This window comes from Mitsuaria chitosanitabida ATCC BAA-476 = NBRC 102408, from assembly GCF_001598255.1.
GTDB classification, from domain to species: domain Bacteria; phylum Pseudomonadota; class Gammaproteobacteria; order Burkholderiales; family Burkholderiaceae_C; genus Roseateles; species Roseateles chitosanitabidus.
In genome coordinates this window covers 169,451-224,776 of record NZ_BCYP01000018.1, presented here as the reverse complement: position 1 = coordinate 224,776, position 55,326 = coordinate 169,451, and the positions used below count along the sequence as shown (strand labels likewise).

The window sequence follows — 55,326 nt, the reverse complement described above, 5'->3', positions numbered from 1 at the left end:
CGTGACCGCGAAACGATGGCCGGCGAAATGCCCCAGCGTGCCGCCCGCCTCGTCGACCGGCATCGGCGCGACGACCGGCACCTCGGCCTCGGCCAGATCACGCGCGAAGGCGTGCTCCTCCAGGATCTGCGCATCGCTCCAGCGGCCGGGGCGGTAGAACTTCGCCACGACGGCGGGCCCCTCCTCCAGATGGGCGAGGAGCACGCGGTTCTCGTAGGAATTGAGCTGCAGCAGGCGACCGTCGGGTCGCAGGCCGGCATGCTCGAGCGCGTCGAGCATCAGCTCGGGAGTCAGGTGGCCGAATCCGGCCGGGGCATCAGTCATCGAAGGCGGGACGGAAACGACGACGGCGCCGAAGCGCCGTCAGGTCCGTCTGGAGAGCGGGCAGGTCGCGTAGCTTAGCGCCGCCCGTAGCGGGGCGAGTCGACGACCACGCCACCGATGTCGGGCGCCGCCGGTTCGTCCTGGAAGGCCGGGAACTCGTGACCGAACTGCGAGTCGCCACCCTCGCCCGCCACGCCGGCGCGCGGCCGGTAGCCACGCACGCGCGGTTCGGGGCGCGGGTCATGCCGGGGCGCCTCGTGGCGAACCTCGTGGCGCGGTTCATGACGCGGTTCGGGCAGGGGCGCCGGGGTGGTCGGCTCGGCGCCGGGGAAGGCATCGAAGCGGCTGTCCGGCGCGAAGAAGGAATCGCTGAACACCGGCGAGTCGTTCCACAGCGTGTTGCGGGCACCGGCGGCCGGCTGCGGGGCGCGACGGGGCGCCGGCGCGGGCACCGGTGCCGGGGCCAGACGCGGGGCGCCGCGCGTGCTCATCGGCGTGGTGGAACGGGCGTTCTGGTTGCTGTACGGGACCAGCAGCTGGAGCTCGCTGGCGCTGGGCAGCTCGTCCACGGTGGAGCGCAGGTAGCGGATGCGGCAGGCCGCCAGCACCGCCTGCTTGATCTGCAGGCTGCGCGCGGAGCCGGCGCGCTCGGTTTCCAGGTCGATCGCGGCCAGCACGCGGCCGTTCGGGCTGCAGATCGCGAAGTTCACGCTGATGCCGCCCAGCAGCTCATACCAGTAGCGCACTTCCTTGGCCTCGGTGGGCTGGCAGAAACGCACCATGGGCAGCTTGCACATGACGACGTGATGCGGGAGCGCCTCCCGCAGCAGGCGGAAGACGCGGCGCTCGTCGGCGCTGAAGACCGGCCGAGGCGTGAGCGACCACTCGCCCGGCAATGGCTTGCGCGAGCGGCGAGGCCGCTTCAGCGCCATGGCGACGAGCAGCCCCAGGACCGCCAACGCCGACAGTCCCGCGATGATCCACGGAAGCGTGCTTTGCATATCCCAACGACCCGGACGAACACAATGGGCGCGCCAGGCGCCCTCCCTCTACGATCGCGCGAATGTAGCCGAAAGTCGTTACAAATTGCATCGAGGGTTCCCCCTGAAATAGGGTGGCGCCCAAGGAATATCGACGCCGGCCGGATGCCGAGCCCGGCGCGAGCTACTTTTCGCGTCCCTCGCGGCCCTTCCCGGACAGCTTGGACTTGACCTCGGCCACCCCGTCCAGGATGTCGCCCACGGTCCGCATGTGGCGCTTGAACTGGAAGTCCCATTCAGCCATGTGGCGCTCCAGCGCCTCGTCCACGTGCGAGGACACCGAATCCGGCGGCAGCCGCAACCAGGCCTCGGACTCGCCGCCGTCGCGCTCGACCTTGGCGCCAGCCTTGCGAGCGATGGCCAGCATGGGGGCGTTCTCGCTCAGCGCGTGGATGAACAGGGTGTCGATGCCGCGGTTGCGGGCGTGCAGGGCGGAGCGCTCGAACAACCGGGCGCCGAAACCCCGGCCCCGAGCGGACTTGGCGACCGAGACGCCGAACTCCGCCATCGCCGGCCGGCCCTTGATCTGCGGCGCCGGCGCGTAGGCCAGGTGAGCCACCGCGATCAGCTGCAGCCGGCGGTTGAAGATGCCCAGCACCTCGTCCCGGGTGAAATCGAGGCCGGTGACGTACTTCTCGATCTGCTCATCGCGCGCCTGGTAGCCGAAGCGCAGATAGCGGTCGCGCTCGCCCAAGGCCAGCAGGTGCTGGAGGATGCGCTTGCGGTGCCGTCGGCCCAGCGAGCGGATCGGTACCCAGGCGGTCCAGCGCGCCAGCACCGTCGACGGGTGCCAGCGCGAACGCGGGCCTGCCGCGTCCGGAGGCGCGTCGGGGGGCGGGGGGCGGGAATCCTGGGGAGCGGTCATGACGGAAGGCGGGATGGGGCCGATGCTAGCGGTCCGCGAGGGATTCTGGTAGACTCGTCGGCTTTCCTGTTTCCAAGGCAGCAGGGAAGACGTCCGTGAGAGGCCGCATCCACAAGCGCGCACCGAGCGTACGGGGGCAGATCGCCCGGAATCAAGCCTTTTGAAAGAATCTCATGAAGACCTTCAGCGCCAAGCCGGCCGAAGTGACGCACGAGTGGTTTGTGATTGACGCCACCGACAAGGTGCTCGGACGTGTTGCCAGCGAAGTGGCACTCCGTTTGCGCGGCAAGCACAAGGCCATCTACACGCCTCACGTCGATACCGGTGATTTCATCGTCATCATCAACGCCGAGAAGCTGCGCGTCACTGGCAACAAGGCCACGGACAAGGTGTACTACCGTCACTCGGGCTTCCCGGGCGGCATCTACGCCACCAAGTTCAAGGACATGCAAGCCAAGCATCCGGGCCGCGCCCTGGAGAAGGCCGTCAAGGGCATGCTGCCCAAGGGCCCGCTCGGCTACGCGATGATCAAGAAGCTGAAGGTGTACGCGGGCGACACGCATCCGCACACTGCCCAGCAGCCCAAGGCTCTGGAAATCTAAGGAGCGGAGATGATCGGAAACTGGAACTACGGTACCGGCCGTCGCAAGTCGTCTGTGGCTCGTGTCTTCATCAAGAAGGGCACTGGCCAGATCACCGTCAATGGCCGCTCGATCGAGCAATATTTCGGCCGTCAGACGTCGATCATGATTTCTCGTCAGCCCCTGCTGCTGACGAACAACGGCGAAGCGTTCGACATCAAGGTCAACGTGCACGGCGGCGGCGAGTCCGGCCAAGCCGGCGCGGTCCGCCTGGGTATCACCCGCGCGCTGATCGACTACGACGCAGCCCTGAAGCCCGAACTGAGCCGCGCCGGCTTCGTCACGCGTGATGCGCGTGAAGTCGAGCGTAAGAAGGTCGGTCTGCACGGCGCCCGTCGCCGGAAGCAGTTCAGCAAGCGCTGATCGACTTCCGATCGCCGCACGATCCGCTTCGGCGGATCCGCGGCGACGCGAAATCCAAGACAAGGCCGCTTCTCAGCGGCCTTGTTTTTTTGTGCCTCGCCCGCCATGTGGGAGCCCATCCACATCGAGTGGGGATATCCGGCGGCAAGGCCGACCGCTCTGGAAGCGGTTTGAGATAATCCCCGCATCACTCCGACATCACAGGATCCACGATGAGCGCAGTCCTCGACACCACCACCCCCGACACCGGCGCGATGCCCGTGCCGCTGGTCTTCACCGACAGCGCCGCCGAGAAGGTCCGCGAGCTGGTGCTGGAAGAAGGCAACCCCGAGTTGAAGCTGCGCGTATTCGTGCAAGGCGGCGGCTGCTCCGGCTTCCAGTACGGCTTCACTTTCGACGAAGCGGTCAATGACGACGACACGCCGATGACCAAGAACGGCGTCACCCTGCTGATCGACTCGATGAGCCTGCAATACCTGATGGGCGCCGAGATCGACTACAAGGAAGACCTGCAAGGCGCCCAGTTCGTGATCAAGAATCCGAACGCGACCACCACCTGCGGCTGCGGCTCCAGCTTCTCGGTCTGATCGACGATCGACGAGATCGGGGCCCCTCAGCCCACCGCGCCATGAAAAAGACCGCCCTCGGGCGGTCTTTTCGCTTCTGGCGTGGACAAAGGGCGCTTGCGCGCGCCCCGTCGGGTTCAGCCCTCAGGCCGGCGTGTAGCTGCCGAGGATGCGCGGCCCGGTGGCACCGGTCGCCTCGGGCAGATTGCCCGAGAGCCCGCGCACATGCCGCATCGCCAACCAGGCGAAGGCCGCGCCTTCGACGAGCATGGGCGGCAAGCCCTTGACCTCGGTCGTGTCGACGGCCACCGCCGGCAGCAGCGCGCGCAGACGGCGCAGCAGCGCGTCGTTGAACGCGCCACCGCCGCAGACCAGCAACTCGCGCCAGCTTCCCGGTGCGAAGGCGGCCAGGCTGTCGACCACGCAGCGCGTGGTCAGCTCGAGCAAGGTCGCCTGCACGTCGACCGGCGCGATGGCTGGCGCATGCGTGGCGATCCTCGCGTCCAGCCAAGCGAGGTGGAAGAGATCCCGACCCGTGCTGCGCGGAGGCGACAGGCGGAAGTAGGGTTCGGCCAGCAGCGCCTCCAGCAGTGCGCCATGCACGCTGCCCTGCGATGCCCACTGACCGCCAGCGTCGTAGTCCAACCCCTGATGGCGATGGATCCAGCCGTCCATCAGGCAATTGCCAGGACCGCAATCGAAGCCGCCACCTTGGCCATCGGCTCGCAGCAGGCTGACGTTGCTGATGCCGCCGACGTTCAGCACGACGACATCGACGCCTGGCTGCGCCAGCACCGCGCGATGGAAGGCCGGCACCAATGGCGCCCCCTGCCCGCCCGCCGCGACGTCACGACCACGCAGATCATGAACGACAGCGACGCCGGTCAGCTCCGCCAGCAGCGGCGCATTCAGCAACTGGATCGAGAAACCCGTCCCGTCGAACTCGCCAGGCCGATGCCGCACGGTCTGCCCGTGAGCGCCCAGGGCTCGGATCTCCGTCGGGGACAGGCGTTGCGCCATCAGCAGCGCACGGCAGGCTTGCGCGTACACGCGCGAGACCGCGTTCGCCGCGAGCGCGGCGCGCTGCAATTCGTTGTCGGTCGGTGCGTTCAGCGCCATCAGCTCGGCGCGCAATTCAGCGCCGAAAGGCTGGTGATCATGCGCCAGCGCGTGCACGCGGCCATCGGGTTCGGCACGCAGCAGCACGGCATCGACGCCGTCCATCGAGGTGCCCGACATCAGGCCGATGTAGAGCTCCGGAGACATGGGCGCGCCCGCGGGTCGCCAGCTCACTCGCCGACGACGCCCTCGTTGATGGTCGCCGCGGCTTCCAGCTGCACCTTGGCACTGGCGACCTGCGCCTTGAACGCGGCCTTGGCGGTCGCGGGCAGGGTCAAGGCCTCGGAGGCCTTGGCGATGACGCGCGGATCCTGCTGCTTGCCGTTGACGCGGAACTCGAAGTGCAGGTGCGGGCCGGTCGCCCAGCCGGTCGCGCCGACGGCGCCGATCTTCTGGCCCTGCTCGATCTTCTGACCCTTCTTGACGTCGATGCGGCTCAGGTGCGCATAGACCGTCATGCGGTTGCCGCTGTGCTTGAGCTGGATGACGTTGCCGAAACCGTTCTGCCAGCCGGCGAACTCGACATTGCCGTCGCCGACGCTGCGCACCGGCGTGCCGCTGGGCGCACCCAGATCCACACCCTGGTGCTGACGCCAGGTCTGCAGGATCGGATGGAAGCGCATCGCGAAACCGGAGGTCACGCGCGAGAACTCCAGCGGGCTGGCCAGGAACGAGCGGCGCTTGGATTCGCCGTCGAAGCCGTAGTAGTTGCTCTTGCCGCTGGCCGCGTCGCGGAACCAGACGGACTGGTAGCTCTTGCCGTTGTTGACGAACTCGGCGGCCAGCAGGCGGCCGGAGCGGTTGCCCCAGTTCACCGGCTCGCCGTCGGCGGTCAGGGTCTCATAGACCACGGAGAAGCGGTCGCCCTTGCGCAGCTCTCGGTGGAAGTCGATGTCGCCGGAGAACATGTCCGCCAGCTGCGTCGCGATGGCGTCGGGCACATTGGCCTCGTCGGTCGCGGCGAACAGCGAGGACTGGATCGTGCCGCTGCCCAGACGCGTCTGGCTCTGCAGCGGGACGGTCTCCAGCTTGGAGACGAAGCGGTCGCCGTCGCGGGTGATGCTCAGGCGGGTGAACTGGGTGTCCTGCTGGTCCGAGGCCTCCGCGGCGTAGCGGGCCACCAGCGATTGCACTTCGCCGCTGGCGGTCGCGACGACCTGCACGCGCTTGCCGGTGCGACCCGACAGCAGCTTCTTGGCGGTGTCGTCGCTGCGCAGGAACGCCGCGAAGCTCGTGTCGAAGGCACCCATGCGCTTGAGCAGCGTGTCGGCCGTGTCGCCGGCGCGGGTCTGGTCGCTGCGCGACAGGCCGGGGTCGAAGGCGGCCAGCTGCGCCAGTTGCTCGTCGAGCGACTGCAGCGGGATGGATTCGCTGATGACGCGTTGCGGGAGATCCTCGGCGTCCGGGGCCATCGGCGCGATGCCGAAGGCGGTGACGGCGAAACAGCTCAGCGTGCCGACGACGGTGCCGGTCAGTGCACGAGGATGCTTGGCCGCGAAGGCTTCAGCGCGAGCGAGCGAGCGCTGCACGCGCTGCCATTCGTCTTTCCAATTCATCACGCGCTGAAGACCTTCCTTCGGAAACCTGGGACTGCCCTTCGCCACCGCGTCCGGTCGACGCGGCCCGAACGGCCCGTGCTGGTGATTCACCGCCCTGTCAAGCGACGGACGCCCGCTGGGGTCAGGGGCGTCCACTAGAATCGGTCGCTTTGCGGAACGACGTGCGCCAGGAACGCTTTTTGCCTTCCTGGGCGCCCCGCAAAACAGCCGGCAGTATACCGGCGCGTCCGGGCTACAAAGCGCTAGAAAACCCGACAAATCAAGACTTTACGTAAGCCCGTGCGGGCTCCGAAGTGCCATGTCTGACATCCGAACCGAGTCCCCGTCGACCCCCGAATTTCCGATCACGGACCGGGTCCGCGCCGCCATGGCGCAGTCCTTGCGCGGCTGCGAGGAATTGCTGCCGCAGGACGAGTGGCTGAAGAAGCTGGCGCGCTCGGAAGCGACCGGCCAGCCCCTGCGGATCAAGCTGGGTCTGGACCCGACGGCGCCCGACATCCACGTCGGTCACACGGTGGTGCTCAACAAGATGCGCCAGCTGCAGGACCTGGGCCACCAGGTGATCTTCCTGATCGGCGACTTCACCTCGATGATCGGCGACCCCTCCGGCCGCAACGCGACGCGCCCCCCGCTGACGCCCGAGCAGATCAAGCACAACGCCGAGACCTACTACAAGCAGGCCAGCCTGGTGCTGGACCCGGCCCGCACCGAGATCCGCTACAACAGCGAATGGTCCGACCCGCTCGGCGCGCGCGGCCTGATCCAGCTGGCCGCCAAGTACACCGTGGCCCGCATGATGGAGCGCGACGACTTCACCAAGCGCTACGCCGCCGGGACCCCGATCTCGGTGCACGAGTTCCTCTATCCGCTGATGCAGGGCTACGACTCGGTGGCGCTGAAGGCCGACCTGGAACTCGGCGGCACGGACCAGAAGTTCAACCTGCTGATGGGGCGCCACCTGCAGGCCGAGTACGGCCAGGAGCCGCAGTGCATCCTGACCATGCCGCTGCTGGAGGGTCTGGACGGCGTCGAGAAGATGTCCAAGTCCAAGAACAACTACGTGGGCATCACCGAGCCGGCGAACAGCATGTTCGCCAAGATCCTGTCGATCAGCGACGTGCAGATGTGGAAGTGGTTCGACCTGCTGAGCTTCAAGTCGATCGAGGAGATCGCGGCGCTCAAGCGCGAGATCGAGGGCGGCCGCAATCCGAAGGAAGCCAAGGTGATGCTCGCCAAGGAGATCACCGCCCGCTTCCACAGCGCGCAGGCGGCCGACGAGGCCGAGGCCGACTTCAACAACCGCGCCAAGGGCGGCATCCCGGACGACATCCCGGAAGTCGCGCTGAGCGGCGCGCCCATCGGCGTCGCCGCGCTGCTGAAGGCGGCCAACCTGGTCCCGTCGACCAGCGAGGGCAACCGCATGATCGACCAGGGCGGCGTCAAGATCGACGGCACCACCATCAGCGACAAGGGCCTGAAGCTCGAGGCCGGCTCGATGGTGCTGCAGGTGGGCAAGCGCAAGTTCGCGCGCGTCACGCTGAGCTGATCACGCCGCGCCACGCCCGGCGCGACGCCCAACGAGAAACGGGAGGCCTTGGCCTCCCGTTTTGCTTGGCGCATCGCGCGCCCGCGTGGATGACGGCCCGAGCACCCGCGCGAGGCGGGTGCCGGGGGTCAGGTCGTCACTGCTTGATCGGACGCAGGTACGGACCCGGCTTCGGCGTCTTGATCGGCTCCTTGGCGATCGCGTTCTTGAGCCAGGCGACGGCGGCGTCCAGCTGCGCGTCCTGGCCCTCGGCCGTCGCGCGCGGCGGGTTGTCGACCGCGATGTCCGGCGTCACGCCCTTGCCCTCGACCAGGAACTGGCCGTCGATGCTCATCTGGCCGTTCTCGGCGGCGCGCATCAGGCCGTTGTCCATCAGCCGGTTCTGGTCCGACAGCCACACGCCGGCGCCCGAGGTGGTCTGACCGATCACCGGGCCCAGGCCCAGGCGCTTGAAGCCTTCGGAGAAGGTCTCGCCGTCCGAGTAGGTCTCCTCGTTGGCCAGCACCACGACATGGCCGCGGAACACCTGCTGCATGTTGGGATACGGCTTGCTGCCGGCCGGCGAGCGCGATTGCCAGAAGGCCCAGGCGCGGCGCAGCAGCGTCTGCAGGATCCAGCTGTCGATGTTGCCGCCGTTGTTGTGGCGCACATCGATGATCAGACCCTCGCGATCGCTCTGGGCATAGAACTCGCGGACGAAATCGTTGATGTCGTCGCGACCCATCGCGCGCAGGTGCAGGTAACCGATCTTGCCGCCGCCGGCGGTCTCGACCGCCTTGGCGCGCCCATAGCGCCAGTCGTTGACACGCAGCTGGCCTTCACGACGCAGGTCCACCGGGGTCACCACCACCGGACGGTCCTTGCCCGACGGATCACGCAGCTGCAGCAGCACCTGCTTGCCGGCCTGACCGCGCATCAGCTCGCTCGGGTCCGGCACCTGGGTCGCGTCGCGGCCGTTGATCGCGGTGATCACCGAGCCCACCGGCACGTTCACGCCCGGCGCGGCCAGGGGGCCCGCCTCGGAGGGCAGTTCCGGATCGCCCGCGAAGATGCGCGAGACCTTCCAGCCCTTGGCGTCGCGGTCGAGCAGCGCGCCCAGGCCAGCGTAACCCGGCTCGTCCGCGCCCTTGCGCACGTCGCCCGGGGCGACCTGGCTGTGCAGCAGGCTGAGCTCGCCCACCATCTGGCCCATCAGGTCGGCCAGCTCGTAGCGGTCGGTGACGCGCTCGACCAGCGGGGCGTACTTGGCGCGCATCGCGACCCAGTCCACGCCGTGCATGTCCTTGTCGTAGAAGAAGTCCCGCTGCATGCGCCAGGCGTCGGCGAACATCTGCCGCCATTCGGCCTTGGGATCGACCTGGATCTGCCAGTCGCTCCAGCGCACGCGGGCCTTGTCCAGGTCGCCGGGGATGCGGGGACCCGCGTCGACGATCAGGATCTCCGGCGCCACGCCCGGCGCGGCCGGACGGCGGATCAACAGCTTCTTGCCATCCGCGCTCAGGTCCCAGCCCGCCACGCCGTCGGCGAAGGTCTCGAGCTTGCTCTCCTGCGGGCCGATCGGCAGCTGGCGCAAGGCCGCGCCTTCCTGGACGTACAGGCGCTTGGAATCGACGGCCAGGCCGTTGTAGTTGCCGGCCGGGACCGGCAGCTCGTACAGGCGCAGGGCCAGGCCGGGGATCTGGATCTCCGGCTTGCCCTTGGCGGCGGGCTTGGCGGCCGGCGCTTCCTTGGCGGTCGCGGCCTTGGCCTCCTCGACCTTCTGCTTGGATTCCTTGTTGTCCGGCTTGTCCTTCTCCTGCTCGCGGACCTCGGCCTCCTCGCGGGCCTTCATCGACTGGAGCTCGTCCGGCGCCGCGAACGGGAAGCGCAGCCCCGGCTGCAGCGCCAGCGCGTAGATCTTCCAGCCCTTGTCGAAGTAGGGCCCCATGTTGCGGTCGCCCCAGGGACCGGGGTTGCCGGTCACGTTGAAGCTGCGGCGCGACAGGAAGTACAGCCATTGGCCGTCGGGGCTGAAGGCCGGCGCGGTGGCGGCATAGCGGTCGCTGCCGAGCTGATGGACCTTGCCGTCGGCGACGGTCAGCAGCATCAGCTGCTCGCGGTAGGCGTTGTCGGTGTTGCGGACGTAGGCCAGCGACTTGCCGTCGGCGGACCAGCTCATCCAGGCGGCGCCGTCGCCCATCGTGTCGCGATCGACCTCGCGGGTCGCGGCGGCGCGATTCGGGTTCTTCAGGTCGGTCAGGAAGAGTCGGCTCTCCTTGTCCGTGTGCGCAATCCAGCGGCCGTCCGGCGACGGCGACAGGTTGCGGCGCATGGCCGTGGCGCCCTCGGTGATCTGCTTGGGCTGGCCGGTGCCATTGGCGGCGAAGCGCCAGATCTCCAGCTCGCCGCTGTAGTCGCACAGGGCGAAGACATCGCGGCTGTCGCTGCTGAAGGCGGCGTCGCGGCAGCGGCCGGCGTCGCCCAGGCTGGCGGGGATCTGCAGTTCGGCGCGGCGCAGCGGGCCCACGCCCTGCGTGGCCAGGCGGCCGCGCGAGGTCATCACCACGCGCTCGCCGTCCGGCGACAGCGACACGTTGGTCAGGAAGTCCTGCGGCTTGGCGACCCAGCGCTTGCGCTGCTGGTCGAAGTCGCCCCCCAGCGTCACGGTCAGCTTCTGCTCCGCCGCCGTGCCGTTCAGATCGACGCGGTACAGATCGGCGCCCAGCGCGTAGGCGACCACGCCGTCGCTGAGGCTGGCGTGGCGGATGTCCCAGCCCTTGTGATGGGTGTGCTCGCGCGGATCGCTGCCGTCGGCCTTCACCGACCACAGGTTGAAGGTGCCGTCACGGTCCGACAGGAAGGCCACGCGGGCGTTGCCGGCGGCGTCGGTGTAGGGCATGGGGCGACGGTCGTTGGCACCCTCGGCGACCAGCGGACGGGCCTCGGTCTTGGCGCCCAGGTCCATCACCCACAGACGGGCGAGCGCGCCGCCGCGGTACTGGCGGGCGTTGTCGCCGCGCAGGCCGTTGCGGGTGAAGTACAGGGTCTTGCCGTCGGCGCTCAGGGCGCCGTCACTGGCCTGGCCGACCGGCAGCGCGCGATGCTTGCCGGTGTTCAGGTCGACCAGGTGCAGCTGGGTGCCGGGCTCGCCACGCTCCGTGGCGCCGGTGTAGAGCACTTCGTTCTGGGCGGTGATGCCCCAGACGCGCACCGCGCCGGTGTCCCAGGTCAGACGCTTGGGCACGCCACCCGCGGCGGGCATCACGAAGACATCGCCCGCGCCCTCGTACTGGCCGACGAAGGCGACCCAGCGGCCATCCGGCGAGATCGCCGGGAAGGACTCCGCGCCGGCATGCGTGGTCAGACGCTGGGCGACACCGCCTGCCGCGTTGGCCCGCCAGAGGTCGCCCTCGGCGACGAAGACCAGCTGGTCGCCGCGCAGCGCCGGCATGCGGTAGAAGCCCAGCGACGGGTCGGAGACCGCGCCGCGCGCGGCCGCCGTGGCGGCGGCCGCGGACGCCGTGGTCGTGGTGGTCTCGGCAGCGAAGGCCATGGTGGCCAGGGTGCACGCCGAGGCGATGGCCAGGCGGCGGAAGGTGATGCGCATCGTGTGGCTTCCTTGTGGGAATGAATGGGAGACCCCGGCCCGACCGCTGCCGGAAGTCATGCGGCGCGCATTCTGGCGCCGTGTCGGACGTCAGCGGTTCGTCACACCCATGGCCACATGGCCCGAAGGCACGTGCGGCACCGCGTTCTGGATGTGGCCCTGCTGGTCGTCGAAGAAGAAATCGGGCTCGAACTCCCGCAGGAACTCGCCCTTGGGCAGGCCGCCGAGGAACATGGCCTCGTCGACCTCCACCTCCCAGTCCATCAGGGTGCGGATGGCGCGCTCATGGGCGGGCGCGCTGCGCGCCGTCACCAGGGCGGTACGCAGACGCATCGGCACGGGCGCGGCCGCCTGCAGCCGTTGCAGCTCATGCAGCACCTGCTTGAACGGCCCGGCTGGGAGCGGGGTGAGCTTGCGTTCGCGCTCATGGGCCTGGAAAGCGTCCAGACCGTCGCGCTGGTAGATCTGCTCGGCCTCGTCGGAGAACAGCACCGCGTCGCCGTCGAAGGCGATGCGCAGTTCATCCGGATAGGCGGCCGAGGCGCGCGCGGACTGCGGGAAGACCCGCGCCGCGGCCACGCCGGCGGCCAGCGCGGAGCGCACGTCGTCCTCGTTGGCCGACAGGAAGAGCTGCGCCTTGAGCGGCTTCAGATAGCGCCACGGGCTCTGACCGCGCGTGAACACGCCGCGCTCGATGGACAGACCGTAATGCTGGGCCGAGCGGAACACTCGCATGCCCGAGATCGGGTCATTGCGCGAGAGCACGACCACCTCGACCCGTGGCGTCTGCCCGGGTACGTTGAACGCGAGCAGCTTGCGCGCGAGCGAGAACGCGGTGCCAGGCTTGGCCGGCTCGTCCAGGCGCTCCTGCTGCAGGCGCATGTAGGCGCGGTCATCGCTGTTCTCGAAGAGCTGGTTCTCTTCCTCGAAGTCGAACAGCGCGCGGGAGGAAAGGGCCACCACCAGGCGGCCGTCGAGCGTTGCGGGCATGGCGGCGATCATAGGCCGCCATGCCCGGTCCGCCGGGCAGGGAATCAGCTGACGGCGGCCTCGACGCGCGCGGCGCGGACGGCCTCGCTCAGCACGTCCAGCACCTCGATGGAATCGTCCCAGTCCAGGCAGGCGTCGGTGATGCTCTTGCCGTACTCCAGCTTGGAGGGATCGTCCTTGCCCGGGCTGAACTTCTGCGCGCCGCCCTTGAGGTGGCTCTCGACCATCACGCCGAAGATGCGCGTGCTGCCGGCGCGGATCTGCGCGGCGATGTCGCGCGCGACGTCCAGTTGGCGCTCGTGCTTCTTGCTGCTGTTGGCATGCGAGCAGTCCACCATCAGGCGCTCCGGCAGCTTGGAGGTGACCAGGTCGGCACAGGCGGCGGCGACGCTCTCGGCGTCGTAGTTGGGCGCCTTGCCGCCGCGCAGGATCACGTGGCAGTCCTGGTTGCCCTTGGTCTCGACGATGGCGACCTGGCCGTTCTTGTGCACCGACAGGAAGTGGTGCGGACGCGCCGCGGCCTGGATGGCGTCGGTGGCGATCTTGATGTTGCCGTCGGTGCCGTTCTTGAAGCCGATGGGGGCGGACAGGCCCGAGGCCAGCTCGCGGTGGACCTGGCTCTCGGTCGTGCGCGCGCCGATGGCGCCCCAGCTGATCAGGTCGCCGATGTACTGCGGCGAGATCACGTCCAGGAACTCCGAGCCGGCCGGCATGCCCAGGCGGTTGATCTCGAGCAGCAGCTGGCGCGCGATGCGCAGGCCCTCGTCGATGCGGTAGCTCTCGTCCAGGTAGGGATCGTTGATCAGGCCCTTCCAGCCCACCGTCGTGCGCGGCTTCTCGAAGTAGACGCGCATCACGATCTCCAGCGTGTCGGCGTGCTGCTCGCGCAGCGCGGTCAGGCGCTTGGCGTACTCGAGCGCCGCGGCCGGATCGTGGATCGAGCAGGGCCCGATGATCACGAGCAGGCGGTCGTCCTTGCGCTGCATGATGTCGCGGATGCGCTGGCGCGTGCCGACGACGAGTTGCTCCATGGCCGTGCCACGGATCGGGAAGAAGCGGATGAGGTGTTCAGGAGGCGGCAAGGGCGTGATGTCCAGGATGCGTTCGTCGTCGGTCTGGGAGGTCTTGTCCTGCGGCGAATACCAGCGCTCCGCCTGTTGAGCGCTGGGATAACTGGTCGACTTGGCATTCATGGGAATCACGCTTTCTGGTGGTGTGCGGGGTGCCGCTCAAGGACCACCGATGAGGTGCATCTGGGGGGACGGGGAGCCCGGCCGAAAAAAAACCGCCGGGCTTTGGGCCCGGCGGTTTCTTGAGGATTCTCGGCGTTCAGCTTATGCGTTCGCCTCTCCTCCGCCGGGGCGGTGCGAGAACCAAAAAAAAGCAAAGTAAAACTTCGGGGCGGAACGCATAAGAGCCAATGGTGCCTGGGCTTGCTGCACCGCGTCAAGCGCGAAGGGGTGACAGCCGCACGCGTCGCGCGACGACATCGGGCAACCGAGCCTTCGCGGAAAAACGAAACCCGGCCTGAGCCGGGTCATGGCATGGACCGACGGCGCCTCGGGGCGCCGTCTTCCGGGCGGGCACGCGCCTCAGGCGGTGCCGCCGACGGTCAGGCCGTCGATGCGCAGCGTCGGCTGGCCCACGCCCACCGGGACGCTCTGGCCTTCCTTGCCGCAGACGCCGACGCCGGTGTCCAGCTGCATGTCGGTGCCGATCATGCTGACGCGGGTCAGCGCGTCCGGGCCGTTGCCGATGATGGTCGCGCCCTTGACCGGGTACTGGATCTTGCCGTTCTCGACCCAGAAGGCCTCGCTCGCGGAGAACACGAACTTGCCCGAGGTGATGTCCACCTGGCCGCCGCCGAAGTTGGTCGCGTACAGGCCCTTGTCGATGCTGGCGATGATCTCCGCCGGATCCTTGTCGCCACCCAGCATGTAGGTGTTGGTCATGCGCGGCATGGGGACGTGGGCATAGCTCTCGCGACGGCCGTTGCCGGTGGGCGCGACCTTCATCAGGCGCGCGTTCATCGCGTCCTGGATGTAGCCCTTGAGGATGCCGTCCTCGATCAGGACGTTGCGCTGCGAGGCGCAGCCCTCGTCGTCGACGTTGAGCGAGCCGCGGCGGTCCGGGATGGTGCCGTCGTCCAGCACCGTCACGCCCTTGGCGGCGACGCGCTCGCCGATGCGGCCGGAGAAGGTCGACGAGCCCTTGCGGTTGAAATCGCCCTCCAGGCCGTGGCCGACCGCCTCGTGCAGCAGCACGCCGGGCCAGCCCGGGCCGAGGACCACGGTCATCTCGCCCGCCGGAGCCGGGCGCGATTCCAGGTTGGTCAGGGCCGCGCTCACCGCCTGCTCGACGTAGGACGCGATCATCTCGTCGGTGAAATAAGCCAGACCGAAGCGGCCGCCGCCGCCGCCCGAGCCCACCTCGCGGCGGCCGTTGCTCTCGGCGATCACGGTCACGGACAGACGCACCAGCGGTCGCACGTCCGCGGCCAGCGTGCCGTCGGCGCGCGCGATCAGCACGACCTCATGCTCGGCGGCCAGGCCGGCCATCACCTGCACGACACGCGGATCCTTGGCGCGGGCCAGGCGCTCGGTGCGCTCCAGCAAGGCGACCTTCTGCGTGCTGTCCAGGCTGGCGATGGGGTCGGCGTCGCCGTAGAGGGCGCGGCTCGCGGACACGATGGGTTCGCTCGGGACCTTCACCCGCTTGCTCTGTCCGGCCGACGCGATCGCGCGCACGGTGCGGGCGGCGTCCAGCAGCGCGGCCTCGGAAATGTCGTCCGAGTAGGCGAACGCGGTCTTCTCGCCCGCGACGGCGCGCACGCCGACGCCCTGGTCGATGGAGAAGCTGCCGCTCTTGACGATGCCCTCCTCCAGGCTCCAACCCTCCGCGCGGGTGGTCTGGAAGTAGAGGTCGGCGTCGTCGACGCGATGTTCCGTGATCAGGCGCAGCGCCTTCGAGAGCGTCGCGTCGGTCAGGCCGAAGGGTTCCAGCAGCTGGGCACGGGCCGTGACCAGGCGGGCAAGGGTGGGTTCGCGCGAAATCATCGGGCGATTGTAGGCAGCGCCCGGGCCGCGCCGGATGGCCGCGCCGATGACAGGGTCCCGGGCGGGGAGAACCGGGCCGGCCCAGGGGCGGAACGGGTGGATGCAATCGCTACACGGTTCTTTACCGGAACCCGGTCCGCCGATTTCTCACAGGCGTCGTTGTCACCCTCAGCGGCGCGATTGCCGCGTCCAACCTCCCCAGGAGACCCTCGATGAAAAGCCATTCCCTGACCCTCGCCCTCGTGTCCGGCCTGATGGCCCTGACGACCGCCACGGCCTTCGCGCAGACCACCGCGCCGACGGCCCCGGTCAGCCCGACCGCCACGCCGCGCGTCGATCAGCGCGAGGCCAACCAGCAGCAGCGCATCGCCAACGGCGCCGCCTCCGGCCAGCTGACCGCCAAGGAAACGCAGCGTCTGGAGAAGGAACAGGCCCACATCGACAAGACGGAAGCCAAGGCCAAGTCGGACGGCGTGGTCACCGCCAAGGAACGCCGCCACCTGCAGAAGGAACAGGACGTCGCCAGCGCCGACATCCGCCGCGCCAAGCACAACAAGCGCGTCGCCAAGACCAGCTGAATCCGCTGAGCGGTGGGTCGATCAGATCATCGACCGACGTTCGGCCCATGATTGAACGATGAGACGGACGCCCTTCGGGGCGTTCGTCGCTTCTCTCCAGCCGCCATGGTCACCGACCTTCGTCTTCTCCGGCAGCTGCATCGCTGCCGTCGTCGTCGGCACCCTGCTTCCAGTCCAGGGCCTGCTGATACAGCGCCTTGCGCGACACGCCGGTCAGCTCGGCCGCCAGCGCCGCCGCCTGCTTCAGCGGCAGGTCCCGCACGAGCACCCGCAGCGTGCGCAACGCCTCCTCGGGCAGCCCGTCGGCGTCCTGCTGTGCCGTGGCCGCATGCAGCACCAGCACGAATTCGCCGCGCTCGCGCTGCTTGTCCTCGGCCATCCAGGCGGGCAGCGACGCGCATGGCGCGGTATGGATGGTCTCGAACTGCTTCGTGACCTCGCGGCAGACCGTCAGCGTCTGCGTCGGCGCCAACTCGGCCAGGAGCGCGATCAGTTCCTGGATGCGATGGGGGGCCTCGAACAGCACCTGGCTGTGGGGCGCGCCGGTCAGCGCCTGCAATGTGCTACGCCGTTCCGCCGCCTTGGTCGGCAGGAAGCCCACGAACCGGAATCCCTGCCCCCGCGTGTCGCCCGCGACGCTGAGCGCCGCCGCGGCGCTGCTCGCGCCCGGCAGCGGCACGACCCGCACCCCCGCCTTCGCGGCCGCGGCCACCAGCGCCGCGCCGGGATCCGAGATCGCCGGCGTGCCCGCGTCGCTGACGTAGGCGATGCGCTCGCCCTGCAGCAGCCGCGCGACCAGGCCTTCCGCGGCCTGCTGCTCGTTGTGCTGATGCAGCGCCACCAGCGGCTTGTGCAATCCGAGCCAACGCAGCAACTGAGCGCTGACCCGGGTGTCCTCGCAGGCCACCGCGTCGACCAGCCCCAGCACGTGAATGGCGCGCAGGCTGAGGTCGGCGAGGTTGCCGATCGGCGTGGCCACCATGTAGAGCGTGCCGCCCGGGTACTGCTGATGGCCCGCGGCGGCGGCCGCGGCGGCGGACATCGAGGCGGACGGGGACGACGACATGTTCAAGAAGCTCTCCACGAAAACGGTCAAGCGAGCGGCCAAGGAAATGGCCAGGGAAGCGCCCGGGGACACGACCAAGGGCCTGGGCGACGACGCCGAACGCCGCGCGCTGGACCACCTGCGGCGGCAAGGCCTGCGGCTGGTGGCGCGCAATTATCGAGTGGCGCGCGGTCCGCGGGCACGCGGGGGCGAGGTCGACCTGATCATGCGGGCCCCGGACGGTACGCTGCTCTTCATCGAAGTGAGGGCGCGGGGCGACGCCGCGCATGGCGGCGCGGCGGCGAGCGTGACGCGCGCCAAGCAGGCGCGGGTGATCTTCGCGGCCACCTGCTTCCTGCGCACGCAGGCGGTGACGCCGCCTTGCCGCTTCGACGTGGTGGCCATCGACGGCGACCGCATCGAGTGGCTGCGCGGCGCCTTCGACGTGCCGCAGGAACACTGAGGCCCGCGCAAGGAACCCGCCCGCATGGCCCCTCGCCCGCAAACGCGAGAGCCTGCATGGGCCCCCGCGCCCGCAAGCGCGAGAGCCTGCATTGCCCCCTCACCCGCAAGCGCGGGAGCCTGCATGGGCCCCCTCGCCCGCTTGCGGGAGAGGGCTAGGGAGAGGGTCTTCCCAGCCTTTATCATTGCGCGCTCATGTTGGAACAACGCATACAACAACAATTCTTCGAAAGCGCCGACCTGCTCTATCAGGTCGCCGAGAACCTGTCGCGCCCGCTCGCCGTGGCGGCGCAGATGATGGTGGACGCCCTGACGGGCGGCGGCCGGGTGCTGTGCGCCGGGCTGGGCATCTCGGCCGCGGACGCGACCTACATGGCCTCGCTGCTCTCGGGTCGCTTCGAACAGGAACGTCCCGGCCTGGCCGCCATCGCGCTCGACGCGCATGCCCAGGGCTACGCCGATCCGGCCTCGGCGCTGATGCGCCAGATCCAGACCTTCGGTCATCCGGGCGACCTGCTGCTGCTGTTCGAGTCGCAGGCCAGCGAGGCCGCCGGCGCGCTGCTGCAGGTGGCGCACGGCCAGGAGATGAGCGTCATCGTGCTGAGCGGCACCCAGGACGACGACTGGCGCGGCACGCTGCTGGACACCGACGTGCAACTGCGCGTGCCCCATAGCCGCTTCGCGCGGGTCGCGGAGGCACACCGCTTGCTGTCGCACTGCCTGAGCGACGCGATCGACCTGCAGCTGCTGGGCGCCAGCGAATGAGGCGGACCCGCTGACGCCGCCTGTTGCGAGTGTTTCGAGGGGTCCCGGCGCCGACGCCGGACCTTGCTTTCCAATGAAGTCTCCAAGGACCTCACGATGATGACCAAGACCCGTTGCCTGATCCTGGCTGCCGCGCTCGGTGGCGCCCTTCTTCAGACGGCCTGCGTGCCGCTGATCGTCGGCGGCGCGGCGGTGGGCGGCGCGCTGGTCGCGACCGATCGCCGCACCTCCGGCACGCAGCTGGAAGACCAGGGCATCGAGCTCAAGACCTCCAACCGCATCCGCGAGCAGCTGGGCGACCGGGTCCACATCAACGTCAACAGCTACAACCGCATGGTGCTGCTGACGGGCGAGACCCGCACCGACGAGGACCGCGCGGCGGTCGAGCGCATCGCGCAGGGCGTCGAGAACGTGAGCAGCGTGCTCAACGAGGTCGGCGTGGGCATGCTGAGCTCGCTGTCGAGCCGGGCCAACGACGTGACCATCTCGGCCAAGGTCAAGGCCAGCCTGGTGGACGCGAAGGACCTGATCTCCAACGCCTTCTACGTCGTCGTCGAACGCGGCAACGTCTACATCATGGGCCGCGTCACCGAGCGCGAGGCCAATCGCGCCACCGAGATCGCGCGCGGCGTGCGCGGCGTGCAGAAGGTGGTCCGCGCGATGGAGATCATCAGCGAGCAGGAACTGGCCGCGATGGGTCAGGCGCAATCGAAGCGGGCCACGCCGAGCGAGTAAGCCGCGTCGCATCGCCCACGAGCAAGGGACCGCCTCGGCGGTCCCTTTCTCATGGGTGCCTCGGGTCGCCGGCCCATGGAGGGTGACGGCCGGTGGACGATCCCGCCGTCCGCCCCTCTCCGCGATCAGCGCAGCCGCTTGATCAGGCTGGAGGTGTCAAAGCGGCCGCCGCCTTGCGACTGCACGTCGGCGTAGAACTGGTCCACGAGCGCGGTGACCGGCACGCGGGCGCCGTTGCGGCGGGCCTCGTCCAGCACCAGGCCCAGGTCCTTGCGCATCCAGTCCACGGCGAAGCCGAAGTCGAACTTGTCCTCGACCATGGTCTTGCCGCGGTTGTCCATCTGCCAGCTCTGGGCGGCGCCCTTGCCGATGACGTCCAGCACCAGCGGCATGGGCAGACCGCTCTTCTGGCCGAAGGCGATGGCCTCCGACAGGCCCTGCACCAGGCCCGCGATGCAGATCTGGTTGACCATCTTGGCGAGCTGGCCCGCGCCGGCCTCGCCGATGCGGGTGACCGCCTTGGCGAAATGCATCGCGCTCGGACGGACCGCGTCGAAGGCGGCCTGGTCGCCGCCGCACATCACGGTCAGCGCGCCGTTCACCGCGCCCGCCTGGCCGCCGGACACCGGCGCGTCGACGAACTGCAGTCCCGCCTGCTTCGCGGCCTCGTAGAGCTCACGTGCCACCTCGGCCGACGCGGTCGTGTGGTCGACGAAGATCGCGCCCGGCTTCATGCCGGCGAAGGCGCCCTGCTCGCCCAGCACCACCGAGCGCAGGTCCGCGTCGTTGCCGACGCAGCAGAAGACGATGTCCGCGTCCTTCGCCGCCTCGCGCGGCGTGGTGGCCGCCTGGCCGCCGAACTCCGCCGCCCAGGCCTGCGCCTTGGCCGCGGTGCGGTTGTAGACCGTGACCGTCAGCCCCGCCTTGGCCAGATGGCCCGCCATCGGATAACCCATCACGCCCAGTCCCAGGAAGGACACGCGGAGGGAAGGGGTCGATTCGTAGGAACGCTGGCCGATGCTGCTCATGAGGGACCTGTCGATGGGTGGATGAGAACCCGCCGATTGTGGCCCTTCCTTCGGCTCACACGATGGTGAGGTGCTCCGTCCCCGACGACAGATCGCCGCTGCGCGCCCGTTCGCTGTTGAGCTTGATCTGCAGGCGCAGGTCGTTGACCGAGTCGGCGTTGCGCAGCGCGTCCTCGTAGGTGACGCGGCCGAACTCGTAGAGGTCGAACAGCGCCTGGTCGAAGGTCTGCATGCCCAGCTCGCGCGAGCGCTTCATGATCTCCTTGATCTCGCCCACCTCGCCCTTGAAGATCAGGTCGCTGATCAGGGGGGTGTTGAGCAGGATCTCGACCGCGGCCACCCGGCCCTTGCCCTCCTGGCGCGGCAGCAGCCGCTGCGAGACCAGCGCCTTCAGGTTGAGCGACAGGTCCATCAGCAGTTGCGCGCGCCGCTCTTCCGGGAAGAAGTTGATGATCCGGTCCAGCGCCTGATTGGCGCTGTTGGCGTGCAGCGTGGCCATGCACAGGTGGCCGGTCTCGGCGAAGGCCACCGCGTGCTCCATGGTCTCGCGGTCGCGGATCTCGCCCATCAGGATCACGTCCGGCGCCTGGCGCAGCGTGTTCTTCAGCGCCTGCTCCCAGCCTTCGGTGTCCAGGCCCACCTCGCGCTGGCTGACGATGCAGTTCTTGTGCGGGTGCACGAACTCGACCGGATCCTCGATCGTGATGATGTGGCCGTGCGTGGTCTCGTTGCGGTGGTCGACCATCGCCGCCAGCGTCGTGCTCTTGCCCGAGCCCGTCGCGCCCACCAGGATCACCAGGCCGCGCTTGGTCTGCACCACGTCCTTGAGGATGGGGGGCAGATCCAGCGACTCGATGGTCGGCAGCGTCTGCGGGATGGTCCGCAGCACCAGCGCCACGTGGCCCTGCTGGATGTAGGCGTTGACGCGGAAGCGGCCGATGCCCTGCGGGGAGATCGCGAAGTTGCACTCCTTGGTGCGCTCGAAATCGGCCGCCTGCTTGTCGTTCATGATGGCGCGCGCCAGCTGCAGCGTGTGCTGGCCGGTCAGCGGCTGGGGGGGACACCTTGGTCACCTTGCCGTCGACCTTGATCGCGGGCGGGAACTCCGCCGTCAGGAAGAGGTCGGACCCCTTGCGCGACACCATCAGGCGCAGCAGGTCGTTGATGAACTTGGTGGCCTGGTCGCGTTCCATGACGGGGTCCTGTCCTGTGTGCCGGCACGCCTCGCCGCGCGGTCGCGCGGCACCCGGGGGCGCCGGTCGGGTTCTTCTTCTGGAAATCTCTCGGGGCGCGGGCGACGGCCCTGCCGTCGCGCCCGCGCTGGGTACGGGCCGATCAGCCCGGGAAGTTCTCGGGGAACTTGGCCTTCTGGCGGGCCTCGGCCGGCGTGATCATGTTGCGGCGGACCAGGTCGGTCAGGTTCTGGTCCAGGGTCTGCATGCCCAGGTTCTGGCCGGTCTGGATCGACGAGTACATCTGGGCGATCTTGTTCTCGCGGATCAGGTTCCGGATCGCGGAGGTGCCCAGCATGATCTCGTGCGCCGCCAGCCGGCCATTGCCGTCCTTGGTCTTGCACAGCGTCTGCGAGATCACCGCCTGCAGCGACTCCGACAGCATCGCGCGGACCATCTCCTTCTCCGCCGCCGGGAACACGTCGACGATCCGGTCCACCGTCTTGGCGGCGGACGAGGTGTGCAGCGTGCCGAAGACCAGGTGGCCCGTCTCCGCCGCGGTCAGCGCCAGGCGGATGGTCTCCAGGTCCCGCATTTCACCGACCAGGATGCAGTCCGGGTCCTCGCGCAGCGCCGAGCGCAGCGCGTTCGAGAAGCTCATCGTCTGCGGGCCCACCTCGCGCTGGTTGACCAGGCACTTCTTGGACTCGTGGACGAATTCGATCGGATCCTCGACGGTGAGGATGTGGCCGTACTCGTTCTCGTTGAGGTGGTTGATCATCGCGGCCAGCGTCGTGCTCTTGCCCGAGCCCGTCGGGCCCGTCACCAGCACCATGCCGCGCGGCTTCATCGCCAGGTCGCCGAAGACCTTGGGGCAGTTCAGCTGCTCCAGCGTCAGGATCTTGCTCGGGATGGTCCGGAACACGGCGCCGGCGCCGCGGTTCTGGTTGAAGGCGTTCACCCGGAAGCGCGCCAGGCCCTGGATCTCGAACGAGAAGTCGCACTCCAGCGTCTCCTCGTACATCTTGCGCTGGGCGTCGCTCATGATGTCGTAGACCATGTCGTGCACCTGGCGGTGCTCGAGCGGCTCGACGTTGATGCGGCGCACGTCGCCATGGACGCGGATCATGGGCGGCAGCCCCGCGGACAAGTGAAGGTCGGATGCCTTGTTCTTGACCGAGAATGCCAGCAGTTGGGTGATGTCCATGGGATGAAAAAAAGGCGTTGGCGATTATGGCGACGATCTCCGAGAACATACAACAGCTCCATGGCCGCATTGAGAGGGCTTGCCTCCAGGCGTCGCGGGCCGTGCACAGCGTCACGCTGCTGGTGGTAACAAAGACTTTCGGCCCCCTGGATGTGCGACAAGCCTTCGAGGCGGGCGAGCATCGCTTCGGGGAGAACTACGTGCAGGAGGGCGTCGACAAGATCGACGCGCTGGCCGACCTGCGCGACCGCATCGAGTGGCACATGATCGGCCCGCTGCAGAGCAACAAGACCCGGGTCGTGGCCGAGCGCTTCGACTGGGTGCACAGCGTGGACCGGCTCAAGATCGCCCAGCGCCTGTCCGACCAGCGGCCCGCGTCGCTGCCCCCGCTCAACGTCTGCCTGCAGGTCAACATCAGCGGCGAGGACACCAAGAGCGGCCTGACCCCGGACGAGGTGGCCGAGGTGGCGCGCCAGGTGGCCGCGCTCCCGAACCTGCGCCTGCGCGGCCTGATGGCCATCCCCGAGCCCGCCGAGACCCTGGACGAGCAGCGCCGCCCGCACCGCGCGCTGGCCGCGTTGCTGGCCGCGATCAACGAGACGCACGGCCTGGCCCTGGACACGCTCAGCATGGGCATGAGCGCCGACATGGACGCCGCGATCCTGGAAGGCGCCACGATGGTGCGCGTCGGCTCGGCCATCTTCGGCGCCCGTCCACGCCCCGGCGGCTGACGTGAACCCGCTGCAGCGCCCCGACGACCTGGTCCCGGAGACCCCGGGCAGCCTGTCGCTCCGGGCGCTGTGGCACGACGGCACCCCGGCCGAGCGCTGGCGCGTGCTCGGCGGCTGGACCCTGACCGTGGCCGCCTGCCTCCTGCTGGGCCTGGCGACCGTCCGCCGCGGCTGGTCCGGCATCCCGCTGGACCTGGGCGGCGCCACCGCCTTCCTCACGTTCTACCCGCCCATCCCGCTGTGCCTGTGGTGGACGCTGTGCTTCGGCTGGCGCTGGGGGGCCCTGCCCGCCTGGCTGGCCACCTTCGTGCTGGCGCTGGACGCCGGCATGCCGCCGGCCTGGGCGGCGATCTTCGCCTGCGCCAATCCGCTGGGCTTCGCCGTGATGGCGCTGGGCTACCGCGCCGTCGGCGCCGCGCGCGGGCTGCGCAGCCTGCGCGCCTGGCTGTTCTTCCTGCCGCTGTGCTTCGTCGCGGCGGTGTTCAGTTCCGCCGGCGCGCTGCTCTGGACCTTCAGCCGGCACCTCTCCGCCCAGGAGCAGTTGCCCATCTGGCAAGGCTGGTGGCTGGGCGCCTTCCTGCAGAGCGCGGTCTTCGGCGGCGCGCTGATGACCCTGACCTGGCCGCGGCTCTCGCGCTGGATCGTCGCGCGACCGACGCTGTTCTCGCCGCCGCCCCGCGGCCGCCGCGCGATGGGCCTGGGCCTGCTGTTCGCCATCGTCCTGGCGGTGCAGGCCTACGGACTGGTGAGCCTGGGCCTGGGCTCGCTGCAGCTGCGCGAGGCGCTGCACAGCGGCGAGTGGGCGCGGCTGGAGGAGGCGGCCCGGGTGATGGTCAGCACGGCCTGGGTGTTCTTCTGGGTCTTCGTGCTGATCGTGCTTTTCGTGGCGCAGTTCGGGTACCAGGCGCTGGCGCGCTGGCTGCGCTCGACCGAGGCCCTGGTGACGCAACTGGCCAAGGTGAACGCGGAGCTGGAGCAACGCTCCCGCACCGACGGCCTGACCGGCCTGGCCAACCGCATGGCCACCGAGGAGGGCTTGCGCGCGCTGCTGCGCACCGTGCGGCGCTACCGTACACCGGCCGCCTTGCTGATGCTGGACATCGACCACTTCAAGCAGGTCAACGACCGGCACGGCCACGCCGCGGGCGACGTGGTGATCCGCGCGCTGGCGCGGGCGCTGAAGGACACGTCGCGCGACGTGGACCTGCCCGGACGCTTCGGGGGCGAGGAGTTCGTCGTCGGGCTGGCCCACACCGACCTCGAGGGCGCCCGCCATTTCGCCGAGCGGCTGCGCGAGCGCATCGCCGCCGCGCCCGTCGAGATCCCCGGCGGCGCGCCGGTGACGTACACCGTCAGCATCGGCGTGACGGTCATGCGCGAGGACGACGCCGGCATCGAGGACTCGCTGCGGCGCGCGGACGCGGCGATGTACCGCGCCAAGCAGGGCGGTCGCGACCGCGTCGAGCTGGACGCCGCCGCCCCTGGCACCGCCACCATGCCGGGCGCCGCGGGCAAGTCCTGACCCCGGAGCCCCCCCATCGGGCCGGTTACGGCCCGGGTACCTCGAAACGACCGCGATGACGACGGGCTCGTCGGGCGTCCGCGCATGCGCGTCGAGAGACACGCGCCGCACCGCGGAAGTGCCGAAAGTTGCGTTTCGATGAAACCCGGATGAGAACCCTATCAGGGCTTTCCCCGAGAGGTGGGATGACCCTCGCGACAGTCGTTTTCATTCAGTTGCAAGTGCCGCGTCAGAATTCACGTCACCTCCGCGACGGCATGGTGAACCCGAATCAAGTCCAACGATGATCGCGCCGAAGCCGATGGACGGTCCGCGCCGAGCGCCACGAGCGCCGCTGTTTGCCCGCGAGTCCGCCATTCAACAACTCATCTCGTTGCGAGGGAATCGATGTCGTTTCTGTCCCGCCTGCGTATCGGCCAGCGCCTGACGCTGAGCTACGCGCTGCTGATCCTGCTGCTGGTCGTGATCGGCGCCTTCGGTGCCCACAACGCCAGCCGTCTGTCCCACGACCTGACCACCACGGCCAACTCCAGCCTGGTCAAGATCGCCCTGGCCAACGCGCTGGAGAGCGACGTCAACGTCATCGCCCGCGCTTCCCGCGACCTGCTGCTGCTCGACACCGCCAACGCGATCAAGCGTCAGAAGACCGACATCGCCGCAGCGCTGGAAGACGGCCAGAAGCAACTGGCCGACCTGGAAGGCAAGGTCTCCGACGCCAAGGACAAGGACTCCGTCGCCAAGGTGCGCGAGCAGCAGGCCAAGTTCGTCGGCGCCGTCACCAACTTCCTGAAGGTGCAGCAGGACGGCAGCCCCGACGAGGCCCGCGAGGCCCTGATCAAGGAAGTGCGTCCGGTGCAGAAGGACTACCAGGACGCGCTCAAGGGCCTGGTGGACCTGCAGTTCGCCAACGGCCGCGAACTGGCCGAGAACGGCGCCAAGCTGGCCAACCAGTCCATCTTCATCACCGGCGCGCTGGTGCTGATCGCCGTCGTCATCGGCGGTGTCGGCGGCCTGACCATCGGCCGCTCCATCATCGTCCCGGCCCGCAAGGCCAAGGACGCCGCCCAGGCGATCAGCTCGGGCGACCTGTCGCAGCACATCGAGGTGCAGGGCTCCGACGAGCTGGCCCAGATGCTGCACGCCATGCGCGACATGCAGACTGCCCTGTCCGGCGTGGTCGCCAGCGTGAGCGCGGCGGCCGGCGAGGTGGCGCAGAACTCCAACGAGATCGCCGGCAGCAACGTCGATCTGTCTGACCGCACCGCGCGTTCCGCCGAGAGCCTGCAGAACACCGCCGCGTCGGTCGAGCAGATCGCCTCCAACCTGAACGGCGCCAGCGAGCTGACCCGCAAGGCCGCCGGCATCGCCACCAAGGCCCGCCAGTCGGCCTCGGCCGGCGGCACGGTGGTGAGCCAGGTCGTGTCGACGATGGAAGAGATCAGCGCCAGCTCGCGCAAGATCGGCGACATCATCGGCGTGATCGACGGCATCGCCTTCCAGACCAACATCCTGGCGCTGAACGCCGCCGTGGAAGCGGCCCGCGCCGGCGAGCACGGCAAGGGCTTCGCGGTGGTGGCGTCGGAAGTGCGCGCGCTGGCCTCGCGCTCGGCGCAGGCCGCCAAGGAAATCAAGGTGCTGATCCAGGAATCGTCCGTCAAGGTCGAGAACGGCACCGCCCTGGTCAACAACGCCGGCGCGACCATCCGCTCCGTCGTCGACGAGGTCAACAACATGGGCCAGCTGATCGAGGAGATCTCGCACTCGGCCCAGGAGCAGGCCGCTGGCGTCGGCGTCGTGAACAACGCGATGAACGAGCTGGACCGCGCCACGCAGCAGAACACCACGCTGGTGGACGAGCTGACCCGTTCGACCGATTCGCTGCGCGACAGCAGCTCGCGCCTGGTGCAGGCCGTGGGCTTCTTCAGCACCGCGCGTTCCGCGACGTGATCGGCGCCCCCGCCGTTCGACACCCGCCTTCAAGAGTTCCTACCGGACATCCCCTTTTCCTCACCCAAGACGTACGAGGTCCCAAGATGAGCAAGAACCTGACCAAGACCGTTTCCCGTGGCCTGCTGGGCCTGGCCGCCGCGCTGGCGCTGAGCATGGGCGCCCATGCCACCCCCAAGATCATCAAGAAGGTGCCGCCGGAGTTCCCGGCCGAGGCCGCCCGCCAGTCGATCTCGCAGGGCTCCGTGCGCGCCAAGATGAACATCGAGCCGGACGGCAAGGTCTCGGGCGTGGAAATCCTGGAAGCCGAGCCGCGCAAGGTCTTCGACAAGGCCGTGACCCGCGCGCTGATGGACTGGAAGTTCGAGCCGAGCGGCCAGAAGGAAACCCACGAAGTGAAGCTGGTGTTCAAGAACGAGGACTGATCCTCGAGGTCGCGCCCCCTGCCGGCGGCGGCGACCCTCAGCCCGGGCCCGCCCGGACACCCGAAGGGCCGCGCGAGCGGCCCTTTGTCATGGGGCGTTCAGGGGCATCTAAGGGCCCGGCGCCTCGCACTCGCCTACACTCACGCCCCATGTCCCGCCCGATCGCGTCCACCCCGCGCCGGCTCCTCTGGAGCCGCTGGCTGGTGCTCGCGCTGTTGAGCCTGACGCTGCCGCTGCAGGGCGCGCTGGCCGCGACGATGGCGATCGGGATGACATTGATGGCTCCCGCGAGCTCGCACGGCGCCGTCATGACCATGCCCACGCATTGCGAGGACATGGGCCTCGCCGACATGCAGGGCATGAGTGCGACGGACCTCGGCATGGATCACGCGATCGCCCATGGCATGGACCACGGCGGCGATCATGCCGATGACGGCGCAGCTTCTTCTTCCGACCACCACTGCGGCATCTGCCTGCAGTGCTGCATCGGCGCCGCGATTCCGGTCGCGCCGCTGATCGTCGCCGCGCAGGACCTGCGCGACGCCCCCCCCACGCTCGGCGCCATCGGCGCGCCGGAGCAGCTGCCGCAGTCGCTCGACCGGCCGCCAAAACCTCTCCTCGCCTGAACGCCGGCGCCATCGCGCGCCGCTCGATCCGTCACGCCGGTGCCCGCCTCGCCTGAGGCGAGCGCAGGCCGCGATGACGGCTCCATCTCCGTTCATTCCGCGAGGAAGCCATGTCTTCTCGAATCCTTCCGGCGATCGCGCTGGCGTCGTGCCTGGGCGCGACCATCGCGACAGGTGCCGCCCTGGCCGCGACCGCGCCGCCGCCTGACCCCACCGATGCTCGCCTGAGTTCCAAGGCGCCGCGTCCGACGCCGCCCGCCGCCCCTTCCAGCGCGGCCGTTGCCGATCCTGGCGTCGGCAACTGGCGCGCGGCCAACCGCGCCGTCCACGAGGCCGGCGGCTGGCGCCAGCTGATGCGTGACAGGCCCACGGCCGCAATGCCCGCGGGCTCGGCGGCATCAGCGGCCCCAGCGGCGTCGGCGCCGTCCGGCCACCACCACCATTGAGGAGCGCGCCATGTCCTTCCACATGAAACGCCCGATGGCGGGCCACATGACGCGCGGCTTCAGCTCGCTTGCGCTGGCCGCCGTCGCCCTCCTCACCGGCTGCGCAAGCTACTCTCCCGAGCAAGCCGCCGCCCCCGTGCAGCAGAAGAGCCGCGACTGGCTGGGCGCCGAACTGCCGCTGCAGCGCGACGACGACCAACGCGCCGCCGCCCGCGCGCGCAGCGAGGCCCTGCTCGCCCAGCCGCTCGACGCGCAAGGCGCGGTGCAGCTCGCGCTGCTCAACAACCGGAACCTGCGCGCGAGCCTCCACGGCCTGGGCCTGGTCGAGGCCGAGCGCGTGCAGACGCTACTTTGGCCCAACCCGGTGCTGAACATCGGCCGCATGATCCGCGGCGACGAGCGCGAGATCGAACGCGGTCTCGAGTTCAACCTGCTGAGCCTGCTCGGCCGCGGCGCCCGTCAGGAGGCCGGCGCCCGCGCGCTGGAGCGCGAGCAGGCGCGCGTCGCGCAGCAGCTGCTCGATGTCGCCGGCCAGGCGCGCCGCGCCTGGGTACTGGCCGTCGCCGCGCAGGAACAGCTCAAGCAGGCGCGGACGGTGCTGGACTCCGCGTCCGCGGGCGCCGAGCTCGCGCTGCGCATGCGGCAGGCCGGCAATGTCAGCGCGCTGCGTCTGGCGCGCGAGCGCACCGTGCTCGCCGAGGCCCAGCTCGCGCTCGAGCAGGCGCAGCTGCAAGCCGTGCGCGAGCGCGAGGCGCTGATCCGCGCGATCGGCCTGTGGGGCGAGGATGTCGCCGCGCTGAAGCTGCCGGATCGCCTGCCCGAGGTGCCGACCGACTTCCGCGCGGCCAACGACCTCGAGCGCCAGGCCGTCGCGCAGCGCGTCGACATCCAGGCCGCCAAGCGCGAGTCGGAGCAGCTCGCCGCGCAACTCGGTCTCACGCGCACGACGGGACGCATCAACGTGCTGCAACTCGGCGTCCAGCGCAACAGCAGCAACCTCGAGCCCACGCAGCGCGGCGTCGACCTGACCGTCGATCTGCCGCTCTTCGACTGGGGCCAGGCGCGCGTGTCCGGCGCGCGCGAGGCCTACCAGCAGTCGCTCGAGCGCACGGCGCAGGTCGCGATCGATGCGCGCTCCGAGGTTCGCGTCGCGCGGCTGCACGCCGAGACCGCGTGGCGCATCGCGCGCCGCCATCACGACGAGGTGCTTCCGCTCGCCCGGCAGGTCTCCGACGAGACCCTGCTGCGCTACAACGGCATGCTCGTCGGCGTCATGGACCTGCTGGCCGACGCGCGCGCGCAGGCACGTGCCGTCGCCGCGACGCTGGACGCGCAGCGCGACTACTGGCTCGCCGAATCGGCGCTGTCGCAGAGCCTGCTGGGCCCCGTGCGCGACGCCTCCGCTTCCCCCGCTTCATCGACCGCCGCCGCCCCCGAGGCCGCCGGCGGCGCCGCGCATTGAGCGCGGCCTCGAAAGGAATCCGCATGATTTCCCGACGCAATCTCTTCGCCCGCGCGGCCGCTGGCGCGGCGCTCGGCGCGGCCGGCGCGGTCAACGCGAGCAGCGTCTCGCGCGTGGCCATGGCGGCGCTCCCCGAGCCCGTCCTGCGCGAGGGCCCCGACACCGCGCCGCCGCTCACGCCGCCCGACGGCCGGCCCTACCACCCGGTGGTCACCCTCAACGGCTGGACCCTGCCCTGGCGGATGCGCGACGGCGTCAAGGAGTTCCACCTGGTCGCCGAGCCCGTGCTGCGCGAGCTCGCGCCCGGCTGCACCGCGCACCTGTGGGGCTACAACGGCCAGTCGCCCGGCCCGACCATCGAGGTCGTCGAGGGGGACCGCGTCCGCATCTACGTCACCAACAAGCTGCCCGAGCACACCAGCGTGCACTGGCACGGCCAGCGCCTGCCCAACGGGATGGACGGCGTCTCGGGCCTGACGCAGCCGGCCATCAAGCCGGGCGAGACCTTCGTCTACGAGTTCGTCGCGCGCCGGCCCGGCACCTTCATGTACCACCCGCATGCGGACGAGATGACGCAGATGGCGATGGGGATGATGGGCTTCTGGGTCACGCATCCGAAGACGCGTCACCCGCAGATCGCCGAGGTCCAGCGCGACTTCTGCTTCCTGCTGTCGAGCTACGACATCGATCCCGGCAGCTACACGCCGCGCACGATGACCATGACCGACTTCAACCTGTGGACCTGGAACAGCCGCATCTTCCCGGGCATCGACACCTTGAACGTGCGTCAGGGCGACCGGGTGCGGATCCGCGTCGGCAACCTGACCATGACCAACCACCCGATCCACATCCACGGGCATGAGTTCGAGGTGACGGGCACGGACGGCGGTCCCGTGCCCAAGTCGGCGCGCTGGCCCGAGGTCACCACCGACATCGCGGTGGGCCAGATGCGGCAGGTGGAGTTCATCGCCGACGAGCCCGGCGACTGGGCCTTCCACTGCCACAAGAGCCACCACACGATGAATGCGATGGGCCACCAGGTCGACACGCTGATCGGCGTGGACCACCGCGGCCTGGCGGCGCGCATCAACAAGGTCATCCCCGACTACATGGCCATGGGCGAGCGCGGCATGGCCGACATGTCCGAGATGGAGATGCCCATCCCCGAGAACACCGCGCCCATGATGGCCGGCCAGGGGCCGCACGGCTCGCTGGAGATGGGCGGGATGTTCAGCGTGGTGAAGGTCCGCAAGGACCAGCCGCCCGGGGACTACCGCGATCCGGGCTGGTACGCGGCGCCCGCGGGCACCGTCGCCCGTCGCGTCGATGCGCCCGCCGATGCCCCTCGCGCGCCGGCCGCGCCCCACGCGCATCCGGCCTCTCCTGCCGCCTCCGCGCCGACGCCCGAGCCGCTGCGCGTGCGCAAGCCCGATGGCCACGGACATCAGGGCCATTGAGCCGCGCCCGTCCTCGGCATCGCCATCCAGCCCACATCCACATCCACATCCCACTTCTGAAGAGATCCCCATGACCCGCAATGCCACGCCCCTCCTCGTCGCCCTGATCACCACCGTCCTCGCGGCCACGTCCGCCTTCGCCCAAGCCCAGGAGCACGCGCTGCCGCAGGACCCGCACGCGCACCACGCGGCGGCCGCCGAACCCGCCTCGGAGGTCGCGCCGGCCGCCGTGGACTGGACCCCGGCCGAGATCCGCCGCGTCGACGCCGCGCAGCAGAAGCTGACGCTCAAGCACGGCGACATCCGCCACCTCGACATGCCCGGCATGACCATGGCCTTCCGCCTGAAGCCGGGCCTGCTGAGCGCGGAGCAGCTCGCCGCGCTCAAGGTCGGCGACAGGATCGAGGCCCGCATCGAGCAGCAGCAAGGCCAGTTGGTGATCGTCGAGCTCCGTCAGGCCGCGGCCTCGAACTGAGGTCGGCCGGCCGCCCCGTCAGGGACGGCCGGCGGGGTTTCGGCGCTGGTCGCCGGGCACCCCCGGCCCTGGCGGCGACGCGTCGAGCGCTCGCGGGTGGAAAGCGGCGCCGGATCACCGACAATCGCGCGATGGCGATTCAATGGTTTCCCGGGCACATGCACAAGACCCGGGGCGCGATCCGCGAGCGCATGAAAAGCGGGATCGACGTGGTCATCGAGATGCTCGATGCCCGCGTGCCCGCGAGCAGCGCCAATCCGCTGCTCGCGCAGCTGACCCAGGGCCGACCCGCGCTGAAGCTGCTCAACAAGCAGGATCTGGCCGATCAGGCCCGCACGGACGAGTGGCTGGCGTTCTACCGCGCCCAGCCCGACACCCGCGCGATCGCGATCCACCAGGGCCAACCGGGCCTGGCGAAGGCGATCGCGGCGGAGTGCCGCGCGCTGGCGCCCAACCGCGGCGGGCTGGACAAGCCGCTGCGGGTGCTGATCTGCGGCATTCCCAACGTGGGCAAGTCCACGCTGATCAACACGCTGGTGGGCAAGCGCGCCGCGGCCACCGGCGATGAACCGGGCATCACCAAGATCGAGCAGAAGATCCTGCTCGACAAGGGCGTCTACCTGTTCGACACCCCCGGGATGCTGTGGCCCAAGATCCGCGTGCCGGAGGCCGGCATCAACCTGGCCGCCAGCGGCGCGATCGGCCGCAACGCCTTCGAGGAGGAGGTCGTCGCGCTGGACCTGATGGGCTATCTGCGCCGGCACTATCCGCAATCGCTGAAGAAGCGCTACCAGCTGGAGCCGGATGCGTCGATGCTCGACGGCGAGGTGCTGGAGGCGCTGGGCAAGCGCCGCGGCGCGGTGCTGTCGGGCGGGCGGATCAACACGCAGAAGGCGGCGGAGATCCTGCTCTACGACCTGCGACAAGGTCAGCTCGGACGCATCACGCTGGAGACGCCCGAGGAATTCGACGAGTGGACCGCCGCGGCCGAAGCCGCCGAGGCGGCCAAGGAAGCGGAGAAGGAAGCCCGTCGCGCGGAAGCCAGACGCGGCACGCGGGACGCGCAGTCGGCGTACGAGCCCGATGAAGGCGATGAGGTCGATGACGACGAGGTCGAGGACCTCGACGACGACGATCCGAGTGACGGCGAGCACCGCTGAGGCCTTCGCCACCACCGAGCCGTCGTCAGCAGCATCCGGCACCCCCTTCGCTCATACGCTCCAACTGCGCCGCACGCGACGCAGTCTCCGCAAATCGCTCAGGGGGTACCGGATCCCGCTGACTCCCATCACCTCCGCCGGTCCCGTGGGTGGCCGCGCGGCACGGCGGATGCCGTCCTAGGGCATCCTCGACCGCTTCGAGTGAAAGTCCAGCACCTCGCGCAGCGAGAGCCGGCCGTCGCCATCGGTGTCCGCGGCGGCGAAGTCGGCCATGCGGGCCTCCATCACTTCCTTGAAGCTCAGGCGCAGGTCGCCATCCTGGTCGGCATGGCGCAGTGAGCCGAGCAGGCTCTGGCGCAGGGCGCGCGGCAACGGCGCCAGTTCCTCGCGCGAGATGTAGCCGTCGTGGTCGGAGTCCAGCGCGTTGAAGGCCTGGAGCGCGTTCTTGTGGAACTCCTCCAGGCTGATGTAGCCGTCGTGGTCGAGATCGGCGGCGTCGAAGGCGCGTCGGATCTCCGTCGGCGACGGGCCGCGCGCCTCGCCGCCCGCGGTGGCGTGCCGATGCGCGGCGGCCTGGGTCCTGGCTGCCGACGAGGTCGTCGCGGCCGATGCGCCATGGGCCGCCGGCTCCGCGGCCCGCGCCGGAGACGTCGCCCCCGCCGCCGCGGCGAGCATCGCCGCGACCACCGTTGCTGTCCGCATGAGAGGCCCCCTCACCACGACCACCGCTGGTTGTCGTTGCCGTTGCAGCTGTAGACGATGACGCGCTGGCCGGGCCGGGCGCGCCCCCCCTCGATGTCCAGGCACTTGCCGCTGTCGGCGCTGCGGATCTCGCCGCCCCGCGCACGCCAGCGCTGGTTGCGATTCCCGTTGCAGCTGTAGGCGATCACGCGCGCGCCGTCGTTGGTCCGGCCGCCCTCGACGTCCAGGCACAGGCCCGACACCCGCAGCTCGCCGCCGCGCCCCCATTCGAAGCGCTGGTTGCCGCCGCCGTTGCAGTTGTAGACGATCAGGCCGCGGCCGGGCCGCGCGCCACCCTCGATGTCCATGCACAGGTTGCCCTTGCCGCGGATCTCGTTCGAGCCCCAGCCGTTGCCCGGATTGCCGGGGTAGGGGTCGTCGGGCCGGTCGTCCTTGCGGTCCTTGCTGCTCGCGATCAACGCGATGCCGGCGATCACCGCCGCCGCCGCGATCGCCGCGCCCACGTTGCTCGATCCGTCCCGGTTGGATTCCGTCGCCGCCGTGGTCACCTTGAAGCGCCCCCCGCAACCGCCATCCACCCACAGCGATTTCACCGCCAGGTCGTAGCCCCAGGTGCGGCCGAAGCGACAGCCGCCGGCCAGTTGCTCGACCAGGTCGACCTCGGTGGTGCCGTCGGGCAGCCGGTAGGTCTCGTTGCCGCCGCGCGAGCGCAGCTCGACGGTCTGTTCGTCGGCACGCGCGGGCAGGCCCGTCAGCACCAGACCGGCGGACACCGCCGCCGCGATCGCGCGCCGCGGCGCGCTGCTCGTTCCTGTCATCCGCATCCTCCCGCTGGACCCGCGCGATCAGGCGCGCGCGGGCGACGCCGCCCAGGGCGGCGCGGACGATGCTAGGGGCTTCAGGCGGTGGCGTCCAGCACGCGTGGCGTCCCGCCGGCGCGCTCGACATGGCTCCACAGGACCGGGCCCAGCGTCACCTGCACCGACAAGTCGGGATAGCTGACCGCGGTGAAGCTGCTGCGGGTGTAGGACGGGGTCTCGACGCGGCTGACGGGAGGCGCTTCCTGGCCCAGCGGATGCCGGCCGTAGGTGACGTCGGCGCTGTTCTGCGCGCGCATCGCCGCCAGCGGCGAAGGCTCGTTGATGAACGGCGACAGGCGCAGCTGCACCGAGGGCTCGGGCCCTTGCAGCATCTCCTGTTGCACCTGGGCGCGGTAGGCGCGCAGGGGCTCGACGTCGAAAGGCGACGTCCTCAGCGGCGTCGCCAGCACTTCCGAAAGATTCACTCCGACCCGACGGACCGCTGCTGACGCCCCTGGCGCGCGCGGCCGCTCCCTCTCGTTCTCTTGTCCTTGTCTGATCTGGCGACCGGGGCTTGTCGGTCCTTAAGCGCGGGCCGAAGATCGGGCTCAAGTTTTCCGACCGGTGGCCGAGGGCGCGATTGTCCGGGCACCAGGCCCCGCCGCTGTCGTGCGCGCGCGTCGCCGCGACGATGCCGGGGCGGGCTGCGCCCGGGGGGCCTTGAAAGGCGTGACGCCGTTCGCATCTGGGCAGGATCGCCGCCTCGATCGCCCCGCGCGTCCGACGCCCGCACCCGACGCGGCCCCACGCACGTCCTCGCCCTCGAAAGAGGAAAGGCGCAAGACATGGCCCTCGTCGTCCTGGCGCTGATCGCGGCGCTGATCTGCTTCTGGCTGATGAGCCAGCCCTGGCGTCAGGCGCGCCGCCGCGCGTCGCTGCGCGCGCGGGCCTTCCCGGCCGCGTGGCGCGCGATCCTGCGCCGCACCGTGCCCCAGGTGGCACGCCTGCCCGCCGACCTGCAGCTGCGCCTCAAGCGCGACATGCAGGTGTTCCTCGACGAGAAGTCCTTCATCGGCTGCGCCGGCCAGGCCATCACCGACGAGGTGCGCATCACCATCGCCGCCCTCGCCTGCCTGCCGCTGCTGGGCCGCGCGCGGGGCTACTACCCCAAGCTGCATTCGGTGCTGGTCTATCCCGGCGCCTTCATCGTGGACCGCGTCCGCGCGCAGGGCCCGCTGCAGATGCAGCAGCGCCAGGTGCTGAGCGGCGAATCCTGGGGCGAGGGCCAGGTCGTGCTGTCCTGGGACGACGTGCTGCGCGACGCGTCGCAGCCGGGCCTGGGCCACAACGTGGCGGTGCACGAGTTCGCGCATCAGCTGGACCAGGTCAAGGGCGTCGCGAACGGCGCGCCCTGGCTGGGTGGCCGCGCGCGTCAGGCGCGCTGGGCGCAGGTGATGCAGCGCAGCTTCGATCTGCTGCGGGCACGGCTCGCGGCCGGCGAGCCCGATCCGCTGGGCGACTACGCCGCCACCGAACCGGCGGAGTTCTTCGCCGTGGCGAGCGAGCGCTTCTTCGGCCAGCCCTGGGCGCTGGCGCAGGCGCACCCCATGCTCTACGCGGAGCTGCGCCGCTTCTACGAGGTCGATCCGATGCTGTGGGCCTGAGGGCGGCTCCGGGGCCCGGACGCCGTCTCGGGCTCCCACGAAAAAGCGCGCCGGTCGGCGCGCTTTCTCGTTCGGGCGGGCGTCCCGCTCAGAAGCCCATTTCCGCCAGCAGCGCGTCCACGTCGTCCTGCTGCAGCGCCTTGTCGGGCGTCTGCACGCCGGCCAGTTGCTCGGCTTCCGGGGCGACGTGGTGGATCTGGTCGTGCTCGGCGAGCAGTTGCTGCAGCGGCTCCTCGGCCGGACGCAGCATGCCCAGCACCTTGTTGATCACCTGGCCGGACAGATCCTGGAAGTCCTGCGCCATCATGATCTCGGTCTGCAGGCCCTTGACGCGATCGGCGAAGCCCGACGCGCTGGCCGCATAGGCCGCGCACAGCCGCATCATGGCGCGCGCCCGCTCGACGCTCAGGTCGGGCGCCGCCGCCAGGCGCTGCAGCGACTCGGACAGCTCCGAGCCCTGACGGCGCACCGCCTCGGCATCCTCCTGGGCGCCCTCCACCAGACCCAGCACCTTGTTGGCCGCCTGATCGGTCATGCGCTTGACGTAGTCCAGACGCTCGCAGGCATCCGGCAGCTCGCTGGAGAGCTTGTGCAAGGCCTGCGCGGCGGCCGCGGAAGGGGGGGTGGACGTGGTCATGAGGGGCGTTCCTGTAGCCCGAAATCTTAGTTCTGCAACTGCTGTAACCAACGGAAAGGGGTGGTGGGACCCGTGCATTTTTGGGCCTTGATCCAGCATTTAAGTAGTTCCCCGGGCCGGTCGCCTGTAGCCTTCATCCCGTCCGTCCACTGACCGTCTGTACTTGCGATCAGTCCCATGAACATGGCCACCACCCGTCCGTCGACCGGCGTCAACCGGTCGAATCTGCAGTCGCGCGGCGCCTCGTCCGCGCAGGCCTCGAGAGAGGCCGCCAGCTTCGCCGCCGCGCCCCGCGCCGCCGCCGCAGCGCCGGTGCCATCGGCCCTGCGCGACGCCAGCGAGATCGTGGTCGGCGTGGTGCTGATGCTCAGCGTGCTCGCGGCGCTGCTGGCGCTGACGCTCTACACGCGCGACAGCATGATGGTCGGCAAGGCGCTGTCCGAGCAGGGCTCGCCCACCGGCAGCCTGGTGTGCAAGGACGGGCGCATCGCGCGCGGCGACGACTCGCTGCGGGATCGCATCGTGGAGGACGGTTACTTCGTCTGCACCGACTGGCGCACCCAGCAGGCCATCGAGCTGGAAGAAGCGCAGCGCGGCGGCCGCAAATACTGATCGCGCCTCGCAGGTCACGGCCGACGTCGCCATGACCACGGGCCGATGGCCCGATCGACGCCGTCGACTCAGGACCAGAGGTCCAGCGGCGGCTCGTGCGTCATGCCGCGCAGCAGGTCGCTGCGCGAGAGAAAGCCGATCAGCTGGCCGTCGTCCTGCGAGACGGGCAAGCCCGGCAGTCCCAGATCCAGCATCAGCTGCGCGGCCTCGCGCAGCGGCGTGTCCGACAGCGCCACCGGCACCGGCGTCCACATCACCTCGTCGACCGGCGACGCCAGCCGATGGGCGACCACGGCCATCTCGGCCGCCTCGTCCAGGTCGTCCGGCAGGCCGCGCATCAGATCGGCGCGCGTGAACAGCCCCCGCACCTCGCCCGCCGGCCCCAGCACCGGGGCCTGACCCACACCCGCGCGGGACATGGTCCGCTGCGCCTGGCGCAGCGTCGCGCCGGAGCGCACGCTGATCAGCTTGCGGCTCATCAGCTGGTGGACCTGGGTGAGCACCTGGCGGGTCGTGTCGCCGGCATAGGCGGCCAGCGCCTCGTTGGCGACATAGGCCGACGGCCCGGTCGGCAGCGGCCCGCCGGTGTTGCCCCCGCCGCCCTGCCCCAGCGCGGCCAGCACCACGGACGAGGGCGTCAGATCGCCCTGGCGCGCGATCGGCGCGACGGCGCGGGTACGCGCCACGGCCTGCACGGGCGCCAGGTCGCGGACCTGCTCCAGACCGCCGGTCAGGATCTTTCCGGATGTGCCGTAGACGGAGAACATGGGCGGAAGAATGTCACTTTGTTCAGCGGCGCACATTGAGGAGAACCAGCATCCATCGGCGCCGCGCCCCGGTCGCGCGCGGCGCGTCGATCCGGGTCTCGATGGGGCCGACGACCCTCAGGGCACCGGATAAGCCGTCTCGTACTTCACCTCGCGCAGCACGACGTTGCTGCGCACGCTGGCCACGCCGGGCACCTTGAACACCTTGCTCTGCAGGAACTGGTCGTAGGCCTTCATGTCCGGGGCGACGATCTTCATGACGTAGTCGGCCTCGCCGGTGATGGCCTGGCATTCGACGATCTCCGGGCTGCCGGCGACCATCGCCTCGAAGGCGTCGACCGCGCCCTCGGTGTGCCTCACCAGGCTGACGTTGGCCAGCACGCAGATGGACAGCCCCAGTTGCTCGCGGTCGACCAGCGCCACATGGCGGCGGATCACGCCGCGCTCCTCCAGTTCCTTGACCCGGCGCCACACCGGCGTGGCCGACAGCCCCACCCGGTCCGCCAGCTGCTGGGTGCTCTGGCGCGCGTCGGCCTGGAGCGCCTCCAGGATCAGGCGCGTGGCACGATCGAAACGTTCATTCTCCATTCCAGCCTCTTTTGAGAATGGATCAATCGATCAAGTCGACGGATCGAGCAAACCGAGCAAGAAACCGCGCATTGTCTCGTAAAGAATCCCTCCATTCATTTCAACGAACATCCCAGGTCGCCCGGCCCGTCCGCGCGGCCGGTCCCCGTTGGGGGGCATGGGGGAGACAAGCCATGACCGAAGCCAGTCTTGCCGCCGCGCCCGCGCTGCGTCCGTACCAGCTGTCCGACAACCTCGCCGCCACGTCCGGCCAGGTGTTCCTCACCGGCACGCAGGCCCTGGTGCGGCTGCTGCTGGCCCAGAAGGCCCAGGACGAACGTCACGGCCTTAAGACCGCGGGCTTCGTCAGCGGCTACCGGGGCAGCCCGCTGGGCATGGTCGACCAGCAGCTGTGGAAGGCGAAGAAGTTCCTCGACAAGGCGCAGGTGAACTTCCTGCCCGCGATCAACGAGGACCTGGCCGCCACCGCCTGCCTGGGCGTGCAGCGCGTGGCGCTGGATCCCAAGCGCACCGTCGATGGCGTCTTCGCCATGTGGTACGGCAAGGGCCCGGGCGTGGACCGCTCCGGCGACGCGCTCAAGCACGGCAACGTCTACGGGACGGCGACGCAGGGCGGCGTGCTGGTCGTCTGCGGCGACGACCACGGCTGCGTGTCCTCGTCGACCCCGCATCAGAGCGACCTCGCGCTGCAGGCCTGGTCCATGCCGCTGGTGCATCCGGGCAACGTCGCCGAGTACCTCGAGTTCGGCCTCTACGGCTGGGCGCTGTCGCGCTTCTCGGGCGCCTGGGTCGGCTTCAAGGCGATCTCGGAAGTGGTCGAGTCCGGCATGACCGTGGACCTGGACGCCGTGCCGCTGGACTTCGAACGCCCCGTCGACCACACGCCCCCGACCAACCTGCACATCCGCTCGGTGGACCTGCCCTCGCTGGAGTTGGAATCTCGCCTCGCGCACAAGATCGACGCGGTGCTGGCCTTCGCGAAGGTCAATTCGATCGACAAGCACATCGTGGTCAGCCCGCGCGCGACGCTGGGCATCGTCACCGTCGGCAAGGCGCATTACGACTTCATGGAAGTGCTGCGCCGCCTGGACCTGGACCCCAACGCGCTGGCCGCGGCGGGCGTGCGGGTCTACAAGGTCGGCCTGGTCTATCCGCTGGAACCGACGCGCATCCGCGAGTTCGCGCAGGGCCTGACCGACATGCTGGTCATCGAGGAGAAGGCCCCCGTCGTCGAGCGCCAGATCAAGGAGCTGCTCTACCACCTGCCCGATGCCCAGCGTCCGCGCGTGGTCGGCAAGTCCGATGAACACGGGGCTGCGGTGCTGAGCTCGCTCGGCGAGCTGCGCCCCTCGCGCATCATGCCGACCGTGGCCGACTGGCTCGCGCGGCTGAACCCCGCGCTGGACCGCCGCCATCTGGTCGTCGACTTCCTGACGCCCTGCCTGCTGTCCAACGGCGCCGACGGCGTGCGCCGCCAACCCTACTTCTGCTCGGGCTGCCCGCACAACACCTCGACCAAGCTGCCCGAGGGCTCGCGCGCCCTGGCCGGCATCGGCTGCCACTTCATGGCCAGCTGGATGGAGCGCGGCACCTCCGGCCTGATCCAGATGGGCGCCGAGGGCGTGGACTGGGCGGCGCATTCGCGCTTCACCACCGAGAAGCATGTCTTCCAGAACCTGGGCGACGGCACCTACTACCACTCGGGCTATCTGGCGATCCGGCAGGCCATCGCGGCCAAGGCCAACATCACCTACAAGATCCTCTACAACGACGCGGTCGCGATGACCGGCGGCCAGCCGGTGGACGGCCAGACCTCGGTCCCGCAGATCGCGCGCCAGGTCGAGGCCGAGGGCGTCAAGCGCCTGGTCGTGGTCTCCGACGAGATCGACAAGTACGACGGCCATCACGGCCTCTTCCCCGCCGGCACCACCTTCCACGATCGCAGCGAGCTCGACGCCGTCCAGCGCGAGCTGCGCGAGATCGCCGGCGTGACCGTGCTGATCTACGACCAGACCTGCGCCGCCGAGAAGCGCCGCCGCCGCAAGAAGGGCGAGTTCCCCGACCCGAACAAGCGCATCTTCATCAACGAGTCCGTCTGCGAGGGCTGCGGCGACTGCGGCCAGGCCAGCAACTGCCTGTCGGTGGTGCCGGTGGAGACCGACTTCGGCCGCAAGCGCGCGATCGAGCAGAGCAGCTGCAACAAGGACTTCAGCTGCGTGAACGGCTTCTGCCCGAGCTTCGTCTCGGTGCACGGCGCCAAGCTCAAGAAGCGCGCCGGCGCGGCCTTCGGGCCGGCCGATCTGGCGCGCGAGATCGCCGCCATCACGCCGCCCGCGACCTGGGCGTGGACGGGCCCCTTCGACATGCTGGTCACCGGTGTCGGAGGCACCGGCGTGGTGACGGTGGGCGCGCTGGTCACCATGGCCGCGCACCTGGAAGGGAAGCAGAGCTCGGTGCTGGACTTCATGGGCTTCGCGCAGAAGGGCGGCGCGGTGCTGTCCTTCGTGCGCGTCGCGCCGACGCAGGACCTGCTCAACCAGGTCCGCATCGACACGCAGCAGGCCGACGTGCTGCTGGCCTGCGACATGGTCGTGGGCGCCAGCGCCGACGCGCTGGCCACGGTGAAGGCCGGTCGCACCGTCATCCTGGCCAACACGCACGAGCTGCCCACCGCCGCCTTCGTCCGCAACCCGGATGCCAGCCTGCAGGCCGAGTCGCTGCTCGCCAAGATGCGTCACGCGGTCGGGGAGGGTCAGGACTTGCTGGCCAGCATCGACGCGCAGGACATCGCCCAGCGCCTGATGGGCGACACCATGCCCAGCAACATCGTGATGCTGGGCGCCTGCTGGCAGCGCGGCCTGGTGCCGGTGTCCTTCGAGGCGCTGATGCGCGCGATCGAGCTCAACGGCGTCGCGGTCGAGAACAACAAGACCGCCTTCGCGCTGGGCCGCCTGGCCATCGCCGCGCCCGAGGCGCTGCGCCGCCTCGCCGGCGAGCAGGCGGGTTCGGCCGTGCAGTGGTTCAACTTCGACCAGCTCGACGACAAGGACGGCCGCCCGGGTCTGGTGTCGCGCCGCAAGGCCTTCCTGACCGAGTACCAGGACGCCGCCTACGCCTCGCGCTACGAGGCCCTGGTGCAACGCGTGCGCGCCGCCGAGCAGGCGTTGGGCGAGGCCGGCAAGGGCCTGCGCCTGACCAAGGCCGTGGCCCGCTACTACGCCAAGCTGCTGGCCATCAAGGACGAGTACGAGGTCGCGCGCCTGTACACCGACGGCAAGTTCGAGGCCGCGCTCAAGGCGCAGTTCGAGGACTGGGACCACCTGAGCTTCCACATGGCCCCGCCGATGCTTTCCAAGCCCGGCGCCGACGGCCGCGCGAAGAAGGTCGAGCTGGGCTCGTGGACCTTCAAGGCGCTCAAGGCGCTGGCGAAGTTCAAGGGCCTGCGCGGTGGCGCGCTGGACCTGTTCGGCAAGACCGAGGAGCGCCGCGTCGAGCGCCAGCTGATCCGCGATTACGAGGCCCTGGTGGACGAGCTGCTGCGCGGCCTGAGCGCCGACAAGCTGGAGATCGCGACCAAGCTGGCCCGCCTGCCCGAAGGCATCCGCGGCTACGGCCACGTCAAGCTGGCCAACGTCGCGACCGTGCGCGCGCAGTGGAAGGATCTGCTGGACCGCTTCCACGGCCGCGCCGTCGAGGCGCCGGTCGCGATCATTCCGCTGACCCAGGCCCCCGCGCGGGTGAAGGGCGTCGCCGAGCTCTGAGACTCGGCCTCCCCCCGGTGTGGGACATGCCGGGGGAGGTCCCCACGTCCTGATGGGGGAAAGCGCCGGGAGATCACGCGCGAGTCGACATTCGTCAAGGCGCGCGACGTCGAGGACGGGGAAGCTGAGCGTCCCCTCCACTCCTCCCCGCCCCGGACCGGCCGTGCCGGACCGCGGCGTGCTCCCCATGCCGACGATCCTGAAGTTCCAAGGCCTGCGCGCGGTGATCTACCTCAACGATCAGCGTCCCGCGCAGATCCACGTGATGGGCCAGGGCGGCGAAGCGCGCTTCGCGCTGCGCTGCCCCGACGGTCCGCCCGAGCTGTGCGAGCACCATTTCTTCACCCATGCGCGGCTCAACCGCATCGCGGAGCTGCTGGCCGACCAGATGCCGCGGCTGTGCGCCGACTGGAGGACGCTCCATGGCCGGCATTGATGCGCTCGACCGCTTCGACGAGCCGCCCACGCCGCGCGGCCCGTCGATCTCGGCCGCCGACTTCGAGGCCTCCGAGCGCCAGGGCGAGCTGCAGCGCTCGCTGCTGCCCGCCGCCGTGGCGGTGCGCTACGACGGCGAGACCGACCGCCTGATCGTGATCCTGGACACCGGCGTGGAGCTCGCCTTCGCCCCCCGACTGGTGCAGGGCCTGGGCTGCGCCGAGGTCGACGACCTGACCGAGGCGGAGATCTCGCCCTCCGGCCACGGGCTGCACTTCCCGCGCCTGAACGCGGACGTGTATCTGCCGGGGCTGCTCGAGGGGGTGATGGGCACCCGGCGATGGATGCGCGCGATGGCGCGCGCCGCGCCGCTGCGCGCGGTGCCCTGGCAGGTCAGGCGGCCGTGAAGGCCGCGATGGCGCGGCATGAAGCACCGTGACGCATCGGACAAGCGTGCGCTGACAACTGTGAAGTAGCGCAAAGGCCCCTGGACAGGCTTGTCCGGGGGGCGGCATGCTTGCCGCATGTCCGCCTCGACACCTGCCCCGCACGGCCCGCGCGCCGACCTCCCCACGCCCACGATCGGCCGTCGCGGCCTGCTGCTCGGCGCCACCGCCGCGGCGGCGCTCGCGGCCTGCGGCGGGCTCCCCTCGGCCCCGGACATCCCCATGGATCCGGCCCAGCGGCTGCGCGCCGCCAACCGCATCGGCTGGGGCGCGACGCAGTCGCAGCTCGACGCGATCGGGTCGGTGGGCTGGGGCCGCTATGTCGAGCGCCAGATCAAGGCCGACCCCAAGGCGCCGCTGGCCGTGCCGCTGCAGGCGCAGATCGACGCGCTGGGCATCAGCCAGGGCGACGTGGTGTCGCGCGTCTGGTCCGCCGAGTCCTTCCGCCGCAACGGGGACAAGGGCGGCTCCGAGGAGGATCGCGTCGCCGCGCGCAAGGCCTACCAGGAAGCCCAGCAGCGCGCCGCGCGCGAGACCGGCGAGCGCCAGCTGCTGCGCGAGCTCTACTCGGAGCAGCAGCTGCTCGAGCACCTGAGCTGGTTCTGGTTCAACCACTTCAACGTGCACGAGGGCAAGCGCGACATACGCCTGCTGCTGTCCGACTACCAGGACCGCGCGCTGCGGCCGCATGCGCTGGGGTCCTTCCGCCACATGCTGGGCGCGGTGGCCCGGCACGCGGCGATGCTGCGCTACCTGGACAACGACCAGAACGCGGTGCGCGCGATCAACGAGAACTACGCGCGCGAGATGCTGGAGCTCCACACCATGGGCGTGGACGGCGGCTACACGCAGCGCGACGTGCAGGAGCTGGCCCGCGTGCTGACCGGCTTCGGCGTGCGCGTCGATCCGGACCCGGCCAAGGTCGCGCCCAAGTTCGCGTCGATGTACCGCCGCGACGGGCTGTTCGAGTTCCACCCCGCGCGCCACGACTTCGGCGACAAGGTCCTCCTGGGCCACACCATCAAGGGCAGCGGCGAGAAGGAGCTCGACCAGGTGCACGACTTGCTCGTCGCGCAACCCGCGACCGCGCGCTTCGTCAGCCGCAAGCTCGCGGTGTTCTTCCTCAGCGACCAGCCGCCGCAGGACCTCGTCGACGCGATGGCCGCGGCCTTCCTCGGCAGCAAGGGCGACATCCCGGCGACGCTGAGGCCGCTGTTCTACTCGCCGCGCTTCACGGCCGCCGACACGCCCAAGTTCAAGGACCCGCACCACTACCTGCTGTCCAGCCTGCGCGCCGGCTTCGAGCAGCAGTCGCTGCAGAACGCGCAGCCGCTGCAGAACTGGATGCGCCGCCTGGGCCAGGGCCTCTACGACAAGCTCACGCCGGACGGCTACCCGCTCACCGCCGACGCCTGGGACAGCCCGGGGCAGATGACGCAGCGCTTCGAGATCGCGCGCCAGATCGGCGGCGGCGCGGTCGCGCTGTTCAGGCCCGACGGCAGCAACACCCCGGTGCCCATGCCCGACCTCAAGCCGCTGCGCGCGCGCATCGAACCCTCGCTCGCGCCGGCGACGCGCACCGCGCTGGCCCAGACCGCCACGCCGCAGCAATGGTTGACGCTGCTGCTGTCCAGCCCCGATTTCATGTATCGCTGACGCGCCCGGAGACCCGCCATGTCCTTCGTCCTGAACCGACGCCACCTGCTCCAGACCCTGGCCGCCGGCAGCCTCGCGATGCCCGGCGTGCGGCTGTTCGCGGCCGGCGCGGACCGTCCGCGCTTCCTGCTGGTCTTCCTGCGCGGCGGCTACGACGCCACCAACCTGCTGGTCCCCACCGGCAGCAGCTTCTACTACGAGCAGCGCCCCCGCATCGCCATCGCCCGGCCCGGTCCGGTCACCGCCGCCAGCGGCGCGCCCGACCCGAACGCCGCGCTGCCCGTCACTGCGGACTGGGGCCTGCATCCGGCGCTGCGCAACTCGGTCCACCCGCTGATGCAGGCGGGGCAGGCGCGCTTCATCCCCTTCGCCGGGACCGAGGACCTGTCGCGCAGCCACTTCGAGACCCAGGACAGCATCGAGCTGGGCCAGCCGGTGGGCGGCTCGCGCGACTACAACTCCGGCTTCCTGAACCGCCTCGCGGCGGAGCTGGACGCGCAGCAGGCGCTGTCCTTCACCGACCAACTGCCCGTGGCCTTCCGCGGCCCGGTGCGCATCGCCAACGCGGCGCTGCGCGAGACCGCCCGGCCCGCCGTCGACGCCAGGAACCGCGCGCTGATCGCCAGCATGTACCAGGGCCAGGCGCTGGGCGCCTCGGTCGAGGAAGGCCTGGCGCTGCGCGAGGAGCTCGCGCGCGACCTGTCGCCCGACAAGATGAAGACCATGACCGACGCCGCGGGCCGCAACGCGATCCCGGCCAAGGGCTTCGAGCTGGAGGCGCGCCGCATCGCCACGCTGATGCGCGGCCGCTTCAGCCTGGGCTTCATCGACATCGGCGGCTGGGACACGCACGTCAACCAGGGCGGCGCGACCGGCCCGCTGGCCAATCGCTTCGAGGAGGTCGGCCGCGGCCTGGCGGCGATCTCGTCGGAACTGGGCCTCGACCTGTGGCGCCAGACCACGGTGATGGTCATCAGCGAGTTCGGCCGCACCTTCCGCGAGAACGGCAACCGCGGCACCGACCACGGCCATGGCAGCGTGTACTGGCTGCTGGGCGGCGGGCTGGCCTCCGGATCCCCTGTCGCCGGCGACCAGATCCCGCTGACCGCCAAGACGCTGTTCCAGAACCGCGATTACCCGGTGCTCAACGACTACCGCGCGGTGCTCGGCGGCCTGTGGAAGCGCCAGTTCGGTCTGTCGGACGCGGCGCTCGCCCGCGTCTTCCCCGGCATCGCGCCCAAGGACCTGCAGCTGGTCTGAGCCCGCAAAGCCCCCAACGGTTGCAAGCGCTTGCAAGCCTCGGCTTGCAGATGCGAGCAATTCTCATCTAGCATCGGATTCAAACGACAAGAGACTCCTGCGGAACGCCCGCGATCAATGCAATTTGCGCAGGGCTCGCGTCGCCACCGGATCGGCATCCCGGCGACGCGAACCCTGTTTCTTTTTGCAGGCCCACGTGGCGTCACGTGCGGCCCGGGCCAGCTGACCGCGTCAGGCGCGCGGCCTGCCCGAACGGGCGAGGCGCGCGTGGGAGCCCACTGGTACGCTGCCTCCAACCTGTCCGGCATGGACGCAGCCAAGAAGGATTCCCGATGATCAAGGCCACCCGCATCGAACGTGACTCCATGGGCGACGTCGCCGTCCCCATCGACGCGCTGTACGGCGCCCAGACCCAGCGCGCGGTCGACAACTTCGCCATCAGCCGCCATCCGATGCCCGAGCGCTTCGTGCGCGCGCTGCTGCAGCAGAAGGCCGCCGCGGCCCGCGCCAACGTCAGCCTGGAGCAGCTGCCGGCCGACATCGGCCAGGCCATTGACCGCGCCGCGGCGCAGCTGCTGCAGGACCCGCAGCTGATGACGCATTTCCCGGTGGAGGTGTTCCAGACCGGCTCGGGCACCAGCAGCAACATGAACGCCAACGAGGTGCTGGCGACGCTGGCCACGCGCCTGCTGGCCGGCGGACCGAACGCGATCACCGTCAGCCCCAACGACCACGTCAACGCCGGACAGAGCAGCAACGATTCCATCCCCACGGTGCTGCACGTCAGCGCCGCGCAGACGCTGCAGGGCGAGCTGCTGCCCGCGCTGGACCTGCTGGCGCAGACGCTGCAGGACAAGATCCAGAGCGTCGGCCACCACGTCAAGACCGGCCGCACCCACCTGATGGACGCGATGCCGCTGCGCCTGGGGCAGGAGCTGGGCGGCTGGCTCGCGCAGGTGGACGCGCGGCGCGCGCAGCTGCGGGCGCTGCTGCCCTCGGTGTGCGAGCTGGCGCAGGGCGGCACCGCCGTGGGCACCGGCATCAACGCGCATCCGGACTTCGCGCGCCGCTTCTGCGAGGAGCTGTCCGCCCTCACCGGCCTGACCTTCCGGCCCGCGCCGGACTTCTTCGCCGCGCTGTCGGCGCAGGACACGGCGGTGGCGCTGTCGGGCGCGCTCAAGGGCGTGGCGGTGACGCTGATGAAGATCTCGAATGACCTGCGCTGGATGAACTCGGGCCCGCTCGCGGGCCTGGCCGAAATCGAGCTGCACGCGCTGCAGCCGGGCTCGTCGATCATGCCGGGCAAGGTGAATCCGGTGATTCCGGAGGCGGTGACCATGGTCTGCGCGCAGGTCATCGGCCACGACGCGGCGATCACGATCGCGGGGCAGTCGGGCAACTTCCAGCTCAACGTGATGCTGCCGCTGATCGCGACGAACCTGCTGGACAGCCTGGCGCTGCTGGCCGCCGCGTCGAAGGCGCTGGCCGAACAGGCGATCCGCGACTTCAAGGTGAACGTCGAGGGCCTGCAGCACGCGCTGGCGCGCAACCCGATCCTGGTCACCGCGCTGAACCGCGAGATCGGCTACCTGAAGGCCGCCGCGATCGCCAAGCGCGCCTATGCGGAGAAGCGGCCCATCCTCGACGTCGCCGAGGAGATGACCGAGTTCGACCGCGCCACCCTCCAGCAGATGCTGGATCCGGCCAAGCTCACCGATGGCGGACTCTGAGGCGATCCCCCGTCACGGCGGCCCGCGTCAGGGCCGCTCCGCGCGCGCGCACGCCCCGGGCACGAGCCACGGCGCGGACGGCGTCACCGCGGCGCGCGGGCGACCGCCCGCCAGGGTGGGACGCCTGCGTCGCGCCGTCGGCCTGCTGATCCTGCTCGCGGGCGCGGCACTGCTGCTGCGGGAAGCCGGGTCGCGGCTGTAGCGCGCGGCCGATGCCACCGGCGCGGGCGGACGTGCGCGCGGCCTCCGCGGCAAGGCGGTCGCGATTCGCCGCCGACATCCGGCATCCCGTCACGCTCGTCCCGATCGCGCGGCATGCGCGAGTCCCACAAGCGGCGCTTCGCCCGTCACCATCGGTGCTCTGCCCTCCCCGGTCGTTCCGACCGCCACGTTTTCGCAGACGCCGTGATGAAGCAGTTGTTCGCCACGCTGAGCGCCGCCGCCGCGGTCCTGCTCGCCCTCCCCGCCACCACCCAGGCCGCCGGTCTCACGCCGCTCGAGCAGCGCTGGATCGCGGGCATGACGCCGGTGCTGATGCAGGCGAGGTCCGACGGCATGCCGGTCGACGTGGTGGTGCAGCCGCAGGACGCGCCCGACGCGGCGCCCTTGGCGCTGGGCTTCCGTGACGGACGCTGCAAGCTGGTGCTGAGCCTGCGCGGCAATCCCGAGGGCGAAGCGACACTGACCCGATTGCCCGAGGGCCTGGAGGCCGAGGCGCTGGAGCTGATGGCCGCGCACGAGCTCGGTCACTGCCGGCGCTATCTCGACGGCGCCTGGTTCGCGCTGCCGGCGGGCTTCGCCGCCGCGCGCGTCCCGGAGGGCCTCAGCGAGGATCTGCGACGCGCCTACCTGTCGATGAAGTCCACGCGCCGCGAGGAAGGCTACGGCGATCTCGTCGCGCTGGCCTGGACCGCGCGCCGGCACCCGGCGCGCTACGCCGCGCTGCACGCCTGGCTGAGCGCCGAGCGCGCACGCGACCTGCTGCCGGGCAGCCATCACGACACCTTGGCATGGCTGGCGCTGGCGCGGGATCCGGCGGCTTTGGCGACGACCGACGCGGCGCCCTCGATGTTCACGGCCGCCGCGTCCCTGTGGGCTCGGGCGCTCGACCGCGACGAGTAGTCGCCGCCGCCCCGGACTCAGCGCACGTCGAAGGCCACGAACAGCCAGGTCACCGGCGTCGCGTTGCCGCCCCGGCTCATCGCGAGCGTCAGCGTCCCGTTCGCCGACATGCCCAGCACGCCGCCCGCGCCATAGCGCCACACCGGCTGATGGGTCGCCAGGTCGAGGGCCACCGTCTGCCGATCGGTGGAGACGAACAGGTGCCCGTTGGTCAGCACCATCTGACGTTGGAGGTACTGGTCCGCCGTCTCCATCGGCCAGGACCACAGCAGGCTGCCGTCCGCCGCACTGCGCGCCTCGACGGCCCGGGTCTTCTGGTTGGAGGCGTAGACGACGCCGTTGCCGGCCACCGGCAGGTCCATGAACTGGCCCGCCGCCGTCCAGCGCGTGACGCCGCCCGCCAGGTCCACCACGCTCAGCTGGTTGTCGACCGCCTCGCCCGCTTTCGTGCCGCGATGGGTGACGACCGCGGCCGTCGACGCATCGATCAGCACCGGCGACTGGGACAACGGCGTGTTCAGCAGCAGGCGGGGGCCCTTGCCGGGCACGGCGATGTCGACCACGCGCGAGCCATCGCCCGTGCTGAAGCCGAGCAGATGGCCGCCGACATTGGCATAGACCGTGCTGCCCGAGACCGTCAGGCCCCAGCTGATGAAGCCGCCGTAGCCGAGCGGCGGGTTGTAGGCGGAGGTGCTCCAGCGCGGGGTCTTCAGATCGCTCAGGCCGCGTGCCGTCACGCTCCCGCCGCCGGCACCGGTGACGAACAGGTTGCCGGCGCCAAGCGTCCAGCCCTCCTCCGACGCGTCCGCCACGCCGGTCGCCTGGCCGACGACCGTCGCGTCCCCGCGCGCCACCACGGCCAGATCCGAGAGGAGTCCGTCCGCGGTCGCGCCGGAGAACAGCAGGCGATCTCCCAGGCCGAGCACCCGATCGGGCTTCATCGGCAGCGCGCCGCTCCAGACCGCCGTGCCGTCGGTCTCGTTCAGCACCGTGGCGCCGCTCAGCGGATTGGCATCCTCAAGCCGCCATCCCGCCAGCACGACCTGGCCGGCGCTCAGCAGCGGCGTGGGCGCGATGCTGGCGGCCACCGGCAGCAGGGCGCGGGTCCAGCGCCGCTTGATCTTCGTCGGGTCGACGGTCACCGCCACGCGCCCGTCGCGCGTCGCGGTACCGCCGGCACCCGTCCAATCGCCGGCGCCCGCGACCGCCTGCAGCGCGGGTCGGGTCGCCGGGTCCGCGGTCACCTCGACGCGGTAGCTGAAGCTCACCGTCTTGCGCTTGCCCGGCAAGGGCGCCAGGATGTCGCCCACCGGGTCCGTGCCGAGCTCGATGGTGCCGCTGTAGAGGCCCGGCTTCATCGCGTTCGAGAAGCCGACACTGAGCTGCCACCGGCCGTCGGCCTGCAGGTTGCGGTAGACGTGGTCGATCACCAGGGTCTTGCCATCCGACGGGTGCTCGGTCCAGCCCGGCCGGACCTCCTTCGGCATGTCATTGATCGGCGTCGCGTAGAGCGTGACCTCCGCGCAGGTGGTCCCGGGCTCGGCGCCGCAAGAGACGCTGGATTGGCTCAGCGCGAACATGTCGACCTGGTCGGGCTCGAAAGGATTCCCGCCGCAACCGGCCATCATCGCCGTCGCCATCATCGACGCCGCCACGGGCATGGCGCCGCCCCACGCGGCCCGCGGCCGCGATCGAATCCTTCGCATGGTCACTCCCTGACGTTGCATGACCCGTCAACGGATCGCGCGGGCGCGCGTCCGCTTCTTGTCGACGGGCGGCGCGCAGGCTAGCAGCACCTGCGCCACGGGACAACACGTTCCGACGGGGGTCAGGGATTGCCCCAAGCTTCATCGCGCGGGTTGCGGCGGCGAGGGCGACATGCGCCCATCACACGCGTGCGAGATCGGCCGCCAAGGCGTCCGTGGCGCGTCGGCGATCAGGCGCGCCGGCCGCCTCAGACCAGCGCGCGGCCGATCAGGATCTTCTGGACTTCCGAGGTGCCCTCGTAGATCTGCGTGACGCGGACGTCGCGGTAGATGCGCTCGACCGGGAAGTCGCTGACGTAGCCGTAGCCGCCGTGGATCTGGATCGCCGCGGAGCAGACCTTCTCCGCCATCTCGCTGGCGAAGAGCTTGGCCATCGCGGCCTCCTTCAGGCAGGGCAGGCCCGCGTCCTTCAACGACGCGGCATGCCAGATCAGCTGGCGCGCGGCCTCGATCTGCGTGGCCATGTCGGCCAGCTTGTGCTGCATGGCCTGGTGCTCGAAGATCGGCACGCCGAAGGCGACGCGCTCCTTGCTGTAGCGCAGCGCGGCCTCGAAGGCCGCGCGCGCCATGCCCACGGACTGCGACGCGATGCCGATGCGGCCGCCCTCCAGCCCCGACAGCGCGATCTTCAGGCCCTGCCCTTCCTCGCCCAGGCGATTGGCCACCGGGACGCGGCAGTTCTCGAAGAGGATCTGCGCCGTGTCGCTGGCGTGCTGCCCCATCTTGTCCTCGAGCCGCGCCACCACATAGCCCGGCGTGTTCGTCGGCACCAGGAAGGCGGAGATGCCCTTCTTGCCGGCCGCCTTGTCGGTCACCGCCATCACGATGGCGACGTCGCCGTTCTTGCCGCTGGTGATGAACTGCTTGACGCCGTTGAGCACGTACGCGTCGCCGTCCCGCACCGCCGTGGTCTTCAGGCCGCCGGCCTCGGAGCCCACATGCGGCTCGGTCAGGCAGAAGGCGCCCAGCATGTCGCCGCGCGCCAGCGGCTTGAGGAAGCGCTGCTTCTGGTCCTCGCTGGCGAAGGCCATCAGGATGCTGCACACCGGGCAGTTGTTGACGCTGACCACCGTGGAGGTCGCGCCGTCGCCGGCCGCGATCTCCTCCAGGATCAGCGCCAGCGACAGATAGTCCAGGCCCGCGCCGTCGTACTCGGTGGGCACGGCCACGCCGTAGCAGCCCAGCGCGGCCAGGCCCTTGAGCTCGGCGGCCGGGAACGCGTGGGACTTGTCCCAGGCCGCCGCCTTGGGCGCGATCTGGTCTTGCACGTAGGCGCGGATGGCGTCCTGGATGGCGCGATGGTCTTCGGAGAGCAGCATGGTCAGCTTCTGGCTTTGCAGCGGAGAGGGATCCGTGCGGGATCCCGGAACGTTGCCGGCGTTCGTGACGCCGGAAGGGATGGGATAGCGGAGCTCGGCCTGACGAAACGCGTCGAGATGATTCGATGCCCGCTGCCGGCGCGACCGCCTCCGCGGCCGTCACCGGGCGATCGGCCCGCCGTCTGACGCGGCGGGTCCCGATCGCTCACCAGGGCAGCGGCTTGCCGTCGTAATTGAAGAAGCCGCCGTTGTCGCCGGCCTTCAGGCCGTCCAGCGTGCCGCGCAGGCTGGCGGCGCTGGTCGCCACGTCGATGTCGGCCTCCTGGCCGCCCATGTCGGTCTTGACCCAGCCGGGATGCAGGCTGACGCAGATGGCGCGGCCGTCCAGCGTCAGCGCCACGTCCTTCATCACCGAGTTCACGGCCGCCTTCGACGCGCGGTACACCCAGCCCGCCGAGTTGGCGCGCAGCGTCAGCGAGCCCATCCGCGAGGACAGGATGCCGATGCGCGCGTCCGGCGCCAGCGCGTCCAGCAACTGCGGCAGGACCCGCATCGGACCGAGCACGTTGGTGTGCATCACGGCGTCGAAGTCGGCCGCGCTGGGCGGTTGCAGACCGATGGTCTTGGGACCGTAGAGCCCGGCCACGTACATGACGCGGTTGAACTGGAAGCCGTCCAGCTGCCAGGCCAGGCCGGCGATGCTGATCATGTCGGACACGTCCAGCTTGATCGCCGTCGCGCCCTGGGCGCGCAGCTTCTCCAGCGAGGCCTCGTCGCGCGCGGTGGCGACCACCGTGTCGCCGCGCTCGCGATGCTGCTTGACCAGCTCCAGGCCGATGCCGCGCGAGGCACCGATGATGAGGACTTGCGTCATCTGCTCTCGTTCCTCAGATCAGCTCGACGCCGACGGCGGTGGCTTCGCCGCCGCCGATGCACAGCGCCGCGACGCCGCGCTTGAGGCCGCGATGCTTGAGCGCGCCCAGCAGCGTGACGATGATGCGCGCGCCCGAGGCGCCGATCGGATGGCCCAGCGCCACGGCGCCGCCGTTGACGTTGACGATCTCGTGCGGCAGCTTGAACTCGGCCATCGCGGCCATGGTCACCGCGGCGAAGGCCTCGTTGACTTCCCACAGGTCGACGCTCTTGGCGTCCCAGTTGTTCTTCGCGAGCAGCTTCTGGATCGCGCCGACCGGGGCGGTCGTGAACCACTCCGGCGCGTTGGCGTGCACCGCCGTGCCGACGATGCGGGCGACCGGCTTGACGCCCAGCTTGTTGGCGGTGGACTCGCGCATCAGCACCATCGCGGCGGCGCCGTCGGAGATCGACGACGAGGTCGCGGCCGTGATCGAGCCGTCCTTCTTGAACGCGGGCTTGAGCGACGGGATCTTGTCCAGCTTGGCCTTGAAGGGCTGCTCGTCGCGCGAGATCACCGTGTCGCCGCTCTTGCCGGCGATGGTCACCGGGGCGATCTCCCAGGCGAAGCTCCCGTCCTCGTTGGCGCGCTTGCTGCGCTCGGTCGACGAGATCGCGAACTGGTCCTGCGCCTCACGCGTGAACGCGTACTTGTCGACGCACTGCTCGGCGAAGACGCCCATGGCCTTGCCGCGCTCGTAGGCGTCTTCCAGGCCGTCCAGCGCCATGTGGTCATACATCTGCGCGACGCCGTACTTCACGCCCTTGCGCGCGAACATCAGGTGCGGCGCGTTGGTCATGGATTCCATGCCGCCGGCCAACAGGATGTCGGCGCTCTCGGCCTTCAGCGTGTCGTGCGCGAACATGGTCGCGCGCATGCCGGCGCCGCACATCTTGGACAGCGTGACCGCGCCCACCGATTGCGGCAGGCCGGCCTTGAGCACCGCCTGGCGCGCCGGGGCCTGGCCCTGGCCGGCCATCAGGCAGTTGCCCATGAAGGCCTCGTTGATCGCGTCGGTCGGGATGCCGGCGCGCTCGACGGCGGCCTTGATCGCGACGGCGCCCAGTTCCCAGGCCGAGAGGCCGGCGAAGTCGCCCAGCAGGCCGCCGATCGGCGTGCGCGCGGCGGAGACGATGACGATGGAGTCGGACATGGGGTTCTCCTTCAATGAAGTCGTGGGGTCTCGTGTGAGGTCGGAAGCGAGGCCGTGATCGCGAGGGCGACGGGCCTCAATGGATGGGGAGCTCGCGATCCTGAGGCTCGGGCGGTTTCAGCGCGGGGACCGGATCGCGGACATGGAAGCGCTTGTGCGCGTCGTAGGGGAAGACGTCCTCGACGTGACCGGCCTGGATGCGCTGCTTGTGGCCCTGCCAGAAGGCCGGGTCGAGCAGGTCCGCGTGGTGCGCCATGAAGACGTCGCGCACGCCGGGATGGCCGAGCAGAAATGGGCCGAAGGTCTCCGGGAAGACGTCGTGCTTGCCGACCGGATACCAGACCTCGCCGGAGAGCTCGTCCTCCTCGTTGCGGGGCTCGGGCACCGCGCGGAAGTTGCAGTCGGTCAGGTACTCGATCTCGTCGTAGTCGTAGAACACGACCTTGCCATGACGCGTCACGCCGAAGTTCTTCCACAGCATGTCGCCCGGGAAGATGTTGGCCGCCACCAGGTCCTTGATCGCGTTGCCGTACTCGACCACCGCATGCGCCACCTGCGCCGGCGACGCCTCCTGCAGGTAGATGTTGAGCGGCACCATGCGGCGCTCGATGTACAGATGCTTGATGACCAGGTCGTCGCCGTTCTCCTCCAGCAGCGAGGGGCAGAAGTGACGCAGCTCGGCGATCAGCTCCTCCTCGAAGCGGTGACGGGGGAAGGCGACCTGGGTGTACTCCAGCGTGTCGGCCATGCGGCCGACGCGGTCGTGCTGCTTCACCAGCAGGTACTTGGACTGGATCTGCTCGCGCGAGGTGTCCTTCTGCGGCGGATAGAAATCCTTGATGACCTTGAAGACGAAGGGATAGGACGGGAGGTCGAAGACCAGCATCACCATGCCCTTGATGCCGGGCGCGATGCGGAACTTGTCGCTGCTGTGGCGCAGGTGGTTGAGGAAGTCCCGGTAGAAGAGATTCTTGCCCTGCTTCTGCAGGCCCAGCGCCGAGTAGATCTCCGAGCGCGGTTTGCGCGGCATCAGCGAGCGCAGGAACTGCACGTAGGCGCTGGGCACCTCCATCTCGACCAGGAAGTAGGCCCGCGCG

The 55,326-nt window shown here is 70.0% G+C and carries 51 protein-coding genes and 1 pseudogene (2 of these 52 only partly in view); 28 read left to right on the top strand and 24 right to left on the bottom strand.

The features are described 5' to 3' along the window. From MCHT01_RS11865 to MCHT01_RS11855, 3 genes are all read right to left on the bottom strand, one after another. Positions 1 to 324, bottom strand: the beginning of a protein-coding gene (locus MCHT01_RS11865) for a serine/threonine protein kinase (RefSeq protein WP_067065536.1). The gene continues 663 nt to the left of window position 1, outside the view; 324 of the gene's 987 nt are visible here — the first part of the coding sequence; its start codon is at positions 322 to 324; its stop codon lies off the left edge, out of view. A gap of 74 nt (positions 325 to 398) precedes the next feature. Next, positions 399 to 1,325: a DUF2726 domain-containing protein gene (locus MCHT01_RS11860; protein ID WP_084452442.1), complete on the bottom strand. Its 927-nt coding sequence runs from the start codon at positions 1,323 to 1,325 to the stop codon at positions 399 to 401. 163 nt (positions 1,326 to 1,488) lie between these two features. Then, positions 1,489 to 2,229 carry a GNAT family N-acetyltransferase gene (locus MCHT01_RS11855; protein ID WP_148661506.1) on the bottom strand — a complete coding sequence of 247 codons (741 nt, stop codon included), beginning with the start codon at positions 2,227 to 2,229 and terminating at the stop codon, positions 1,489 to 1,491. Between the two features lie 173 nt (positions 2,230 to 2,402). Between MCHT01_RS11855 and rplM the strand changes: the two genes are divergently transcribed. From rplM to erpA, 3 genes are all read left to right on the top strand, one after another. Then, positions 2,403 to 2,831: a 50S ribosomal protein L13 gene (rplM, locus tag MCHT01_RS11850; protein WP_067065533.1), complete on the top strand. Its 429-nt coding sequence runs from the start codon at positions 2,403 to 2,405 to the stop codon at positions 2,829 to 2,831. A 9-nt stretch (positions 2,832 to 2,840) separates the two neighbouring features. Continuing rightward, complete coding sequence (gene rpsI, locus MCHT01_RS11845; protein ID WP_067065532.1) at positions 2,841 to 3,233, top strand: 30S ribosomal protein S9; 393 nt, start codon at positions 2,841 to 2,843, stop codon at positions 3,231 to 3,233. 212 nt (positions 3,234 to 3,445) lie between these two features. Continuing rightward, on the top strand, positions 3,446 to 3,820 hold the full coding sequence (gene erpA, locus MCHT01_RS11840) for an iron-sulfur cluster insertion protein ErpA (protein ID WP_067065531.1): 375 nt from the start codon (positions 3,446 to 3,448) through the stop codon (positions 3,818 to 3,820). A 123-nt stretch (positions 3,821 to 3,943) separates the two neighbouring features. Here erpA and MCHT01_RS11835 read toward each other — a convergent pair whose 3' ends face one another. Further along, a complete protein-coding gene (locus MCHT01_RS11835) occupies positions 3,944 to 5,065 on the bottom strand; it encodes an anhydro-N-acetylmuramic acid kinase (protein WP_067065530.1) in 1,122 nt (373 codons plus the stop codon). 23 nt (positions 5,066 to 5,088) lie between these two features. Next, entirely contained in the window at positions 5,089 to 6,474 is a 1,386-nt protein-coding gene (locus tag MCHT01_RS11830) for a M23 family metallopeptidase (RefSeq protein ID WP_067065529.1), read from the bottom strand. Between the two features lie 370 nt (positions 6,475 to 6,844). On the opposite strand from MCHT01_RS11830, the gene tyrS reads away from it, so the two are divergent. Further along, complete coding sequence (gene tyrS, locus MCHT01_RS11825) at positions 6,845 to 8,023, top strand: tyrosine--tRNA ligase (RefSeq protein WP_439956168.1); 1,179 nt, start codon at positions 6,845 to 6,847, stop codon at positions 8,021 to 8,023. Positions 8,024 to 8,159: 136 nt separating this feature from the next. Here the strand turns inward: tyrS and MCHT01_RS11820 are convergent, their stop codons facing one another. From MCHT01_RS11820 to tldD, 4 genes are all read right to left on the bottom strand, one after another. Further along, a complete protein-coding gene (locus MCHT01_RS11820) occupies positions 8,160 to 11,609 on the bottom strand; it encodes a S41 family peptidase (protein WP_148661505.1) in 3,450 nt (1,149 codons plus the stop codon). 90 nt (positions 11,610 to 11,699) lie between these two features. Beyond that, the gene (locus MCHT01_RS11815) at positions 11,700 to 12,599 is read right to left on the bottom strand and encodes a 5'-nucleotidase (protein ID WP_067065801.1); all 900 of its coding nucleotides are present in this window, start codon (positions 12,597 to 12,599) and stop codon (positions 11,700 to 11,702) included. Positions 12,600 to 12,643: 44 nt separating this feature from the next. Next, positions 12,644 to 13,792 (bottom strand): 3-deoxy-7-phosphoheptulonate synthase, encoded by a 1,149-nt coding sequence (locus MCHT01_RS11810; protein ID WP_067065527.1) that lies wholly within the window; start codon positions 13,790 to 13,792, stop codon positions 12,644 to 12,646. Between the two features lie 399 nt (positions 13,793 to 14,191). After that, entirely contained in the window at positions 14,192 to 15,655 is a 1,464-nt protein-coding gene (tldD, locus tag MCHT01_RS11805) for a metalloprotease TldD (RefSeq protein ID WP_067065526.1), read from the bottom strand. Positions 15,656 to 15,867: 212 nt separating this feature from the next. Between tldD and MCHT01_RS11800 the strand changes: the two genes are divergently transcribed. Then, the gene (locus MCHT01_RS11800; protein ID WP_174549048.1) at positions 15,868 to 16,233 is read left to right on the top strand and encodes a hypothetical protein; all 366 of its coding nucleotides are present in this window, start codon (positions 15,868 to 15,870) and stop codon (positions 16,231 to 16,233) included. 109 nt (positions 16,234 to 16,342) lie between these two features. Here the strand turns inward: MCHT01_RS11800 and rsmI are convergent, their stop codons facing one another. Next, positions 16,343 to 17,299 (bottom strand): 16S rRNA (cytidine(1402)-2'-O)-methyltransferase, encoded by a 957-nt coding sequence (gene rsmI / locus MCHT01_RS11795; RefSeq protein WP_067065525.1) that lies wholly within the window; start codon positions 17,297 to 17,299, stop codon positions 16,343 to 16,345. Between the two features lie 46 nt (positions 17,300 to 17,345). On the opposite strand from rsmI, the gene MCHT01_RS11790 reads away from it, so the two are divergent. From MCHT01_RS11790 to MCHT01_RS11780, 3 genes are all read left to right on the top strand, one after another. Beyond that, positions 17,346 to 17,741, top strand: coding sequence for a YraN family protein (locus MCHT01_RS11790; protein ID WP_067065799.1), 396 nt, complete (start codon positions 17,346 to 17,348; stop codon positions 17,739 to 17,741). A gap of 194 nt (positions 17,742 to 17,935) precedes the next feature. Then, entirely contained in the window at positions 17,936 to 18,505 is a 570-nt protein-coding gene (locus MCHT01_RS11785) for an SIS domain-containing protein (protein ID WP_067065524.1), read from the top strand. Positions 18,506 to 18,601: 96 nt separating this feature from the next. Further along, a complete protein-coding gene (locus MCHT01_RS11780; RefSeq protein ID WP_067065523.1) occupies positions 18,602 to 19,240 on the top strand; it encodes a BON domain-containing protein in 639 nt (212 codons plus the stop codon). 125 nt (positions 19,241 to 19,365) lie between these two features. Here the strand turns inward: MCHT01_RS11780 and MCHT01_RS11775 are convergent, their stop codons facing one another. The 3 genes and pseudogenes from MCHT01_RS11775 to MCHT01_RS11765 form a co-directional block, all read right to left on the bottom strand. Further along, positions 19,366 to 20,268 carry an NAD(P)-dependent oxidoreductase gene (locus tag MCHT01_RS11775; RefSeq protein WP_067065522.1) on the bottom strand — a complete coding sequence of 301 codons (903 nt, stop codon included), beginning with the start codon at positions 20,266 to 20,268 and terminating at the stop codon, positions 19,366 to 19,368. 55 nt (positions 20,269 to 20,323) lie between these two features. Then, positions 20,324 to 21,461 (bottom strand): annotated as a pseudogene (locus MCHT01_RS11770) (PilT/PilU family type 4a pilus ATPase). Positions 21,462 to 21,603: 142 nt separating this feature from the next. After that, entirely contained in the window at positions 21,604 to 22,647 is a 1,044-nt protein-coding gene (locus MCHT01_RS11765) for a type IV pilus twitching motility protein PilT (RefSeq protein ID WP_067065521.1), read from the bottom strand. A 26-nt stretch (positions 22,648 to 22,673) separates the two neighbouring features. Here MCHT01_RS11765 and MCHT01_RS11760 point away from each other — a divergent pair, with 26 nt between their 5' ends. The 10 genes from MCHT01_RS11760 to ylqF all read left to right on the top strand — a co-directional run bounded on the left by MCHT01_RS11760 (position 22,674) and on the right by ylqF (position 32,898). After that, positions 22,674 to 23,378 (top strand): YggS family pyridoxal phosphate-dependent enzyme, encoded by a 705-nt coding sequence (locus MCHT01_RS11760; RefSeq protein ID WP_067065520.1) that lies wholly within the window; start codon positions 22,674 to 22,676, stop codon positions 23,376 to 23,378. 1 nt (position 23,379) lies between these two features. Then, positions 23,380 to 24,900, top strand: a complete 1,521-nt coding sequence (locus MCHT01_RS11755; protein ID WP_067065519.1) for a GGDEF domain-containing protein — start codon at positions 23,380 to 23,382, stop codon at positions 24,898 to 24,900. Between the two features lie 387 nt (positions 24,901 to 25,287). After that, positions 25,288 to 26,847 (top strand): methyl-accepting chemotaxis protein, encoded by a 1,560-nt coding sequence (locus tag MCHT01_RS11750; protein ID WP_067065518.1) that lies wholly within the window; start codon positions 25,288 to 25,290, stop codon positions 26,845 to 26,847. Between the two features lie 86 nt (positions 26,848 to 26,933). Next, positions 26,934 to 27,272 carry an energy transducer TonB gene (locus MCHT01_RS11745; RefSeq protein ID WP_067065517.1) on the top strand — a complete coding sequence of 113 codons (339 nt, stop codon included), beginning with the start codon at positions 26,934 to 26,936 and terminating at the stop codon, positions 27,270 to 27,272. Between the two features lie 149 nt (positions 27,273 to 27,421). Then, positions 27,422 to 27,898, top strand: coding sequence for a DUF2946 family protein (locus MCHT01_RS11740; RefSeq protein ID WP_067065516.1), 477 nt, complete (start codon positions 27,422 to 27,424; stop codon positions 27,896 to 27,898). 110 nt (positions 27,899 to 28,008) lie between these two features. Then, positions 28,009 to 28,344 (top strand): hypothetical protein, encoded by a 336-nt coding sequence (locus MCHT01_RS26225; protein WP_148661504.1) that lies wholly within the window; start codon positions 28,009 to 28,011, stop codon positions 28,342 to 28,344. A 10-nt stretch (positions 28,345 to 28,354) separates the two neighbouring features. Then, entirely contained in the window at positions 28,355 to 29,806 is a 1,452-nt protein-coding gene (locus tag MCHT01_RS11735) for a TolC family protein (RefSeq protein ID WP_067065515.1), read from the top strand. A gap of 23 nt (positions 29,807 to 29,829) precedes the next feature. Continuing rightward, the gene (locus MCHT01_RS11730; RefSeq protein WP_067065514.1) at positions 29,830 to 31,263 is read left to right on the top strand and encodes a multicopper oxidase family protein; all 1,434 of its coding nucleotides are present in this window, start codon (positions 29,830 to 29,832) and stop codon (positions 31,261 to 31,263) included. 70 nt (positions 31,264 to 31,333) lie between these two features. Continuing rightward, a complete protein-coding gene (locus MCHT01_RS11725) occupies positions 31,334 to 31,738 on the top strand; it encodes a copper-binding protein (protein ID WP_067065513.1) in 405 nt (134 codons plus the stop codon). A 131-nt stretch (positions 31,739 to 31,869) separates the two neighbouring features. Continuing rightward, on the top strand, positions 31,870 to 32,898 hold the full coding sequence (gene ylqF, locus MCHT01_RS11720; protein WP_084452440.1) for a ribosome biogenesis GTPase YlqF: 1,029 nt from the start codon (positions 31,870 to 31,872) through the stop codon (positions 32,896 to 32,898). A 177-nt stretch (positions 32,899 to 33,075) separates the two neighbouring features. Here the strand turns inward: ylqF and MCHT01_RS11715 are convergent, their stop codons facing one another. The 3 genes from MCHT01_RS11715 to MCHT01_RS11705 all read right to left on the bottom strand — a co-directional run bounded on the left by MCHT01_RS11715 (position 33,076) and on the right by MCHT01_RS11705 (position 34,885). Continuing rightward, positions 33,076 to 33,600, bottom strand: a complete 525-nt coding sequence (locus MCHT01_RS11715) for an EF-hand domain-containing protein (RefSeq protein WP_084452438.1) — start codon at positions 33,598 to 33,600, stop codon at positions 33,076 to 33,078. An 11-nt stretch (positions 33,601 to 33,611) separates the two neighbouring features. Beyond that, positions 33,612 to 34,418, bottom strand: a complete 807-nt coding sequence (locus MCHT01_RS11710; RefSeq protein ID WP_067065511.1) for a lectin — start codon at positions 34,416 to 34,418, stop codon at positions 33,612 to 33,614. Between the two features lie 80 nt (positions 34,419 to 34,498). Continuing rightward, entirely contained in the window at positions 34,499 to 34,885 is a 387-nt protein-coding gene (locus MCHT01_RS11705; RefSeq protein WP_148661502.1) for a hypothetical protein, read from the bottom strand. A gap of 360 nt (positions 34,886 to 35,245) precedes the next feature. Here MCHT01_RS11705 and MCHT01_RS11700 point away from each other — a divergent pair, with 360 nt between their 5' ends. After that, complete coding sequence (locus tag MCHT01_RS11700) at positions 35,246 to 36,064, top strand: M90 family metallopeptidase (RefSeq protein ID WP_067065509.1); 819 nt, start codon at positions 35,246 to 35,248, stop codon at positions 36,062 to 36,064. A gap of 88 nt (positions 36,065 to 36,152) precedes the next feature. Here the strand turns inward: MCHT01_RS11700 and MCHT01_RS11695 are convergent, their stop codons facing one another. Continuing rightward, complete coding sequence (locus MCHT01_RS11695) at positions 36,153 to 36,701, bottom strand: protein phosphatase CheZ (protein WP_067065508.1); 549 nt, start codon at positions 36,699 to 36,701, stop codon at positions 36,153 to 36,155. Between the two features lie 177 nt (positions 36,702 to 36,878). Here MCHT01_RS11695 and MCHT01_RS11690 point away from each other — a divergent pair, with 177 nt between their 5' ends. Further along, a complete protein-coding gene (locus MCHT01_RS11690; RefSeq protein ID WP_067065507.1) occupies positions 36,879 to 37,313 on the top strand; it encodes a hypothetical protein in 435 nt (144 codons plus the stop codon). 68 nt (positions 37,314 to 37,381) lie between these two features. Here MCHT01_RS11690 and MCHT01_RS11685 read toward each other — a convergent pair whose 3' ends face one another. Further along, positions 37,382 to 38,080, bottom strand: a complete 699-nt coding sequence (locus tag MCHT01_RS11685; protein ID WP_067065506.1) for a CBS domain-containing protein — start codon at positions 38,078 to 38,080, stop codon at positions 37,382 to 37,384. A 117-nt stretch (positions 38,081 to 38,197) separates the two neighbouring features. After that, positions 38,198 to 38,668, bottom strand: coding sequence for an Lrp/AsnC family transcriptional regulator (locus tag MCHT01_RS11680; protein ID WP_067065505.1), 471 nt, complete (start codon positions 38,666 to 38,668; stop codon positions 38,198 to 38,200). Between the two features lie 173 nt (positions 38,669 to 38,841). On the opposite strand from MCHT01_RS11680, the gene MCHT01_RS11675 reads away from it, so the two are divergent. From MCHT01_RS11675 to MCHT01_RS11640, 8 genes are all read left to right on the top strand, one after another. Further along, complete coding sequence (locus MCHT01_RS11675; RefSeq protein ID WP_067065504.1) at positions 38,842 to 42,429, top strand: indolepyruvate ferredoxin oxidoreductase family protein; 3,588 nt, start codon at positions 38,842 to 38,844, stop codon at positions 42,427 to 42,429. Between the two features lie 187 nt (positions 42,430 to 42,616). Next, positions 42,617 to 42,865 carry a DUF4160 domain-containing protein gene (locus tag MCHT01_RS11670; protein WP_067065503.1) on the top strand — a complete coding sequence of 83 codons (249 nt, stop codon included), beginning with the start codon at positions 42,617 to 42,619 and terminating at the stop codon, positions 42,863 to 42,865. Further along, positions 42,852 to 43,271 (top strand): DUF2442 domain-containing protein, encoded by a 420-nt coding sequence (locus MCHT01_RS11665; RefSeq protein WP_067065502.1) that lies wholly within the window; start codon positions 42,852 to 42,854, stop codon positions 43,269 to 43,271. The genes MCHT01_RS11670 and MCHT01_RS11665 overlap by 14 nt, the downstream gene beginning before the upstream one ends. Positions 43,272 to 43,388: 117 nt before the next feature. Continuing rightward, positions 43,389 to 44,966, top strand: coding sequence for a DUF1800 domain-containing protein (locus MCHT01_RS11660; protein WP_067065501.1), 1,578 nt, complete (start codon positions 43,389 to 43,391; stop codon positions 44,964 to 44,966). An 18-nt stretch (positions 44,967 to 44,984) separates the two neighbouring features. Further along, positions 44,985 to 46,226, top strand: a complete 1,242-nt coding sequence (locus tag MCHT01_RS11655; protein WP_245643240.1) for a DUF1501 domain-containing protein — start codon at positions 44,985 to 44,987, stop codon at positions 46,224 to 46,226. Positions 46,227 to 46,558: 332 nt separating this feature from the next. Continuing rightward, a complete protein-coding gene (locus tag MCHT01_RS11650) occupies positions 46,559 to 47,956 on the top strand; it encodes a class II fumarate hydratase (RefSeq protein WP_067065500.1) in 1,398 nt (465 codons plus the stop codon). Then, complete coding sequence (locus MCHT01_RS11645; RefSeq protein WP_067065499.1) at positions 47,943 to 48,158, top strand: hypothetical protein; 216 nt, start codon at positions 47,943 to 47,945, stop codon at positions 48,156 to 48,158. The genes MCHT01_RS11650 and MCHT01_RS11645 overlap by 14 nt, the downstream gene beginning before the upstream one ends. Positions 48,159 to 48,364: 206 nt before the next feature. Continuing rightward, a complete protein-coding gene (locus MCHT01_RS11640; protein ID WP_067065498.1) occupies positions 48,365 to 49,078 on the top strand; it encodes a hypothetical protein in 714 nt (237 codons plus the stop codon). A 17-nt stretch (positions 49,079 to 49,095) separates the two neighbouring features. Here the strand turns inward: MCHT01_RS11640 and MCHT01_RS11635 are convergent, their stop codons facing one another. The 5 genes from MCHT01_RS11635 to aceK all read right to left on the bottom strand — a co-directional run. Beyond that, the gene (locus MCHT01_RS11635) at positions 49,096 to 50,784 is read right to left on the bottom strand and encodes a PQQ-binding-like beta-propeller repeat protein (RefSeq protein WP_148661501.1); all 1,689 of its coding nucleotides are present in this window, start codon (positions 50,782 to 50,784) and stop codon (positions 49,096 to 49,098) included. A 248-nt stretch (positions 50,785 to 51,032) separates the two neighbouring features. Continuing rightward, positions 51,033 to 52,163 carry an acyl-CoA dehydrogenase family protein gene (locus MCHT01_RS11630; protein ID WP_067065496.1) on the bottom strand — a complete coding sequence of 377 codons (1,131 nt, stop codon included), beginning with the start codon at positions 52,161 to 52,163 and terminating at the stop codon, positions 51,033 to 51,035. Between the two features lie 205 nt (positions 52,164 to 52,368). Then, on the bottom strand, positions 52,369 to 53,037 hold the full coding sequence (locus tag MCHT01_RS11625; RefSeq protein WP_067065495.1) for an SDR family oxidoreductase: 669 nt from the start codon (positions 53,035 to 53,037) through the stop codon (positions 52,369 to 52,371). A 13-nt stretch (positions 53,038 to 53,050) separates the two neighbouring features. After that, positions 53,051 to 54,229, bottom strand: a complete 1,179-nt coding sequence (locus MCHT01_RS11620; RefSeq protein ID WP_067065494.1) for an acetyl-CoA C-acyltransferase — start codon at positions 54,227 to 54,229, stop codon at positions 53,051 to 53,053. Between the two features lie 76 nt (positions 54,230 to 54,305). Next, positions 54,306 to 55,326: the 3' portion of a bifunctional isocitrate dehydrogenase kinase/phosphatase gene (gene aceK, locus MCHT01_RS11615; RefSeq protein WP_067065493.1), read on the bottom strand. Its footprint extends 824 nt past the window's final position; only the last 1,021 of its 1,845 coding nucleotides appear in the window; its start codon lies beyond the right edge, outside the window; the stop codon is at positions 54,306 to 54,308.

What these genes read in the sequence shown, in the direction of transcription:
- MCHT01_RS11860 (WP_084452442.1), bottom strand. Translation starts at nt 1,325, where the DNA reads ATGCAAAGCACGCTTCCGTGGATCATCGCGGGACTGTCGGCGTTGGCG.
- MCHT01_RS11855 (WP_148661506.1), bottom strand. Translation starts at nt 2,229, where the DNA reads ATGACCGCTCCCCAGGATTCCCGCCCCCCGCCCCCCGACGCGCCTCCG.
- rplM (WP_067065533.1), top strand. Translation starts at nt 2,403, where the DNA reads ATGAAGACCTTCAGCGCCAAGCCGGCCGAAGTGACGCACGAGTGGTTT.
- rpsI (WP_067065532.1), top strand. Translation starts at nt 2,841, where the DNA reads ATGATCGGAAACTGGAACTACGGTACCGGCCGTCGCAAGTCGTCTGTG.
- erpA (WP_067065531.1), top strand. Translation starts at nt 3,446, where the DNA reads ATGAGCGCAGTCCTCGACACCACCACCCCCGACACCGGCGCGATGCCC.
- MCHT01_RS11835 (WP_067065530.1), bottom strand. Translation starts at nt 5,065, where the DNA reads ATGTCTCCGGAGCTCTACATCGGCCTGATGTCGGGCACCTCGATGGAC.
- MCHT01_RS11830 (WP_067065529.1), bottom strand. Translation starts at nt 6,474, where the DNA reads ATGAATTGGAAAGACGAATGGCAGCGCGTGCAGCGCTCGCTCGCTCGC.
- tyrS (WP_439956168.1), top strand. Translation starts at nt 6,845, where the DNA reads ATGGCGCAGTCCTTGCGCGGCTGCGAGGAATTGCTGCCGCAGGACGAG.
- MCHT01_RS11820 (WP_148661505.1), bottom strand. Translation starts at nt 11,609, where the DNA reads ATGCGCATCACCTTCCGCCGCCTGGCCATCGCCTCGGCGTGCACCCTG.
- MCHT01_RS11815 (WP_067065801.1), bottom strand. Translation starts at nt 12,599, where the DNA reads ATGCCCGCAACGCTCGACGGCCGCCTGGTGGTGGCCCTTTCCTCCCGC.
- MCHT01_RS11810 (WP_067065527.1), bottom strand. Translation starts at nt 13,792, where the DNA reads ATGAATGCCAAGTCGACCAGTTATCCCAGCGCTCAACAGGCGGAGCGC.
- tldD (WP_067065526.1), bottom strand. Translation starts at nt 15,655, where the DNA reads ATGATTTCGCGCGAACCCACCCTTGCCCGCCTGGTCACGGCCCGTGCC.
- MCHT01_RS11800 (WP_174549048.1), top strand. Translation starts at nt 15,868, where the DNA reads ATGAAAAGCCATTCCCTGACCCTCGCCCTCGTGTCCGGCCTGATGGCC.
- rsmI (WP_067065525.1), bottom strand. Translation starts at nt 17,299, where the DNA reads ATGTCGTCGTCCCCGTCCGCCTCGATGTCCGCCGCCGCGGCCGCCGCC.
- MCHT01_RS11790 (WP_067065799.1), top strand. Translation starts at nt 17,346, where the DNA reads ATGGCCAGGGAAGCGCCCGGGGACACGACCAAGGGCCTGGGCGACGAC.
- MCHT01_RS11785 (WP_067065524.1), top strand. Translation starts at nt 17,936, where the DNA reads ATGTTGGAACAACGCATACAACAACAATTCTTCGAAAGCGCCGACCTG.
- MCHT01_RS11780 (WP_067065523.1), top strand. Translation starts at nt 18,602, where the DNA reads ATGATGACCAAGACCCGTTGCCTGATCCTGGCTGCCGCGCTCGGTGGC.
- MCHT01_RS11775 (WP_067065522.1), bottom strand. Translation starts at nt 20,268, where the DNA reads ATGAGCAGCATCGGCCAGCGTTCCTACGAATCGACCCCTTCCCTCCGC.
- MCHT01_RS11765 (WP_067065521.1), bottom strand. Translation starts at nt 22,647, where the DNA reads ATGGACATCACCCAACTGCTGGCATTCTCGGTCAAGAACAAGGCATCC.
- MCHT01_RS11760 (WP_067065520.1), top strand. Translation starts at nt 22,674, where the DNA reads ATGGCGACGATCTCCGAGAACATACAACAGCTCCATGGCCGCATTGAG.
- MCHT01_RS11750 (WP_067065518.1), top strand. Translation starts at nt 25,288, where the DNA reads ATGTCGTTTCTGTCCCGCCTGCGTATCGGCCAGCGCCTGACGCTGAGC.
- MCHT01_RS11745 (WP_067065517.1), top strand. Translation starts at nt 26,934, where the DNA reads ATGAGCAAGAACCTGACCAAGACCGTTTCCCGTGGCCTGCTGGGCCTG.
- MCHT01_RS11740 (WP_067065516.1), top strand. Translation starts at nt 27,422, where the DNA reads ATGTCCCGCCCGATCGCGTCCACCCCGCGCCGGCTCCTCTGGAGCCGC.
- MCHT01_RS26225 (WP_148661504.1), top strand. Translation starts at nt 28,009, where the DNA reads ATGTCTTCTCGAATCCTTCCGGCGATCGCGCTGGCGTCGTGCCTGGGC.
- MCHT01_RS11735 (WP_067065515.1), top strand. Translation starts at nt 28,355, where the DNA reads ATGTCCTTCCACATGAAACGCCCGATGGCGGGCCACATGACGCGCGGC.
- MCHT01_RS11730 (WP_067065514.1), top strand. Translation starts at nt 29,830, where the DNA reads ATGATTTCCCGACGCAATCTCTTCGCCCGCGCGGCCGCTGGCGCGGCG.
- MCHT01_RS11725 (WP_067065513.1), top strand. Translation starts at nt 31,334, where the DNA reads ATGACCCGCAATGCCACGCCCCTCCTCGTCGCCCTGATCACCACCGTC.
- ylqF (WP_084452440.1), top strand. Translation starts at nt 31,870, where the DNA reads ATGGCGATTCAATGGTTTCCCGGGCACATGCACAAGACCCGGGGCGCG.
- MCHT01_RS11715 (WP_084452438.1), bottom strand. Translation starts at nt 33,600, where the DNA reads ATGCGGACAGCAACGGTGGTCGCGGCGATGCTCGCCGCGGCGGCGGGG.
- MCHT01_RS11710 (WP_067065511.1), bottom strand. Translation starts at nt 34,418, where the DNA reads ATGACAGGAACGAGCAGCGCGCCGCGGCGCGCGATCGCGGCGGCGGTG.
- MCHT01_RS11700 (WP_067065509.1), top strand. Translation starts at nt 35,246, where the DNA reads ATGGCCCTCGTCGTCCTGGCGCTGATCGCGGCGCTGATCTGCTTCTGG.
- MCHT01_RS11695 (WP_067065508.1), bottom strand. Translation starts at nt 36,701, where the DNA reads ATGACCACGTCCACCCCCCCTTCCGCGGCCGCCGCGCAGGCCTTGCAC.
- MCHT01_RS11690 (WP_067065507.1), top strand. Translation starts at nt 36,879, where the DNA reads ATGAACATGGCCACCACCCGTCCGTCGACCGGCGTCAACCGGTCGAAT.
- MCHT01_RS11685 (WP_067065506.1), bottom strand. Translation starts at nt 38,080, where the DNA reads ATGTTCTCCGTCTACGGCACATCCGGAAAGATCCTGACCGGCGGTCTG.
- MCHT01_RS11680 (WP_067065505.1), bottom strand. Translation starts at nt 38,668, where the DNA reads ATGGAGAATGAACGTTTCGATCGTGCCACGCGCCTGATCCTGGAGGCG.
- MCHT01_RS11675 (WP_067065504.1), top strand. Translation starts at nt 38,842, where the DNA reads ATGACCGAAGCCAGTCTTGCCGCCGCGCCCGCGCTGCGTCCGTACCAG.
- MCHT01_RS11670 (WP_067065503.1), top strand. Translation starts at nt 42,617, where the DNA reads ATGCCGACGATCCTGAAGTTCCAAGGCCTGCGCGCGGTGATCTACCTC.
- MCHT01_RS11665 (WP_067065502.1), top strand. Translation starts at nt 42,852, where the DNA reads ATGGCCGGCATTGATGCGCTCGACCGCTTCGACGAGCCGCCCACGCCG.
- MCHT01_RS11660 (WP_067065501.1), top strand. Translation starts at nt 43,389, where the DNA reads ATGTCCGCCTCGACACCTGCCCCGCACGGCCCGCGCGCCGACCTCCCC.
- MCHT01_RS11655 (WP_245643240.1), top strand. Translation starts at nt 44,985, where the DNA reads ATGTCCTTCGTCCTGAACCGACGCCACCTGCTCCAGACCCTGGCCGCC.
- MCHT01_RS11650 (WP_067065500.1), top strand. Translation starts at nt 46,559, where the DNA reads ATGATCAAGGCCACCCGCATCGAACGTGACTCCATGGGCGACGTCGCC.
- MCHT01_RS11645 (WP_067065499.1), top strand. Translation starts at nt 47,943, where the DNA reads ATGGCGGACTCTGAGGCGATCCCCCGTCACGGCGGCCCGCGTCAGGGC.
- MCHT01_RS11640 (WP_067065498.1), top strand. Translation starts at nt 48,365, where the DNA reads ATGAAGCAGTTGTTCGCCACGCTGAGCGCCGCCGCCGCGGTCCTGCTC.
- MCHT01_RS11635 (WP_148661501.1), bottom strand. Translation starts at nt 50,784, where the DNA reads ATGCGAAGGATTCGATCGCGGCCGCGGGCCGCGTGGGGCGGCGCCATG.
- MCHT01_RS11630 (WP_067065496.1), bottom strand. Translation starts at nt 52,163, where the DNA reads ATGCTGCTCTCCGAAGACCATCGCGCCATCCAGGACGCCATCCGCGCC.
- MCHT01_RS11625 (WP_067065495.1), bottom strand. Translation starts at nt 53,037, where the DNA reads ATGACGCAAGTCCTCATCATCGGTGCCTCGCGCGGCATCGGCCTGGAG.
- MCHT01_RS11620 (WP_067065494.1), bottom strand. Translation starts at nt 54,229, where the DNA reads ATGTCCGACTCCATCGTCATCGTCTCCGCCGCGCGCACGCCGATCGGC.